Below are 57,671 nucleotides of genomic sequence, written 5' to 3' on the forward strand. Positions count from 1 at the left end.
GTGTTTGATTTCTTTTATACTATAATATATATAAGGTAGGTTTGGCTTCGGCTACGCTCAACTACCGTTTTTTGTTTACTTATATTATGTAGTGAGTGATTTTTGTAAATGTTAGCTTCGGCTGTGCTCAGCTACCTTTGGACTTATATATTATAATAGGTAAAATTTCTTTTGAGGTTGGCTTTGGCTTCGCTCAGCCTCCTTTAGATATATATAATAGGTATGTTTCTTCAAATATTAATTTCGGATACGCTCAGTTACTTTTATACTTATATAGTATAATAGATAGAATTTTCGGTTAAGTTGGGCTTCGGCTGCGCTCAGCCATCTTTTTTATTTACCTATATAATATATAGTATATAATTTTGTTTGGAAAACGATGCGTTAGGGATTGTAGCGGCATCCTTTTGCTGCTTTTAAATTTGCAGCAAAAGATATAGCGAAAAGCCCGACCCGAAGTTTTACGGAGGGGAACGCCCTAAAAAGATTATTTAAAGATGGATAAATCTAAATTCAAATTCGATTCTGAATAATTCTGAGGAGAATTAAAATTGAGGTTGTCTAAATTTATTTTTTTTAGGTTAGATTGTTTTATAAAATGAAACATTTCTCTTTGGTGAAGAAAATTACCAAGATATTCTTGTTCTTGTTGATTTGGTGTAGGAATTAGGATTGCATTTTTGTTTAATTTATACAAATCCATAATAGAACTATATCCTGCTCTACATATAATAAGGTTGCTTTGGTTGATTTCTTTTTCTAAATCTTTTGAGAGAAGAAAATCTTTGCAAATAAAATTTGGATTAATTTGAGTTATTTGATTTTCTTTTGTGATTATACCTTTTATTAATAGAACTTTCTTTTTGGTGTTTTGAAATTTATCAATTAACATTTTCTCCAAATAAGTTCTCTGTGGTTCTGGACCAGAAAGAATAATTAGAATATCATTTTTAATTGGTAATGTTTGTTTTTGAAATCGACTTAAAATTCCAATAAATTTTTGATTTAAATTTTTATTGGAAAAGCTCAATTTTCCAGATATTTTAATTTTTTCATCATCAGGAATCCAACATTCATCAAACTTTTGAATGATGTTTTGGTGAAAAAATGTTGTAATTGGCGTTGTAATACCAGAAATGACGGTAGTTTGATGTGTGACGTAAATGGAAGGAATGCTAGAATGTCGAATTCCAAAACGATTATCAGAAATAATTCCTTTTATATTTTCTTTTTGGATTATTTCTTCGACAAGTTTTTTTTCCTGTTGAACAGCTTTCCAGATGTGTGGTATTTTTAATAATAAATGAAGATTAAAAAAAAAGCTGTTTTTAGCATATGTAATATTATAAGGAGGAAGTTTGTAAGATTTTAAATTTGGAAATTCTTTTTGAAGAAGTTTTAAAGCATTTCCGTCACTTGCAAGAATTGGTTCAAAATTGTTTTCAAGAAGGTGATTGATAATAGGGACACACCTAGAAGCGTGTCCCAAACCCCAATTTAATGGAGCAATCAATATTTTTTTATAAGTCAAAACCTATATCTTTTCTATAATAGATTCCATCGAAGTTGATTTCATTCGCATTTTCATACGATTTCTCTAAAGCTTCTTTAAAATCGTTTCCATAAGCAGAAACAGCGATTACACGTCCTCCGTTTGTAAGAATTTTATCGCCGTCTAATTTTGTTCCTGCATGAAAAGCCATACAATATCTTGTATTTTCAAGTCCAGAAATCTCCTTTCCTTTTTCGTAAGCTTCAGGATATCCACCAGAAACAAGCATTACAGTAGTTGCACTTTTTGGGACAAATTGGATAGTTGCAGAATCTAAAGTTCCATTTGCAGTTTTTTCTAATAATTCTACAAAATCAGATTGAATTCTTGGCATTACAACTTCAGTTTCTGGATCTCCCATTCTACAGTTATACTCAATTACTTTAGGTTCATCACCTACTTTAATTAAACCAAAGAAAACGAAACCTTTGTATGGAAGATTATCTTTTTGTAATCCTTCAATTGTAGGTTTGATTACTTGATTTTCTACTTTTTCTAAGAAAGCATCATCTGCAAAAGGTACAGGAGAAACTGCTCCCATTCCACCAGTATTTAATCCAGTATCACCTTCACCAATTCTTTTATAATCTTTCGCATTTGGAAGAGTTACATAGTTTTTACCATCTGTAAGAACGAAGCAACTCATTTCAATTCCTTCTAAAAATTCTTCGATAACAACTTTAGCACTTGCATCTCCAAATTTTTGATTCGAAAGCATTTCTTTTAATTCTTTTTTTGCTTCTTCTAAATCATTTAAGATTAAAACACCTTTTCCAGCAGCTAAACCATCTGCTTTTAAAACATAAGGAGCATTTAAAGTTTCCAAGAATTTATATCCATCTTCTAAAGTATCAGCAGTGAAGCTTTCGTATGCAGCAGTTGGAATATTATGACGTATCATAAATTCTTTTGCAAATTCTTTACTTCCTTCCAATTGTGCAGCCTCTTTTTGAGGCCCGATAACTTTTACATCTTTTAAATCTTCGTCTGCTAAAAAGAAATCGTGCACTCCAGCAACAAGAGGAGCTTCTGGTCCTACTACTACAAGAGAAATATTATTTTCTAAAACTGTATTTTTTACAGCTTGAAAATCTTCTGGATTAATTGCAATATTTTTTCCAAGTTTTGCAGTTCCTGCATTTCCTGGAGCGATAAAAAGTTCTTCTACTTTTGGGCTTTGCATGATTTTCCATGCAATTGCGTGCTCTCTTCCTCCAGAACCTAAAATTAAAATATTCATTGTTGTGTTGTTTTGTGTTGTTGTTTTAGTATGCTTTATCTTCGCCTTCAATTGCGTTTGTAATTGTTAGCAAAATTATTTTTAAATCTAATAAAAAAGACCAATTTTCAATGTAAAAAATATCTAAACGAACACGATTATCAATATCGTGTTTAGTTTCAATTTCTCCACGATATCCTCTTACTTGTGCAAGTCCTGTAATTCCTGGTTTTACAAAATGTCGAACCATATATTTATTTACAGTTTTACTATATTCTTTTGTTTGACGAACCATATGTGGTCTTGGACCAACGATGCTCATATCACCTTTAAGGACATTAAAAAATTGCGGAAGTTCATCGATACTTGTTTTTCGCATAAAATTACCAATTTTAGTAATTCGAGCATCACCACGAGTTGCTTGCTTTAAATCCGAATCGTTGTTTACTTTCATGGAACGAAATTTATAACATTCGAAAGTAGAACCATTCAATCCATCGCGAGTTTGTTTGAAAAATACTTTTCCTTTAGATTCTAATTTAATTAAAATTGCAAGAATTGGAATTAACCAAGAAAGTACAAAAACAATTACTGCTAAAGAAAAAAGAATATCGAATAAACGTTTTAAACCTTTATTAAAAGAATTATCAAATGGTAGGATTCTACGAGAAAGAATTGGGATATAATCATAGTATTCCAGAACAGTTTTATGCAGCATTTTAGTTGCATCAGGAACAAATTTCACGTGCACTAGATTATTATCACCAAAATCGACAATTTTTTCAGCCATTTCAGGAGTTAAACTTGAAATAGAACAATAAATTTCGTCAATCTTATTTTCAATAACATAATCAAAGCTATCATTTATTTTTCCCAAAAAATTCTTTTTATTCTTTTTATTAGAATCAGAAAAAAAACCTTGGTATCTATAACCATATTCTGCTTTTTTATTGAAAAAATCTTTCAGTAAGTCAACACTTTGATTTTCTCCAATGATGATTACTTTACGAATATTTCCACCTTCAATTCTATATTTTTTAAGAGCATATATATAGAGATAAGTGAAAATAAACTGAATGGAATAAGTTAAAAATAGAACATTAATATTTTGTTCTACATTGATGAATTTATTTCGGATTCCATAATAACCAAAAAACAAAAAGCTAAATACAAAAGCATGTTTCAAAAAATTAAACATGACAATAGAAAGCTTTGAAAATCTTCGAATTTTATATATTTTAAAAACAAGAGAAAGATAGAGCCAACCTAAGTTATAAACGATAACAGATTGGAAATTCCAATAATTATCTTTTATCAGCAGATAAAAGCACATATTTAAAATAAGTAAATGACTTATAATAAAAATAGGTATAATAAATATGGAGTATCTCTTATTCACAATATTATTTTAAAGGGTTTGAAATTTTATTTCCATTTGCAAAAGTACTGAAAAGCAGATTTTATATGTGCTAGAAAAAGAGATAAATTTTTCGAAGAAGCTCTTTCATAATAATGATAAATTGGAGTATCAGGACTAAACATTACTGTATAGCCATGTTTGTAAACTTCTTTGCAAATATCTATATCTTCTAAATACATAAAATATCTAGGATCAAAACCTTTTAATTCTTTAAATACATTGGTTTTGAAAAGTTGAAAACATCCTAAAACATAATCTACTTGACTAATTTTGTTAATATCTAAATCTAAATACTCTTCTTTTTCAATTCTTTTTTGAAAAAATCTTTTAAACGGTCCAGTTCTTCGAATAATTAAATCAAAAACTGTTGGAAATTTTCGAATAGAAGGTTGTAGATCTCCATTTGGATATAAAACTTTTGGACCTAAAACACCAACTTTTTCATTTTTTTGAAGTTTTTGAATCATTTTTTCAAAGACAAAAGCATCAAAATAAACATCTGGATTTAAGATTAAATGAAAATCGGATGTTAATTGGTTTAGTATATAATTATGTCCATTACCAAATCCTAGATTTTTTCCAGTATAAATGTAGTTAATTTTTGGGTGATTAAATTTCCCTTCAAAAATTTTTGTTGGGGAATTATCAACTAAATAAAGTACGGAAGCATTTTCAACATTTAAAAAGCTTTCGATTGCTTTATTTAATTTTTCAAGATTGTTATTATATAAGACAATTGTAGCGGAAACGCTAAATTTTTCCTTCATTTTGGATTAGTTTGATAAAAAGTGTACTAAAAAATGCGTAAAAAACTACTCCGTGATTTCTTACTAAAACATTTTCTACAAAAAAGCTAACAGACACCATGATTAAAAAGCATGCAAATAAAACATTATGATTTGAGAATGCCAATCGATATTGAAAAATTAGAGCAATTATAAATAAAAGTAATCCAAAAATTCCGGTTATGACAGCATAATGAAAATAGTTATTGTGTGTATTGTAAGTGCTGTCCGTATAAACATTTGTATCAAATTTAGTATAACAATTATTTAGTTCTTTCTGTGCATCTCCAATTCCTACACCAAACAACCAATTATTAGAAAACACAGCTGTTGCACAATTCATGATTCCGAAACGGATATTAACAGAATTATGAAAATCTCCAACAGGAGGCTCAAATTTTGTAGCTTTTATTTCATCGATAAATCGAGATTTTAAAAAAGGGATTTTATAAATTCCTGTTATAGCTAAACCGATAAAAACAACAATACTAACAAATTTTATTTTCCATGATTTTAATAATGAAAATAAAAAATATAGCATTGCTAAAAGAAAAGCGATGATAGAAATTTTTGCAGAAGAAGCAACAGAAACAAAAGTTAAAACTCCAACAGATATTAATAAAAGTAAAATGTGGTAAAACTTAAGAGATTTAAAGTTTTTGTATAAAAAGTGTAAAGCAATAATAACTGCAAATAAAAACCATAAGGATAAATAACTTGGATGAAACTTCATATAATCCAACTTAAATATTAAATTTCTAAATGGTAAATTATAAAATTGTGCTTCGGAAATGCTTCTGAATAAATTATATTTATAAAATTGAGAAATAATATAAATTCCTTGAATTGTACAAGCTGTAAGATAGGATAATGAAATATATTTAAAATGTTTTTTCGCGATATTTCCCCCAAAAAGGAGCAAAATAATAGGAAAAAGCAAAATTGGTACACTTGTTTGTAATTCTTTTACACCTTCTTTAATATCTGATGTATATAGTAAACTAATAATAGAATACAGATAAAAACCAGATAAAATCAAGATATATTTATAATTTTCCTTTACAATTTTTCTTTTTAAATAGATAAAAGTTCCAACAGTAACTAAAGAAAATAGAATAATTGAAATCGATGATAAAGCATTCTTGTATATAGGAAAAAAGGACACAATTATTAAAAATAAGATGTCGTATCTTTTTTCTTTCAGTATTTCTTTCATTATGTTATTGTAATTTATCTAATCAAATATTTTAACAAATTATCCCAACCTATCACATGTGGATTAACGATTTTTTTCGCATTATGTTTTGTGAAATTTAAGTTTTTTGAGACAAATTTTTCTAAATGATTTTTTAATTCTTCTGCTTTATATGGATTAAAAAAAGCAACCTTATCATAATCTCCCAAAGTTTCATGAGCATAAGGAAGATCTGCAAGAAAAATTGGTTTTGAAAATTCTTTAAATTCAGATATTGGCAATCCCCAAGTTTCTAATCTCGAAGGGAAAATTAAAGCATCTGAATCTTCATATATCTCAAAAACTTTTTCTCTTGATTGTAAACCTATAAATTTTAAACCTTCTAAATGTTTATATTTTTCAATGATAAAATTTGCATAGGAATTTAAAGAAGAATCAATTGTTAACTTTATTTCTATCTTCTCTTGAAGTTCTTTATCTAATTTCTCATAAGCCTCACAAATAACTTCAAAATTCTTAAAAGATCTAGGAAAACTAGGATAAAATAATTGAATTTTATTTTTGTTTAATTCCTTAACATCTTTTGAAATTTCTTTCTTTTTATGCTCAATAGAAGGATATGCCACAACAACATTATCTAAATTCCATTTTTTTTGAAATTCTTCTCTTAACCAATTTTGTTGTACAATTATTTTTGAGTTCTTTTTAATATTTATCCCATATAAATAAATATAGAATAAAGAAAAAATTGCAGTTGTTTTTCCATATTTCCAATCATTTTTAGTTGGTTTGAAAAATGGAGCAGGATTATGACAATAAACAAATTGTTTTTCACAAAAAACATTAGGAGTCATATCATGCATTGAGAACCAATATTTAGGTTTTATTTCTTTCGATAATTTTTTAAAATCTGCATATTCGTATTTGATTCTTTTAAACCAACTACTTTTGGAATCTTCAAATTCTAAATATGTTATATTTTCGGTAGAATACAGCTCTTTTTTGTGAACAAGCGCAATTATTTCATATTTATCAGCATATAGATATGAAATTCGTTCCAAAAAATCCTGCATCACAGAAAGTGGCCCTCCTTCTGTAAAATTTATTCCAGAAACAACTATTTTGTTTGTAAAAGTCATTATTAATTAGTGTGTTCTTTTAAAATAATTTTAAGAAATTCTATCCCATGATTTTTTTTCATCATTATATTTTTTCAATGCTTTGGCTGGTGTTCCTGCAATGATTAAATTTTTATCAAATTTTCCTGATACAACAGAATTTGCTCCAATTATACATCCATCTCCAATAATCGTTCCTGGAAGTATACAAACGTTCTCTGAAATCCAAACATTTTTTCCAATGTTAACTTCTTGCGGAATCACTTTTCTAAATTTTGGAGCAGAATATGGAGAATCTTGATTTTCTCCAGAATAATTTCCATGATTATGATCTGTTATTAACACATTACTTGCGATTAATGTATTATCACCAATAGTTATTTTTTTAAAAACTCCTACATGAACATTGTTATTAACCGTAACATCATCACCAATTATTAATTCTGGTAAATTATCAACATTTTCTACTGTATGCCTCGCATATTTTTTATCCATTACTTCAAGCCTTAACATATTTCCTGCTGAAAAATTCTTTCCAAATTTAATATGTCTTTTTCCTATGATATATGCTGGTTGTCGAATCATCCTCACATTTGAAGGAAAAAAAAGTTTTGTAGCTACCATATCTCTTATCATACGTAAAATTCCAAGAGAATAATAACTATTAAATAATCTTTTTAGCTCGTTCATGTACCTGTTTTGTTAAATAAGCAAATATAGTATATTAAAAATTTTAAAATGATAATTATCTAGTCTTAGATTCTAAAAATATCTCCAAATTTTATTATTTTAGAATATTTATAAATAGATAAAACAACAATGTATAAAAAACACCCTAACTCAAAAAGTAGAATTAGGATGTTTTTTTAAATATTTATAAAATTTACTTTTTATAAATCATATTTTGTCTATTCACATCTGCTAATCTAATAGCTGGATCAATAATTACTTCTTTTACATTTTTTGAAGTTTCAAATGTATATGTTGGAATTGCCCAAGCCCAAGCTTCTAAAACTTTTGCATTTGTTGGCTTATTTCCACGCATCATTCGTAAAGGAATATTGAAATTTTCAGTTGTTCCATCTTCATAAACTACAGCAATATCAAGTGGCATTGGCATTCTACCAACTCTCTCTAAAGTAATTTTATTTCCTTCTACAGATTTAATTCCATAATCAATTGTATGTGTCGTTTGTGTCCATTCATTTAAGAACCAATCTAATTGTAATCCTGAAACTTTTTCAGCTACTCTCTTGAAATCATTTGGATTTGGATGTTTGAATTTCCATTGATTAAAATATTCTTTTAATGTCTTATCTAAATTCTCTTCTCCAATGATATACTCTAATTCAAGTAAGAATAAATTCCCCATTGTATAGCTTCCAATTCCGTATGCTAAATTTGTATGATAACGATCTCCATGTGTAGAAAGAGGCTCTTGCTTTCCTGATTTTACTAAATAAACATAACCTCCATAAGTGCTTTTGAAAGAATTATCAGCAGTATGACCAAATTCCATATTTTCATATAAAGTCGAAAGATATGTCGTAAATCCTTCATCCATCCAAGGATATTTACTTTCATTTGTTCCTAAAATTTGTTGGAACCAAGAATGAGCTAATTCGTGAGCAGTTACACCAATTAAACTTCCATAAGATCTTTCTCCAGTAATTAAAGTACTTTGTGCATACTCCATTCCACCATCTCCACCTTGAATAACTGAATATTGTGGATAAGGATATTTCCCTACTTTCTCTCCAAAAAACTTCATCATATCGGCAGTTTTTTGTGGTAATTTCTTCCAGTTATCTAAATATTCTTTATCCATTGTACTCTTATAGAAAAAGTGTAAAACAATACCATCTTCAGTAGTTAATTTATCATGGATAAAATCTTTATCAGCTCCCCAAGCAAAATCATGAACATTTTCTGCTTTAAAATTCCAAGCTAATTTTTTTCTTTTTTTATGCTTTTTAACTTTAATTCCTTTATCCTCATATCCATGTCCAATAGCATTTTTATCTTGTAAAACTCCTGTTCCACCAATTGTATATTGGCTATTTAAATGAATAGTTACATTAAAATCTCCCCAAACTCCATAAAATTCTCTTCCGATATATGGATCTGCATGCCAACCTTCAAAATCATATTCTGCCATTTTAGGATACCATTGCGTCATTGAAAAAGCAACACCTTCTTTGCTGTTTCTACCTGATCTTCTAATTTGTTCTGGAATCTGTGCATCCCATTCCATTTCAAAAGTTGCAGAATTTCCTGATTTAATAGCTTCATTTAAAGTTACTTCTAAAACAGTTCCTACAGTTTTGTAAGCAACCAATTTTCCATTCATTTTTAAAGAATTTACTTTAATAAACCCGATTTGTTCTGGACTTAAAGAAGCAATTCTACTTTTAAATTCTGGTTTATCTTCTGTTCCTACATTTTCCATCATTCTTTTATCTGGATCTTCTACAGTTTGTAAGCGTAAATCCATTTCGCTTCCTGGTTGAAAAGCGTTAAAAAATAAATGATAGAAAACTTTATTTAAGTCTTCTGGTGAATTATTTGTGTAAACTAATTTTTGTTTTCCTTTATACTGAAATTTTTCATGATCAACATCAATGTCCATTGTATAATCAACATGTTGTTGCCAATATTCACAATTTGTTTGTGCAAATCCTATAGATGAAATTGCCAAAAACAAAAGTGTCAATAGATTGTTTTTTTTCATTTTACTTAGTTTTATTTAAATAGAATTAATTTTCTGATAGCTAAAAATAGACCAATAAAATTTTAAAAATTCTAATTTGGTTCAAAAAAAAGAGCATTCTCATAAATGAAAATACTCTTTTAATATTATTTATAATTTAAAATTATTTTTTTCTGTTAGCCATTGCATCTGCAAGCTTTAATGCATTATAAGCATTTAAGATACGACCAGAAATTGACATTTCGTCAAAGTTTTTCTTCGTAGTTTGAGATCCTGGAACGATTACATCTTTGTGGAATTCGATTCCTGATTTCATAATAATCTCTTTTACTTGAGGAGCAGTTAACTCAGGATAGTATGCTCTAACTAAAGCTGCAACACCTGCTACTTCTGGAGCAGCCATTGAAGTTCCTTGAATAGACTCATAAGAATCTTTAGGGAACGTTGCATAAATTTCTAATCCTGGAGCAAAAACGTCAACCATTTTTTGTCCGTAATTAGAGAATCCTGCTGGTAAGTTCTCATTAAAGTTACGAGACATTGCTCCAACTGTAAGAACATTATTTACATATTTATCAGCTTTGTTATAAGAATCTGTTGGGAAGTTATTTTCTTTATCTAAATCTAAAGAAGAGTTTCCAGCAGCATGTACTAATAAAACATCTTTTTCAGCAGCATATTTGAATGCATCATAAACCCATTCTGCATTTGGAGAATAAGCTTTACCGAAACTCATGTTAATTACTTTTGCTCCATTATCTACAGCATAACGAATTGCTAAAGCAACATCTTTATCTCTCTCATCTCCATCAGGAATTGCACGAACAGCCATGATTTTGATGTTTTCCATGTTTTCTTTTTGGTCTTTTCTATAAGTACCATCTTCATTTAATCCTCCTTCAATAATAGAAGCGATAATTCCAGAAACGTGAGTTCCGTGAATTTCATCATCTTTAGAACCAATAACATTGTTATTTCCATAAACTTTATCATTGATATCTTCAGGATTATCTTTAGTCATTCTTCCCTCGAAACTTAAGTTGTAGTGAGGTTCTTTATCTAAATTAACTTGTTTTGAGAAGTAGTTTTTATATCTCTCTAAACGTTTTTTAGTAAATCCTTGTTGCATTACACTTGCAAGCATTAAAGCTTGTTGTTGTAAAGCTGCATCTTCTGTTTGGAAGTTTTGTAAATCTTCAACAGTAATATCTTCTTTTCCGATTGCTTTTGCTAAATTATTCCAAGCTTCTTCTAATTTAGTTGCGAAAGCTAATTCTTGAACAGCTCTTTCTTTAGAAGATTTTACTTTTTTATCATAATCAGCTTTTGCAGTCATATAATAATCGTATTCTGCTTTTTCTTCAGGTTTGATATCTGAAGCTGATTTTCCAGTAAACTTCTTATCTCCTTTAGCAACAATACGTGTTAACTCTAATTGTTCTGGAGTATTTACACCATCACCACCTAAGAAATTCCATCCATGAACATCATCAATATATCCATTTCCGTTATCATCTTTTCCATTTAAAGTCTCTCCTGGATTTGTCCAAACAATATCAACTAAATCTTTGTGCTCGATATCTGTTCCAGAATCAATAACTCCAACAACAACTGGTGAAGCTTTTTTTCCTTTTAAGAAATCATAAGCTTGATATAAACTAATTCCTGGTACAGAATCTTTATAAATATCAGCATGTTGCCATCCTCTAATTTCAGCCTCCGTCATCGGTGCTTTTTTAGCTACAACATTTTCTGTTGATGTTTTTAAATTTGCTTTTTGTAAAGCTTCTGCTGTAGTCAACGTTTTTGGTGTTCCACAACTAGCTAAAAGAGCTCCAACAAAAGCTGATACATAAAGTGGTTTTAATACTCTCATTTTGTTTATTGATTTAGTTGTTAATTAAATACTTCGTTAAATTTAAATGTTTCTTTTAAACGAACTCCTCTTTCTGTTTTTTGTACAGTACAAAGTTCATTTACAGAATCGTGTTCTAAAAATAAAACAAATTCTTCTTCTGCTGCTTTATTTAAGAACTTCGATTTTTCGTCCATTGTTAACAATGGTCTTGTATCATATCCCATTACATAAGGAAGTGGAATATGACCCGTTGTAGGCAATAAGTCTGCCATAAATACAATTGTCTTTCCTTTATATTTAATATGAGGAATCATTTGTTTCTCTGTGTGCCCATTAACCATCAGAACATCAAACCCTAAAGGTGAATTTTCTAAATAATCAGAATTTGGAATAGAAACAAAATTCAATTGTCCACTTTCTTGCATTGGATTAATATTTTCCTTCAAGAAAGAAGCTTTTTCTCTTGGATTTGGATTTACAGCCCAATCCCAATGATTTTCATTAGACCAAAACTTTGCATTCTTAAAAGCAGGTTCTAAAAAAGTTCTGTCTTTATTCCATTGAATGCTTCCTCCACAATGATCAAAATGTAAATGTGTTAAAAATACATCTGTAATATCATCTCTATGAAAACCAAGTTTTGCTAAAGAACTATCTAATGAGAAATCTCCGTATAAATAGTAATATCCAAAAAACTTATCCGATTGTTTATTACCAATTCCTGTATCGATAAGAATTAATCTATCCCCATCTTCAATTAGCATACAACGCATGCTCAAGTTAATCAAATTATTAGCGTCAGCTGGGTTTGTTCTTTGCCAAAGTGTTTTTGGAACTACACCGAACATTGCACCACCATCTAATTTAAAATTTCCTGTTTCTATTGGATATATCTTCATACTAATTTTTAAGTAGTACAAATATGCAGAATTTATGGAAATAAATTGTTAAAGAAAACAAAAAAACCGCTTCAAATTATTTTGAAACGGTTCATTTTTTTGAGGTGTCGAGCGGATTCGAACCGCTGTACATGGTTTTGCAGACCACTGCCTAGCCACTCGGCCACGACACCTTGTTTTGTTGGATTGCAAATATATTGAAAATTTTATTTTTTACAAATTTTTTTCAAAATGTTTTCTATTTTTTGTTCTTTCGACAGTAACCATTGCAACATTTCCTCCAATTGGTGGATTTAATTTAGAAACTGCAACTGTCGCTTTTTTGACTAATTTCTCTTCTTTTAAGATTCTATTTAAAATTCTATCTACCACTTCTTCAAGCAGTTTTGAGCGAATTTCCATCTCTTCTTTCACAACTCTATTGATGAAAACATAATCAACCGTATCATTTAAATCATCTGTCTTAGCCGATTTAGATAAATCTGCTTTTACAGTTACATCAACACGATAATCTGATCCAATTTTACCTTCTTCCATCAAACAACCATGATATGCATATACACGAATATTTCTTACTTTGATAATTCCCATCACTTCGTATTTTAATTCAAATTTTTAGTGAGGCAAAAGTAAGTAAAATCCTCTTAGATTTTTATTAAAAATTTTCTAATTAGAATTACTAAAATTAAAAAAGGCCAATGAAAATTCATTGACCCTTTTTAAACACCTAATCTTAATAATATGTCTTGCTTATTATTCTATTTTATTTAGTCCAACCTTCAGCCCAAGTTGGTAAATCAGCTCCTGAACCTGCTCCTGTGTTATCTCCTTCGATAACTGAAGATTCTATGTTAGACTTTGTAGTAACATTGTCAAACTCTACAGTGTTTACTTTGTTTGCAGCAAAGTAATCTTGTGTTTCTGTTCCATCAAAAAAGATTCCTACTCCAGCATCTTCTGTTGTAGAAACAAAATTTTTCAAGAATACGTTTGTAAATGTTCCTTTAGTTCCTCTTCTTAAATACATTCCTGCTTCAGAAGTAACGTTTCCGTTGTTTCTTCCAATTAAAGTTACATTTGTTAATGTTGGCGCAGAAATTGGTGCTGCAGTTGGGTTACTTTTGTTACTATCAGCTTCAATTCCTCTACTGTCATCAGAAGAACTAGTTGAAGTTTGCTTAGAATATAAGTTTGTAACTTCTCCTGTCCATCCTTCAGCCCAGTCAAAAGAATCATCTTCTGCATCGATAGCTACAAGATTTTTTCCTCCTACAGTTCCTCCGAACCACTCAAATCCATCATCTTTACCTTTATACACTTGAAGATTTTCCATTGTTGTTTGGTTTCCTACAGCATAAAAAGTAAATCCATTAAACTCACTTTCACCATCAATTTTAGCTCCAGTATATTCAGCTCTAACATATCTTAAAGAACCAGAATTATCTGCATCATTAGTTCCACCATAAGTGATTCCAGCGATTTCAGTTTGTACATCTGTTCCTTTGTTTGTTTTTGCTTTACCACAGATTACGATTCCTCCCCAATCTCCAGAAACTGGATTATCAGATTTAGAAGTAAATACAATTGGTTTTGCAGCTGTACCTTCAGCTATTAATTTTCCACCTCTTTCAACAGCTAAATAAACATCCGTTCCTCCTGCTTCACATTCGATAGTCATTCCAGCAGGAATAGTTAATGTTACACCATCTTTTACATGAACTCTTCCAGAAAGGATATATGTTTTAGTTGCGTCTAAAGTCATATCTTCTGTAATATTTCCTGTTAATTCAATATCTTCTCCAACTGGATCTGTAGGATCAACTGGTCCGTTATAATCGTCATCGCTGCTACAAGCTGTGAAAATAGTTGCAAAAACCGCTAAAGATAAAATTGTCTTTCTCATTGTATGTGTTCTTAATAGATTTTGATTTGTTTTTTTAACACTACAAATAAACAATGCTCGTTTATCATACTGTTTAACATAAGTTTAACTGTGTGTTAATTATCAATCATTAATGTTAATTAATTAAAAAATGCTATAATTTAAACTAAATCCAACTGAGCTACCTCTCTCATAATCATATACATCCACTGCTGCATCCGAGTTATCTTGGAATCTAACAGTCTTTGTATTTAAAATGTTTTTGTAAGAAATCCCTAAGTTTAATTTCTCTCCAATTTTTGCACTTAAAATTAAATCCAAGTTGCTCATACCTTTTTGGTAAATGTTTCCTGAACCTTGTGAACCTAATGCGAAAAGTTTTCTACCTGTATATCCATAAACTAAAGTTGCTTTTGGTCTAAAGTTTCCAAAATCTTTAGAATAACTTAAATCAAAGTTTACTAATAATGGAGCTGCTCCTTGTAAAGCTGCTTTTTCATCTGTAAATAATACAGATTTTTCTCCATTTGTTTCATCAATTACTTTTTGAGAATTTAATTCTTGCTCCGTATACATATACGTTGCATTTAATCCAGCAGAAACTGTTGATGGTCTTTCATCAGTTCCCATTGTCATTAATTTCTTACGAACTTCCATTTCAATTCCAGCAGTATAAGCATAATCTCCAGCATTTGCATAAGAGAAATCATTTGCAGCAGAAGCAATTTGAATTTTTGAAATTGGATTCTCAATATATTTTCCGAAAGCTGCTACTGAGAAAATCTCACCAGCATCTGGGAATAATTCCCAAACGATATCTACATTATAATTTGTAGAAGAATATAAATATGGATTACCTAAAGAACTTCCATTTACACCTTCATATTTAAATGGTGCTTTTTCTTTGAACTGAGGTAATGTATATGTTTTACTTGCAGCAAATCTCAAGTTTTCTTTTTCAGACATTGTATACTTTAAAGAAAGACTTGGTAAAAATTCTAATTCATCAATGATTGTTGCGTCATAATCTTCATAATCATCTGAACTATTAATATTCGTATCCCAAGTAATACTTTGATCAATTTTATCAAAACGAGCTCCAATAATTGCAGTAAATTTCTCAGAGAAATTATATTCTACATTAAAATATCCAGCATGAACATCTAAATTTCCTTCATAAGTATAAGGTCTTAAAGCATCTGATCTTGTTCCTCTACCAGTTTGAATTGTGAATGTTCCAGGAACTCCAGGAGTATCAGCTAAATTTGAAGCGTTTAAGAAATCATCAATTGTATTTTTTCCAGTAAATACATCTCCATAAATATTAAAGTTATATTGTGTAGCTCTAAAATCTCTTTTCTTGATTCTCCCTTGGTATCCAATATGAAGTTTTCCGTTGAAAGTTTCTTCTTCATTTTTATTGAATTTATAGATTAATTTTGCTCTACCTGCAATTTCGTCTTCTTTTAAATCTTGGTAATAACGACTATTTGAAGATGGTGAGTTTGTACTGAATTTAAAGATTTCAGGATTATCTTGTTCAATTAAAGAATTCGATTTTCTGTCTGGTTGATCTGCATAAACATAGCTATATGAAACTCCCCATTTTGCATCTAATCTTTCAGAAATTCTGTTATCTCCGATTAATTGATTTACATAAACTTGGTTTTGATCATAAACAGACCTTCTATCAAATAAATTATTACTTCTGTTTTCATTTTGCCAATAATATTCTCCAACTGTATTTGTAGAAGAATTAATGAAAATAGAGTTTAAAGTTAATCTTTGTCCTTCTCTAATATCATAAGATAAACTTCCTAAAGCTGTCGTTTTTGTTTCGTAAGAAAATTTGTCAATATTGTAATAATCTTTGTTGATGATATCACTTCTATTTCCATAGTTTCTTTCTGTTCCATTTTTGTATGAATAATCACTTTTTTGTGAAGCCATTGCAAAGAAATTAATTTTTCCTTCTTCTCCAATGTCAAAAGATTTTCCTCCACTAATTCCGAAACCTAAATTTAATGGTGTGCTAGCAGTATTTGGATCCCATCTTGTATCAAATCTATATGCTTTAATTGTTTTTGGAGTTTTTGATTCGTAGAATCCTAATTTGTTTGGTCCATCAGAAACTAAGAAATCCATTCCTCCTAAGTTCGTAGCCGAACCTGTACTTGCACTAATTTTTAAACTTCCAGCACCTGAGTGAATTTTAGAAACAATATTAATATTTGCTCCTCCAAAATCACCATATGAATTTACTTTATACGTTTTGCTAATTCCAATATTTTGAATTACTCCAGTTGAAAATAAATCTAAAGAAATATTTTTAAACTCTGGATCATCCGATGGTAATGGTAAACCGTTTAAAGTAGTACTGTTATAACGATCTCCTAAACCACGAACAAATACTTTTCCTGATCCTTCTTGTTTTGAAATCCCTGTTACTTTTGTTACAGCAGATGCTGCATCACTAACTCCTTTTCTGCTTAATTCTTGTACACCGATTGATTGTACAATTTCTACAGAATTTCTTTGCGCATCAAGTAATGCTTTTTCTGATTCTTTTTTTCTACTACCACGAATTTCAATAGTTTCTAAAGTAACTCCTTCGTTTGCTCCAAGTGTTTTATCAATTCGTTTTGTTTCTCCAGCAGCAATAGTAAAAGATTCTGTAAGAGTCTCGTATCCAATAAAACTAATAGAAACTGTATAGGTTCCAGGGTCTACTTGCAAAGAATAATTTCCATCGATATCTGTAGAAGTTCCGATAGTTGTTCCTTGAATTACTACATCAGCAAATGCTAATGGTTCATTATTCATATCTTTATCTAAAATAGTTCCGATTAAAGTACCTTTTTGGGCAAAAGCGGAAACTGTTAATAAAGAAATAAATACAAAAAGAAAATTTTTCATTTTAAATTTAATTAAGGTGTTTAGTTGTGTTGTTGTATTCAGGTGCAAAAAAAAACTAAAATTTTAACTTAACTAACACTCTAATTTTAACATTAGTTAACTTATATGTTATATTAATGTTATCAAGTTAAATCATCGTTAACAATCAATTTTTTATTAATTATTATCTTTACTTTTGGCGAAAAAGGAACACATAACACATGAAAAAAAAGGATATAAAAATCTTACTAGTAGATGACGAACCAGATATTTTAGAAATTGTTGGTTATAATTTATCAAATGAAGGGTATAATATCTACACCGCTTCAAATGGAAAAGAAGCGATTTCTCAAGCAAAGAAAATTAAACCTCATTTAATTTTATTAGATATCATGATGCCAGAAATGGATGGAATTGAAGCTTGTGAAAAAATCAGAGAAACACCTGGTTTAGAAGATATTATTGTTGTATTCTTTACTGCAAGAGGAGAAGATTATTCTCAAGTTGCTGGATTTGATGCTGGAGCTGATGATTATATCACAAAACCGATCAAACCTAAAGTTTTAATTGGAAAAGTAAAAGCACTTTTAAGAAGGCTAAAAGAGGAAACTGCACAAGAACAAATTACTGTTGGAGATATAATTATTGACAGAGATGAATATGTAATTATCAAAGATGGTGAGCGTTTTTCTCTTCCAAGAAAAGAGTTTGAATTGTTCTCTTTACTTGCTTCAAAGCCAGGGAAAGTGTTTAAAAGAGATTTAATTCTAGATAGTGTTTGGGGAAATGAGGTAGTTGTAGGTGGAAGAACAATTGATGTGCATATCAGAAAACTTCGTGAAAAAATCGGTGACAACTATTTCAAAACTGTAAAAGGTGTTGGATATAAGTTTGTAATGGATGAAGTTTAAAAAAACATACACATTTGCATTTTGGTCTACGCTGTTGCTGACATTTTTTGCAACGATTTTAATCAGCATTTGTCTTTATTTATTTTATGGTAATGTAAATCCGTATTTTCTAATTCTATTTATCGGATTAGTTTTCGTTTTTACATTTGTTATCATTCAATACAGAGTAGAACGATTTATTTATAAAAGAGTAGAAAAAATTTACGACAACGTTTCTTTATTAGATATTAATGATTTGAAAAGAGATTCTATCACAACAGACATGGAAACACTTTCTTTGAAAGTACAAAAATTTGCAGAAGGAAAACGATTAGAAATAGAAACTCTTAATGAAAGAGAATCTTATAGAAGAGAATTTTTAGGAAATATTTCTCATGAATTAAAAACACCATTATTTACTGTTCAAGGTTATATTCTTACTTTATTAGAAGGAGGTTTGGACGATATGGATATTCGTGATAAATATTTAGAAAGAGCAAATAAAGGAGTTGAAAGATTAGTTTCAATTGTAAAAGATTTAGATATGATTGCCAAATTGGAATCAAGCGATTTAAATCTAAACATTTCTACATTTAATTGTGTAGAATTAATTCAAGACGTTTTTGATCTTTTTGAAATGAAAGCAAAAAGAAAAAATATTTTATTACGTTTTGATAAAAATTATGATGTTCCAATTCTAGCAAAAGGAGATGTTGAACGCATTGAACAAGTCTTAACTAATTTAGTTGTAAATTCTATCAAATATGGAAAAATGGATGGAACTACAACTGTGAGTATTGAATCTTATAACGATAAAAAAATAATTATTAAAGTCACAGACGACGGAGAAGGAATTCGCCAAGAAGACATGGGACGTTTGTTTGAAAGATTCTATCGAGTAGATAAAAGTAGATCTAGAGATCAAGGAGGTTCTGGTTTAGGATTATCTATTGTAAAACATATTGTGGAAGCTCATGGAGAATCTATTTTTATCGAAAGTGATTATGGAAAAGGTTCTGAGTTTTCTTTTACTTTAGAAGTTCCTTAGACTTTAAAAAACATATAAAAATAAAAAAGAGACTGTAAATTTCTACAGTCTCTTTTTTGATTCAAAATATTCGAATATGACAATGTCTATAATAATTCTCTAACCTTGTTTACGATTTCATTCGTATAGAAAGGAACTCCTTTAATCTTATTAAAAGGAACTGCTTCCATTTCAAATGTACTTCTCAATACATTTACTAATTGTCCATTATTTAATTCTGGAACTAAAATCGTATCGAATTTTGATAAAACTTCTTTTAAGTTTTTCGGAAATGGGAAAATATATTGTAAATGTGTGTGCGAAACATCCATTCCTTCATTCAACATTTCTTCCATTGCAGTTTTGATACTTCCATAAGTACTTCCCCAACTTACAATTAAAACTTTACCAGAATCTTTACCACTATCTATTTTTTGTTCAGGAATAAAATCAGCGATTTTTGCAACTTTCTCTGCACGAATCTTCGTCATTACCTGATGATTCTCTCCGTTGTAAGAAACATTTCCTGTTTTATCTTCCTTTTCTAAACCTCCTACACGGTTTTCGAAACCTTTCATTCCTGGAACTGCCCATTCTCTTACTAAGTTTTCGTCTCTTAAATAAGGTTGGTGTTGTTCATTAACAATTGATTCTTCAGAAACTCCTTTAACTTGAATTTCTTTTAAATGTTCTTCTTTTGGAAATTTCCAAGGTTCCGAACCATTTGCAATAAATCCATCTGTTAAAAGAATCACAGGTGTCATATGTTCTAACGCAATCCTTGAAGCTTCGTAAGCCATGTAAAAACAATCTGAAGGCGATTTTGCAGCAATTACAGGAATTGGAGCATCTCCATTTCTTCCAAATAAAGCTTGATTTAAATCGGATTGTTCTGTTTTCGTTGGTAAACCTGTACTTGGTCCACCACGTTGTACATTTACAATAACTAATGGAATTTCCAACATCATTGCCAGTCCTAAAGCTTCACCTTTTAAAGCCATACCAGGACCTGAAGTTGCTGTTGTTCCTAAATTTCCACCATAAGAAGCTCCGATTGCTGAAGCAATTCCAGCAATTTCATCTTCTGCTTGAAATGTTTTTACACCATAATTTTTATACGAAGATAAATAATGTAAAACATCAGAAGCTGGTGTAATAGGATAACCACCATAAAATAAATCTAAGTTAGATTTTTTTGAAGCTGCAACTAAACCAATTGCTGTTGCATGATTTCCAGTGATATTTCTATATAAACCTTCTTCCATTTTTGCTGGTGAAACAGTAAATCTTTCTGTGAAAACTCCTGCTGTTTCTCCATAATGATACCCTGCTTTTAAAACAGTTGTATTTGCATTTGCAATTTCTGGTTTATTAGCAAATTTATGCTCTAAGAATTCAATTGTATATGAAATTTCGCGATTGTACAACCAGTAAATAAAACCAAGCACAAACATATTTTTGCTTCGCTCTACTTCTTTAGAAGACAACCCTGAACCTTTTAAAGCCTCTTTTGTAAGCTTTGTTACATCAATTTCATAAATGTGTTTGTCTTTATAAGCTTCATCTTTTAAAGGACTTTCTTCACATTTTGCTAGCTTTAAATTCTTCGAATCAAACCCTGAAGTATTCGCAATTAAAATTCCATTTTTCTTCAGTTTACTTCCATTCTTTACCAATGCTGCTGCATTCATTGCAACAAGTACATCACATAAATCTCCTGGAGAATAAATATCTACACTTCCAAAATTAATTTGGAATCCAGATACTCCTGCAACTGTTCCTCTTGGAGCTCTAATTTCAGCTGGGAAATCAGGAAAAGTACTTAAGTCAGTTCCTTGATGTGCCGTCGTATTAGAGAATTGACCTCCTGTTAATTGCATACCATCTCCAGAATCTCCTGCAAAGAGAATAGTAGCTTTATCTATATTGTGTTCTTTCATGCTCATAACTTGGGGCTAAAAGTAGGGATAACTTCTAGGTTGATAAATGATTTTTATCAGTACAATTTATCGTACCTCAACAACTTCTTTAATTTCTGGAGCATAACGCTTAATCGTAGCCTCTACACCGTTTTTTAAAGTCATTTGATTTACAGAACAATTTGTACAAGCTCCTTCTAGCCTAACTTTTACAATATTATCCTCAATAGAAATAAGTGTAATATCTCCACCATCCGTAACTAAAAACGGACGGATTTCTTCTAACGCTTTTTCTACATTTAATCTTAATTCATTTGATGTTTCCATGTTTTCTATTTTGTGCTACATCCACTCATCGTAGTAATTCTAACAACTTCTGTTGGAGGTAAGTTTTTATTTCTTTTTATTAATTCCGAAACTACATTCTTTGTAATTTCAGTAAATGCCTTCTCTAATGGAGTGTTATCTTGTAACGCAACTGGGTGTCCTACATCACCACCTTCACGAATACTTTGTACAAGAGGAACTTCTCCTAAGAAAGCTGTTTTTAAATCTTCTGCTAAATTTTTCGCTCCATTTTGTCCGAAAATATAATATTTATTATCTGGTAATTCTGCTGGAGTGAAATAACTCATGTTTTCAATAATTCCTAAAACAGGAACATTAATTGATTGCTGTTGGAACATTGCAACTCCTTTTTTCGCATCTGCTAAAGCAATATTTTGTGGCGTACTTACAATTACAGATCCAGTAATTGGTAAAGCTTGAACAATGGATAAATGCACATCTCCTGTTCCTGGAGGTAAATCGATTAATAAGAAATCTAATTCTCCCCATGCAGCATCAAAAATCATTTGATTTAATGCTTTTGAAGCCATTGGTCCTCTCCAAATTACTGCTTGATCAGGATTTGTAAAGAAACCTAAAGAAAGAATTTTAATTCCATAACTCTCAATTGGCTTCATTTTGGAACGTCCATCTACATTTACAGAAATTGGTTTTTCTCTTTCTACATCAAACATAATATGTGTAGAAGGCCCGTAAACATCTGCATCTAAAATTCCTACAGAGAATCCCATCTTAGATAAAGTAACAGCCAAGTTACTTGTAATTGTAGATTTTCCAACTCCACCTTTACCTGATGCTACAGCAATAATATTTTTAATTCCAGGAATTTCTTTTCCTTTAATTTCTGTTTCTTTTTGTGGAACCTCAACTGTAACATTTACTTTAATTGTAAGTGGAGTTTCCGTAATTTGTTGTACTGCTTTTTTAATTTCAGCTTCAACTTTCTTTTTTGCTTGTAAACTTGGATTTGAAATTGTTACATCTACAATAACTTCATTGTCAAAGATTACAATGTTTTTAACTGCATTACTTTCCATTAAGCTTTTCCCTTCTCCTGGTGCTGTAATAGTTTCTAATGCTTTTTTTATATCGTTTTTTTGAATACTCATTTATATATAAAATTGTGACTTGTAAAAAATTACAACAAAGATAGTGAGTTCTATTGAAATAGCATATAATTCTATGTTATGCTAACTCTTCCATCGGATCCCAAAACAACTCTTTAAACTTTATTACTTGTAAATCTTTTACTTCTATTCCTTCATTTTCTAAAAGTTGTTGCATCAAATTTGTTCCCTCAAAATGATGTTTTCCTGTTAAAATTCCTTTCCGATTTAAAACTCTATGCGCTGGAATATCTTCCATTCCGTGAGAAGCATTCATTGCCCAGCCTACCATTCTTGCTGAACGTGGAGCTCCTAAATATTTTGCAATTGCACCATAACTCGTTACTCTTCCATCTGGAATTTGACGAACAACTTTATAGACTCTTTCAAAAAAATTTTCTTCCATTAATTTTAATACAAACAATTTTGATTATAATATTCTACAACTCTTTGGTAATCTTGAATTCGAAAAACTCCCGCATCTACTTTAAAAATAATATCAGGACAATCCGAAAAATATCTATTTACAATTTCTCTAAAATCTTGCTCATATAAATCGAAATTTTTCACCACATAAGCATGTCCTTCTAAAGCTCCTTTTTTCTTGATGAAATATTCTATATATGTCAAAGAAGTTTGCGCATTTGAAGTTGGTCTAGAATCATAATCTCCTAAAAACTGTGAAGTAGTTTTTTCATATAAACTCATCTCTCCTCCAATTACTCTTTTTAATAATCTTGGTCTTCTTTTTTTAGCGAGCTTTACATAATCGTAATGAATTTCTTTTCCATTTGGAATTAAAGTTACTCCTAAAATTTCATTAGAATCTAACTTTCTACTTTTTCCTCTTGTCGAATTTTTAAAAACAACTTTATTCTTTGCAATTCGAACATATCCATAAGTTTCCGTACTGTCTTTATATGTCACATATCCTTGTTGGTCTCTTTGTGCAAACACAAAAAAAGTAAAAAGAGAAAAAACACATACTAATAAATTCGTTTTCATATCTTATTGAATTAATAGATTACAACCTCTAATATCTGAGTTATCAAACCTTCCAAGAATTTCAAATAAATTCGTATCCAATTTTTTACCCAAATCTTGTGTAGCAATAAAAGAACAAGAATTTACATTTGCTAAATCAATGACATTCATTCCTCCTGCTCTTTTATTCCCAAATATTTCAAATGGATCTTCTGTATTTCTAATTAAAATTTTCATCCATGAAGGTGTTTCAAAAACTCCATGACCTTTAGAATAAGCTTGACTTAATAATTCCGTCATTCCGTATTCCGAATGAATCTCTGAAATCCCAAATCCTTTCTTTAAAACTTCATGCAATTCTGTTCGAATCATTTCTTTTCGTTTTCCTTTCATTCCTCCAGTTTCCATTACAATGGTATTTTTTAATTGAAAATGAAAAGCTTCAATTAAATCTAACAAAGCAAAAGAAACTCCAATTAATAACACTTTCTTTCCTTTATTGTCTAAATCAATCAATGTTTCTTTCAATTCACTTAAATTATGAAGGTAAAATCCACTTTTTGGATTTTTAGATTTTTGAATTAAATCATCTACCATATAAATTAAAGAAGAACCTTCTCTTTCCAAATAAGAAGGTAAAAGTGCTAAAACTGTATATTCTTCAATATTTCCATAAAACTGCTCAAAAGCTTTTAAATAACTTTCTTCATATATATTTAAATCTGTAACAAAATGTTTACTTTGAACACTTCCTGTTGTTCCACTACTTAAAAAAATTTGTTTTACTGTATCTTTTGTAGAAACAATTTTTTCAGATTTAAAAAACTGAATTGGCAAAAAAGGAATTTGTTCCAATTCTCTTACATTCTCTGGTTTTAATCCTAAATAGTTTACAAATCTTCCATAAACTTCATTATTCTTTACCTGAAAATTAAATATATCTAGAGCTGTTTCTTTAAATTCTTCTTCTGATTTAATATCAAAAATTTGGTTATTCATATCACGTATTTGAATTACAAAAATACGTTAAATCTGAAAAATCAGCAGCAGTAGCTTTTTAGTTTTTAGTAACTTTAATAAACTTTTATCAACCGTAGATTGTAGAAATACACCATGAAGAAGATGATTTTTATTTAAAAGTCAATATATGAAACAGAAAATTTTAGCAATCATTTTAGGTTTAAGTTTATTCTATTCTTGTGGATTAAAAACAAGAAGTATTTTGCATAGCGGATATGTAGAAAACGAGCAATTTTCCGATACAATCTCTTTTGATTATACCTACGGTGTTCCTATTGTAAATGTAAAAATTGATGAAGAAGAATATCGATTTTTATTTGATACAGGAGCTCCAACAGTTATTGATATTTCTCTTGCTGAAAAAATGAAATATCATACGTTAACCGAAAAAAAAGTTTTCGATTCACAAGGAAATAGAGAAAAAGAAAAATTTATAAAAATCCCTTCTTTACAAATAAATTCCATTTCTTTTGTAAATATTGGTGCTGTAATTTCAAATATGAATCAAACTTTTGAAATTTCATGTTTAGAAATCGATGGAATAATTGGCGCCAATTTAATGGAAAAAGCACATTGGAAAATCGATTATAAAAAAAGAGAACTTTATTTTAGTAGTAAACCATTTCCAAAACCAATTAATGCTTATACTTTAGATTTTTATCCTCAAAAAAATCAAAGAACTCCAAAAGTTGCAATTAAATTAGATGCAAAAACAGTAAAAAATATTTCTGTCGATACAGGTTCTAACGGAGCGATTGATTTAGAATCAAAAGATTTTCCGGATATTTTAAATAATACAAAGGATATTTTTGTTTATGGAACTGCTTCAACAGGAGTTTATGGCCGTGGTGAAAATGATATTAAAACTTTGAGTAAAATTAAAAATATTACACTTGGAAATATTGTTTTTCACAATCAAATTGTCAGCTTTGAAACTAATACTTCTAAAACAATTGGAAATCAATTTTTGGAAAATTATTCTGTGATTTTCAATTGGGATGAAAAGAAAATTTACCTTTCTCCTATTTCAACTTATGATTATAAAAATATTCAAGGATTTGGATTTTATACAAAAATGGAAAATGGAAAATTAAAAGTTGCTTCTGTTATAGAAAATTCGCTTGCAGATGAATTTGGAATTCGTCCTGAAATGGAAATTATTTCTATTAATAATCAAACTTTTGAAAATACAATTCAAAATCCATGTTTCTATGTTTTTCACACACCTTTTCCAAAAACAAATGAAATAAAAGTTTCTTTTTTAATTCAAAATCAAAAACAAACTTTCACTTTTTATCGACAAGATTTCCTTTAGTTTTATCTTATAAAGACTAAAAATATAAGGATGATTTTTCAATAATTTGAATTATTCATTCATCTAAAATGATTTTTATATAACTTCAATATATAAAATAGGAATGTTTATTTTTGCACGACTTAATTTTAATTACAAATGAGTCAGTTTTTAGAAATTTTACAACCAGTTGTTCATTATAGTTTACATTTTTTAGTTCCAGGATTAATCGCTTATATTTTCTTTCGAAAAAATTGGAAACAAGCTTGGTTAATCATGATTTTGACAATGTTGGTTGATTTGGATCATTTGTTTGCAACTCCAATTTTTGAACCAGGAAGATGTAGTATAAATTTTCATCCACTTCACTCCTATTATGCGATTGCATTTTATGTTTTGATGTTGTTTTTTCCAAAACTTCGAATAGTTGCAGTTGGATTACTTTTCCATATGTTTACAGATTATCAAGATTGTCTATGGATGTGGTATGTGAATAATTAAAATAAAAAAGCTTCAATTTTCAATTTAAAACCGAAAAAAGAAGCTTTCAACTATTATAATTTCCCAAAATAATAGTTAAACTATACAAAATTACTCACCAAAATTATAATTAAAATAATTTCTTCTTTTTATAAAAGATGTCAAAAATACTAATTATTTTTAATTAGTATAAATAAAAATAATATTTTTGCAACAATATTATTTAGGTACTTTATTATGTCTTTTTAATTGATTTACAAAAATTTATTGTAAGGAATTGAAAACATAACATACTCTTAAATAAGAAAATACATTTCTAAATTATATTTCATTTCCTTATTTAAAGAAAAATGGCATTACAACTACGTTATAAATCAAATAAGACAAATCGATTTTTAAAAATATTTTTTGAAGTTGGCGGTGGGTATTTATTAAGTATATGTGTACACTTATTTTCGGCTTCTATTGTTTTAAATAAAAATATTATACAATCTTCTTCACTATTTACAATTTTAATAGTATGGATAGCTTTTTTAGTATTTACTTTTTTAGAAAATAAGAATAAACATATCAAATTAATCTATTGTATTTTTATTCTAGTTTCTTCACTAATAATTCATTGGATTAAATTATAAGCATAAAAAAAGAGATCATACAAATTGTACAATCTCTTTCTATAATACTGTTATATAAAAAATTATTTCTTATTAACTTCTTTAATATACTTTTCAAGAGCCATTGTCATTGATGGTGTTTCAGGTGTTGGCGCCTTGATGTTAACATTCAATCCTGCTTCTGTAGCTGCCTTTATTGTTGTATTTCCGAAAACAGCAATTCTTGTATTATTTTGCTTGAAATCAGGGAAATTTTTAAATAAAGATTGAATTCCTGAAGGACTAAAGAAAACTAAAACGTCATAAAAAACATTCTCTAAATCAGATAAGTCACTAACAACAGTTTTGAATAATATTGCTTTATCCCATTTCACTTTGATATCGTCTAATAATTCAGGAACTATTGGCTTTAATTTATCAGAACTAGGAAGTAAAAAACGTTCGTTTTTATGTTTTTTAATCACTTTGATTAAATCTTGGAAAGTTCTCTCTCCAACATAAATTTTACGTTTTCTATATACAACATATTTCTGTAAGTAATACGCGATAGCTTCAGACTCACAAAAATATTTCATTTCATCAGGAACTTTAAAACGCATCTCTTCCGCAATTCTAAAATAATTGTCTACAGCGTTACGGCTTGTAAAAATTACTGCTGAATAGTTACTAAAGTCAATTTTCTGGGCTCTCACCTCTTTTGCCTCAACTCCTTCTACATGGATAAACGAGCGAAAATCTATTTTGACTTTTTGCTTTTCAGATAATTCATAGTATGGAGAATTCTTTGAACTAGGGGCTGGCTGAGAAACCAAAATCGTTTTCACTTTCATAAATCTGATATTTTTTACTTAAAACTTTAATTTATAAAAAATTATAAATGGTGCTATTTCCACAGTGCAAAGGTACAAAATAAAATAAAACAAGTGGCTTGCTATCAATATTTTATTATTTAACACTAACATCAGATATCTATAAAGCAGTAAAATAAAGAACAAAACTGCTGTAATTTTAAAGATAATTTCTGAGTAAAATGTGGTGTAAACACTGATAATCAACAGTGGAAACAACAACAAACTTATACTAGTTAAGTAGCTAACTTTTTGAAAACTTACATTATCATAGGTTTCATTTAAGTCAAAAATAAATTTTAACAAAATTCCGACCAGAGTTTTAAATAAAAAATAAATACTAACGCCAGAAGCAATGTAAAGAAACACATGATAATCAACTGGAAATGGATTTATTGGATAATATTTCAAAAAAGTAAAGCCAAGCAACGTAATAAATAAACATTGAAACAAATAAGAAATTAAAAAATAAAGATTAAAAATTGATTTCGACTCTTTTCCATAATTGAAAAAATAATTATTGGAAAAAAGCAAGAAATAGTTCTGTACCAATCTTTCTTTATAGATAAATTTGAATGCTACAAATCCACAGAAAAATAAGATTAGTGTAATTGTTAACCAATTTGCGTTTGGTAATGTTCTAAAAGTAGCTTCAAACATAGTTGCTTTAAAATTTGAAAGTTCTTTGTTAAATAATGAATAAACTCTAAAAAATTTAAGACAAAATTAGGGAATATTTTTTTTAACTTTACCCCGAAAATCGAATTTATGAACGACACTTTAGTCATTATTCCTACATATAACGAAAAAGAAAACGTTGAAGCAATTATAGAAGCAGTTTTTGCTTTAGAAAAGAAATTTGATGTATTAATTGTTGACGATAATTCTCCAGATGGTACTGCAAATATTGTAACAGAATTAATTAAAAAATATCCAAATCAATTATTTTTAGAAGTAAGAAAAGAAAAAGCTGGATTAGGAACAGCTTATATTCATGGATTTAAATGGGCAATTGACAGAAAATATGAATATATCATAGAAATGGATGCAGATTTCTCCCATAATCCAGAAGATTTACCACGATTATACAAAGCTTGTGTTTTAGAAGGAGCGGATGTGGCTGTAGGCTCAAGATATATGAATCGAGAAATTAATGTGGTAAACTGGGATATCAAACGTATCTTACTTTCTTATTTAGCTTCCAAATATGTACGAGTAATAACTGGAATTCCTGTATATGACACAACAGCAGGTTTTGTGTGTTATTCAAGAAAAGTTTTAGAGAAAATTGATTATGATAAAATTCAATTTATCGGATATGCTTTTCAAATTGAGATGAAATATAAATCATGGAAACATGGTTTCAACATCAAAGAAGTTTCCATAGTTTTCACGGATAGAGTGAAAGGAGCGTCGAAAATGAATGGTTCTATTATTAAAGAAGCAATTTTCGGAGTTTTAAAAATGCGATTTAAAGGTTTGCCAAAAAAAAATAAATAATGAGCACGACACTAATCAAAAATGCTTTTGTTGTAAATGAAAACAAAACAGAAGTAAAAGATGTTTTAATTGAAGATCAAAAAATTAAACAAATTGATTCTAACATTTCTGAAATTCCTGAAAACTGTACAATTATAGATGCAACTGGAAAATATTTATTACCAGGAGCAATTGATGATCAAGTACATTTTAGAGAGCCAGGATTGACGCACAAAGCAAATATCGAAACAGAAAGTAGAGCAGCAGTTGCAGGTGGAATTACTTCTTTTATAGAAATGCCAAATACAAATCCACAAAGTGTAACACAAGAATTACTAGAGAAAAAATTCGATATTGCTTCAAAAACTTCATATGCGAATTATTCATTTATGTTTGGAGGAACAAATGATAATTTGGAAGAATTATTAAAGACAAATCCAAGAAATGTAGCTGGAATTAAGCTTTTCCTAGGTTCTTCAACAGGAAATATGTTAGTAGATGATGAAGCAGTTTTAGAAAAGATTTTTTCAAGTACAGATATGGTAATTTCTGTTCATTGTGAGGATGAGCAAACAATTAAAAATAATTTAGAAAAATACAAAGCGGAATTTGGTGAAGATATTCCAATTAAATACCATCCAATTATCCGTAGTGAAGAAGCTTGTTATATTTCATCTTCAAAAGCAATTGAATTAGCAAAGAAAACAGGAGCGAGGCTTCATATTTTCCATTTATCTACAGGAAAAGAAACTTCTCTTTTTAGAAATGATATTCCTTTAAAAGATAAAAAAATTACAGCCGAAGTTTGTGTGCATCATTTAAACTTTGATGATTCTATGTATGATGAAAAAGGAACTTTTATCAAGTGGAATCCAGCCGTAAAAACAAAAAAAGATCAAGACATGTTATGGGAAGCATTGTTAGATGACAGAATTGATGTTATTGCAACAGACCATGCGCCTCATACTTTAGAAGAAAAACAACAAGTTTATACAAAAGCTCCAAGTGGAGGTCCTTTAGTGCAACATGCTTTGGTTGCAATGTTAGAAGCTGTTAAAAATGGAAAAATCACTATTGAAAAATTGGTTGAAAAAATGGCGCACAATCCAGCTATTTTATTCCAAGTAGAAGATAGAGGTTATATCAAAGAAGGATATTTTGCAGATTTAATTCTTGTCGATATGAATAATCCTTGGACTGTGAAAAAGGAAAATATTCTTTATAAATGTGGATGGTCTCCTTTTGAAGGAACAACTTTTAATTCAAAAATTACACATACCTTTGTAAATGGAAATTTAATTTACAACAACGGCGAATTTAATGATGAAATTAAAGGAGAACGTTTGTTATTTAATAGAGATTAATGAAAAAAGTTTTTTACATATTTATCGCTTTTTTAATTTTTACATCTTGTAAAGAAAGTAATACTATTTATAAAAAACCAAGTAATCTTATTTCTAAAAAGAAGATGGTGGATTTGGTTGTAGATATTCAATTGGCTCAAGGTGCTTATAGTGCAAAAAATAAAAATAAGCAACGTAAGATTGATTATATGCCACTTGTTTATGAAAAATATCAGATAGATAGTAGTGATTTTGCAAGTAGTATGGAATATTATATTTCTACAATTGATGATTATTCTGATATTATTTTTGAAGCAGAATCTCGATTAGAGAAATTAAGAGAAGAAATTGATAAGAAAAGAACATTTGAAATTTCAGAAGAAAAAGCACAAAAAGAAATGAAGCGAAAGCAAGATTCTATAAAAGCTGTAAAAAACAAAAAATAAAATAAGAAAGAGGATGCTTAAAAACATCCTCTTTTTTTTATAATTCTTTATTCCAAAATACATTAATAAATACTTCTTTAAACACTATTTGAAATTATAAAAAGTAAATTTTATGATAAATTTATTTTTATTAAATCTAAATTAAGTATCTTTGTAGCGGAATTAAAAAAGGTAACATGCTAATTTTCACACCAGATACTATTACAACGAGTGGTACAATTAACACAATGGAGGATACTTCATGTGGAGAAGCTTGTAGTACTTCTTGTAAGAAAATGAAGAAAAAGTGTTGTAAAAAATACAAAAAGGGCAAACGCTGTAAACGCTGCCCTGGATTTGATTTAATGTAATTTTTTATATTTCTTATTTAAAAGCTGGAATTCCAGTAATATCTAAACCTGTAATTAATAGGTGAATATCATGTGTACCTTCATATGTAATCACACTTTCTAAATTCATCATGTGTCTCATGATTGAATATTCACCAGTAATTCCCATTGCTCCAAGAATTTGTCTTGCTTCTCTAGCAATATTTAAAGCCATATCCACATTGTTTCTTTTCGCCATTGAAATTTGAGCTGAAGTTGCATTTCCTTCATTTCTAAGAACACCTAAACGCCAAGTTAGTAATTGTGCTTTTGTGATTTCTGTAATCATTTCAGCAAGTTTCTTTTGTTGTAATTGTGTTCCAGCAATAGGTTTGTCAAACTGCACTCTTTCCTTAGCATATCTCAAAGCAGTATCATAACAATCCATTGCAGCTCCAATTGCTCCCCATGCGATTCCATAACGAGCAGAATCTAAACAACCAAGCGGTGCACCTAATCCATCTTTATTTGGCATTAAGTTTTCCTTAGGAACTTTCACGTTGTCAAAGATTAGTTCCCCAGTTGCAGAAGCTCTTAAAGACCATTTATTGTGCGTTTCAGGAGTTGAAAATCCTTCCATCCCTCTTTCTACAATAATTCCTTTAATTCTTCCTTCTTCATTTTTAGCCCAAACAACAGCAATGTCAGCAAAAGGTGCATTTGAAATCCACATTTTTGCTCCATTTAAAAGATAATGATCTCCCATATCTTTAATGTTTGTCACCATTCCACCAGGATTTGATCCGAAGTCTGGTTCTGTCAATCCAAAACATCCGATAAATTCACCTGAAGCTAATTTTGGTAAGAATTTTTGTTTTTGTTCCTCTGTTCCATATTTCCAGATTGGATACATTACTAAAGAAGATTGAACAGATGCTGTAGAACGGACTCCAGAATCTCCTCTTTCAATTTCTTGCATAATTAATCCGTAAGAAATTTGGTCTAATCCAGCTCCACCATATTCTTCTGGAATATATGGACCGAAAGCTCCGATTTCAGCTAAACCACCAATAATTTCTTTAGGAAACTCTGCTTTTTGTGCAGCATCTTCGATAATAGGAGAAACTTCTCTTTTTACCCATTCGCGAGCAGCATCACGAACAAGTTTGTGTTCTTCAGTCAACAGATCATCTAGTCCAAAATAATCTGGTGCTTGAAATAAATCTTGTGCCATGTTTTTTTATATTGTCTTATTAATGTACCAAAATTACTAATTTAATAGTTCTTATTTTCTTTTTTAAAGGAAATCTTTAATTGCGTACATTTGTTGTTATGAAATTTACATTCAGAAAAGAAGAGAAATTAAAGAGTAAAAAGTTAATTGAAAAGCTTTTTTTAGAGGGAAATCATGTAAAATCGTTTCCACTTAGAATGATTTATGTAAAAGTAGAGCATGAGAGTGCACAATTATTTCAAGTGGGAGTTTCTGTATCAAAAAGAAATTTTAAAAAAGCGGTAGATAGAAATCGTATAAAAAGATTAATGCGAGAAGCTTATCGACTAAATAAACATATTTTAGAAAAAGAAATTTCGGAAAAATACGTTTGTATGTTTATATATACTGGACGTGATGAGTGGAAATATGCAGAATTAGAAGCAAAAATGGTGAAAGTAATGCATAAATTCATTGAAAAAACAAACGAAGACAAAAGTGCATCTTAGAAATTTGTTACTTTTAAAGCAAAATTCCTTGTGTCAAAATAACTTAATGCCTTATTTATCATGAAAAAATTAAAATCTTCCATCAAAAAGATCCTAATCGCAGCTGTTTTAACTATAACGGTTGGTGTTACGTTTTCATTTAAATCTGATTTTTTTGAAGTAGCAAAACAGATTGATATTTATACAACTTTGTTTAAAGAATTAAATATGTATTATATCGATGAAATAAATCCGGCTGAATTGACAGAAGTAGCGATTGATAATATGTTGAAAAGTTTGGATCCATACACTAATTTCTATGATGAACAAGGAGTGATAGATGCTAAAATTCACAACAAAGGTGAATATGGTGGAATTGGAACAATTACTGGTTATAAAGATGGGTTTTTAATCTTTAAAAAAGTACATAAAAACGGTCCAGCAGATAAATCAGGTTTAAAAGCAGGAGATAAAGTTATTCAAATTGATGAAATAAAATTAAAAGAAACTCCTGTAGAAGAAGTACAAACACTTTTGAAAGGAACGCCAAAAACAAGTGTTCATTTAGTTATTGAAAGACAAGGAAAAAAGATGGATTTTGATGTTATTCGAGAAAAAATTGAAATTCATGCAGTTCCTTTCTATAAATTAATGGATGACAAAATTGGATATATTGCTTTTACAAAATTCAATGAAAAAGCTTCTAAGGAAATCAAAAAAGCTTATACAGAATTGAAAGAGCAAGGAATGGAAAAGTTAATTATTGATGTTCGTGGAAATCCTGGAGGTTTGCTTCATGAGGCAGTAAATATTGCAAATTTCTTTTTGCCAAAAGGAGAAGTAATTGTGACTACAAAAGCGAAAATTAAAAAATGGAGCGATACTTATAAAACAAATAAACAACCTTTAGATTTAGAGATTCCAATTGCTGTTTTAGTAGATAATCGTTCTGCTTCTGCTTCAGAAATTTTAGCAGGTTCTTTGCAAGATTATGATCGTGGTGTTGTAATTGGACAACGTTCTTTCGGAAAAGGATTGGTTCAGCGTTTTAGAAAACTTTCATATGGAACACAAATGAAATTAACCATTTCTAAATATTATACACCAAGTGGAAGATGTATTCAAGAGTTGGATTATGCAAATAAAGATAAAGAAGGAAATGTTCCAAAATTTTCTGATAATGGCATAAATAGCTTTAAAACAAAAAATGGAAGAACAGTTTATGATGGTGGAGGAATTGCTCCTGACATTAAAGTAGGAAAGAGAATTGATTCGGATTTAATGGAGGGAATGATTCATTCTGAGGCAATGTTTAATTTTATCACAGATTATTATTATAAGAATCAAAATTTAGCAAATCCACTTGATTTTAAAGCCACTAACAAAGAGTTTTCAGCATTAAAAACATATTTAATTCAAAAAGATACAACTTTCCGAATTCCAGCTGAATATGCTTTTGAAGAAGCAATTGACTTATCTAAAGAAGAAGGATTATCAGATGGAATTAAAAAAGAATATGAAGCTTTAAAAAATAAATTAAAAAAAGAAAAAGTAGAAAAATTAAATGCTTTTAGTGAGAGAATTCAAGAAAAAATGGGACAATTTATCATAGAAAGATATTTATATGAAGAAGGAGTATATGAGCATAAATTAAAACATGATGAAGTAATTCAAAAAGCAATTGAAACTTTAAATGATCAAAAGAAATACAACAATATTTTAAAATAAAAACAAGAAAAAAATCCTAAGAAATAACATCTTAGGATTTTTTTTATCAAGTTTTGTCTAAACTATTCTTTATATTTTCTTTGTTAAAAGCCAAGCATCTTTAGCTAATTCAGCTTTGATTTTTTCAAGAACTACAATCGCGTCTTCTCTTGTATGAAAACTTTCATAAGCAACTTGGATTAAATCCCATTTATTCTTTCCAATCACTTTTGCTTTATAACCTTTAGCTTCTAATTCTTTAATTTTCTTCTCCGCGTTTTTCATTTCTCTAAAACTTCCAGCGATGATATGATAATTTAATTCTTTCTTTTCTGGAGTTAAACCAACAGTTAGCGTAATTGCAGGTAGTGGATTTCCAACAACGAACGTTGCTTCTTGAATTTGTTTTTCTACATTTTCTTGTGCAACTTTCGAAGAAACAAATTCTTGTTCTTGTTCATTTTGGTTATAAATATAATTTCCTGCACCATAAAGTGAAATTGCAATTGCAACTCCAGCAGCATATTTGATAAATACTGGAAATTTACTCTCAGATTTTTCAGCAATAGGAATAACTTTTTCCTTTTTTGGTTCTGGTTTTGGTTTAGAAACAGGTTTTGGCGTAACAACTTTCTTCTTAAGAATTGCTTTTTCTCTTTTAATTGGAGGCGAAACAATCGTTGTTAAACCAAAGGAAGCTCTTAAATAATTAATATCATTGGAAGCTTCAAAAACAAGATTTTCATTTTGATCCAAATGAAATGTTCCGATTCCATCTAATTTCAAACTATTTTTAGCAAGCGAAGTATTCCAATCTTCAACAATTTGTTGAATTTTGCTCATCGCTTCTTCATAAGAAATTCCTTCTTGTTTTGCCATATAATTGGCCAACAATCCGTCATTCTTATTTAAATATTTATTGAATGAAATTCTTTTGGTCGGTGGGGTAAAAGTATGTGTTACTTTGTCTAAAGCCGCGGAATCTTCAGAACAAATAAATCCCCCAAAGTTTGGTACAATGACACAATCGTATCTGTACAACAAATCTGCTATGTTCTCTACTATCATCATCATCGTTACAAATATAACTAAAAAAGAGCTACTTAGCTCCAAAATTTTACTATTTTTATTAACATTTTATTAAAAGAAAAAAATAGAATTTTATTGCCATGAAAGAAAATTTACGCTATGTTTTAGCGCTTCAAAATGTAAAAGGAATTGGAGATACGTACGCGAAAAAACTGATAAAACACTGTGGAAGCGCAGAAGCAATTTTTAAAGAAAAAGAGTCCAATTTATGTTTAATTAACGGTATTACACCGAACCTTATAAAAAACTTAAAAAAATCACAAAATTTTACAAAGGCAGATTCTGAGTTAGCATATATTGAGAAAAATGATATTCAAACAATTTATTTTGAAGAAGAGGCTTATCCAAAAAATTTAAATCAATGCATTGATAGTCCAATTTTACTTTTTAAAGATGGAAATTTTGAAGTAAATAATCGAAAAACATTAAGTATTGTTGGCACAAGAAATATGACTTCCAATGGAAAATATTTCTGTCAAGAATTAATCGAAGTAATTGCAGAATACAATCCAATAATTATTAGTGGTTTTGCTTATGGTGTAGATATTTGTGCGCATATTGCTGCAATGGAAAATAATCTGGAAACAATTGCTGTTTTAGCACATGGTTTTGGACATATTTACCCGAAAGTTCATAAAAAGTATATAGAAAAAATGAATCAAAATGGTGGATTTTTAACAGATTTTTGGTTTGAAAAAATGCCCCAACGAGAATTTTTCTTAAGTAGAAATAGAATTATTGCTGGAATTTCAGATGCTGTTTTAGTAATTGAATCTGCACAAAAAGGAGGTTCATTAGCAACTGCTGAAATTGCAAATTCTTATCAAAAAGATGTGTATGCAGTTCCAGGAAGAGTGACTGATAAATTTAGTGTTGGTTGTAATAATTTGATTAAAAATCATAAAGCTTCGATGATAACTTCCGCAGAAGATTTGATAAAAGCAATGAAATGGGATATAAAAGAAACGCAAAAACCAATTCAGAAAATGTTATTTGTAGATTTAAATGAAGAAGAACAAAAAATCTTTGATTTTCTTACAGATAATGGAATGCAGCTTTTAGATATTATTGCGATTCAATGTGATCTTCCAATTCATAAAGTTGCTTCACTTCTTTTAAATTTAGAATTAAAGGGAGTGATTCGTCCATTGCCAGGAAAAATGTTTGAAGTTGCTTAAAGTAGAAATCAAAACAATATTTAAAACATAAAAAACACATGTAATTTTATAAATCGATTACATGTGTTTTACATTATATTTTAAGAAAAATCTATTTCTTAATAATTCATTTTACAGAAAATATCCCAAAGTACAACTCCAGTACTTACAGAAATATTCAATGAATGTTTTGTTCCAAATTGTGGGATTTCGATAGAATTTGTACAAGCAGAAACGACATCTTGTTGTACACCTTTCACCTCATTTCCCATTACAATTGCATATTTTTTATCTTTCTCAACAGAAAAATCTTGAAGCTTGATACTATTTTCTACTTGTTCAATAGCATAAACTTCTGTTCCTTCTTCTATTAATTTATTTACAATATCAATAGTTTCTTCAGCATATTCCCAAGCAACAGATTCTGTTGCTCCTAATGCAGTTTTATGAATTTCTTTATTTGGAGGAGTTGCTGTAATTCCACACAAATAAATTTTTTCAATTAAAAAAGCATCACTTGTTCTAAAAACAGAACCAACATTATTCAAACTTCTAATATTGTCTAAGATTACAATTAAAGGAATTTTTTCTGCGCCTTTAAATCCTTCAACATCAAGCCTTCCTAATTCGCTGTTTTTTAATTTTCTCATAAATTTTAATCTAAATTCTTTTGCAAAAATATAACATCTAAAAAGGAATTTAAAGTCGGTGGCATTTTTTTTGTAATTTCGAAGTAAAACATTAATCACATGAGACTATTAAAACTATTACTATTCACGGTTTTTGTAACATTAACAGCTGTACAATGCAAATCGCAAAAAGTGGAAAATTCAGCTTATAAAATTACTACAGAAGCGCCATTCACTATTGAAAAAGCAACTTTTCAAAAATGGGTTGGAGGTAGACCAAATACGGGAGGAACGAATGTGGATATTTTTATAAATAATTCGCAGAATATCGAATTTGGAGAAATTTATTTCAGAGGAAAAAAAGTAAAAATTAAGTCTTTTGAAAATGAAAAAAACAGAAATGGATTAAAGCTAGTTGGAGCATTTAAAAAGCAATTTAAAAAAGATATTTCATTACATAGTGATCCAAAAAAAGAATATGGAAATTCGAAAAAAATAGAAATTCCATTCGAATTAAAAGATAAAGAAGCTGTAATTTCTTACAAACAAAATGGGAAATTAAAGTTTTTTAAAGTTGAAAATTTAGAAGAATTAGAACCACAATATTATCCATAAAAAAATAAAAAGGCTATCTGCATTTAGATAGCCTTTTGTAATCAAAACTTAACCAATCGAGAAACTAATTCTTAATTATTTTTTCAACAAAAACATTACTGTTGGAATCTTTAACCTTTAATATATAAACTCCATTAGTTAACATACTGAAATCTAAAATTCTCTGATTTTTTAAGTTTTCTTGCTTAATGAAAATACCTTGTATATCGTAAATGTAAACTTCTAAATTTGAATCAGTTGTTTCAAAATTTATGATATTCGTTGTAGGATTTGGATAAATTTTCATGTTTTTAATATTATTTTCGGCGATTGCTAGTACTTCACCATCTGTTGCAATTACTTCATCAGCAACAAAAATATCGTCAATTGCAACACCTTCACCTTCTAATCTAATTTCAATTTTCACATCTTCTTGAATCAAAGCTGCTGGTAAAGCAACCGACATATTTGTCCATTTGTCTTCCACAGAAAATTCTGATTCAATTACGTGGGTAGTCGTTCCTTTAGAAAAAGTAACTTTTAAAGAAGTATCTCCCCAATCTAAAGGAGAAGTTAAGAAATAACGACATTGAAAGAATAATTCACTTACACCTGATAAATCCACATTTTCAACTTTTACATTTGTATTGTAAAATCCTCCACATGGTTCTTCTGTGTTAATTCCTAAATAATCACTATCGTTTTCACTTTCTAAAAAATCTAAATTTGTAGAATTAAAATAAGTAGCGTCTCCAACAGAAGCTTTTCCACATTCTAAATTATTTTGTGGAATTTCTGCTCCGTCATATGAATGCACAAAAGAAGAAGTCAAAGGAAACGTCTCAAAATCTTCTTCAAATAAAATAGATGGATTATCTACTGGATCAACAGTAATTACTTCATCTGCTAAATAAATATCATCAATTGCAATTCCTTCACCACCTAATTTAATTTCCATTTTTACATCTTCTTGAATTAAAGAAGTCGGTAAAGCAACAGACATATTTGTCCAAGCATCTTCTACTGTAAATTCGGAAGTAATTTCATGTGTTGTACTTCCTTTTGTAAACTTAAATTCAATCGTACTTGGTCCCCAATCTTTAGGTGTAGAAATAAAATAACGACATTGAAAGTAAAGTTGACTTACACCTGATAAATCTAAATTTTCTGCTTTTAAATCTGTACTATAAATTCCTCCACAAGGATCATGTGTATTAATTCCTAAAAAAACGGTACTATTTTCAGCATTTTTAAAGTCTAAATCTGTAGAATTAAAAAAAGCTGTAGTTCCAATTGAAGATTTTCCACAAGTTAAGTTATCAGTAGGAATTTCAGAATTATCATAAGAATGAACCATCGAAGTAATTGGTGCAGATTCAAAATTTTCTTGGAATAAAATTGTCTGCGCATTTAAGCCAATGGTTGAAAGTATAAATAAGGTAAATAAGTGTAGTTGTTTTTTCATATTATTGGGGTTTGTATAGAATGGAAACAACACAGAAAAAACTTACCCTACTTTATTTTTTATTTTTTTTTGAGATTTATTAAATTAAAGTCTATTATTCTATTTTAGTATTTGGTTTCAAAAGCTTATAATTAATCTTATTTTTAACATAAAAACGAATGCAAACATTTCTTTCAGAGGTAGTTTCTAAAATTTTAGAAGAAAAGCATCCCATTTCAGAATATACATTTATTCTGCCAAGTCAAAGAGCCTGTGTTTTTTTGAGAGATGAAATTCATAAACAAGTTTCAGAAGTTACTTTTTTACCAAAAATGACAAGTATTGAACATTTCATTCAAGATGTTGCTGAATTGAATCAAATGGACAATATTCAGTTGCTTTTTGAATTTTATGCAGTTTACAAACAACATACACCTTTGGAAAAAATTGAATTGTTTGATGAGTTTTCAAAATGGGCAACCATGGCAATTCATGATTATAATGAGATTGATCGTTATTTGATTCCTTCAAAACCTTTTTTTACAAATCTTCAAGATATTAATCGAATAAATAATTGGGATGTTGAGAAAGGAGAAATTACAGAATTAATCAGCAAACATTTAAGTTTTATTCATGATTTAGGAAATTATTACGAAGCTTTAAAAATTCATTTATTAGAAAAAAAATCGGCTTATCAAGGGTTAATTTATCGAGAATCAGCAGCGAAAATTACTTCTTATTTAGAAAAAACAAAATTGGAAAAAATAGTTTTAGTTGGTTTTAATGCTTTGAATAATGCAGAAGAAATTATGTTTAAAACTATTCTACAAAATCCGAAAAACAAAGTTTTTTGGGATGCTGATGAAATGTATTTTGATTCGAATAGTGAAGCTGGAATGTTCTTAAGAAAACATAAAAAATGGGATTATTTCAAGAAAAATCCGTTTCAATGGATTAATAAAAACTTAAAACAAAAAAAAGAAATTCATTATATCGCTGCGCCGAAAAACGTAAGTCAAATGAAATATGTTGGAGAAATTTTAGAAAAATTACCTTCACATGAAAATACAGCTTTAGTTTTGGCAGAGGAAGCGATGTTGTCTTTGGCTTTAAATTCACTTCCAGAAAGTGTTGATAAAATCAATATTACGATGGGATATCCATTGAAAGATATTCCGTTGACAAGTTTATTTGATTTAATTTTTAAACTTCATTTAAATCAAGAAAAATTCCATAAAAAAGCAGAAAGCACTTTTTATTATAAAGATGTAATTGCATTATTAAGCCATCCTTATTTAAAAAAAATTACCAAAACAGAACATCATAATCTTTCTATTTTTTTAATTAATCAAATACGTTTAAAGAATTATATTTTTCTTTCAAAAACGAATTTATTAGAAGAAATTGAAAATAGAAATCCAGAGAAATTTGATTTTACAGAAGAAGATATTTCGCAGTTTTCAGTAATTGCGCAACTTTTTGAAAATGTATATTCAACTAAAGAAATTATTGATAAATGTTTGTTGATTATTTTAAAATTAAAAGAATTAACAGAAGGTTTGGAAAGAGAATATGTATATCGATTTTTTAAAGTTTTCCAACAGTTAGAAAATTTGAATAAACAATTTAATCACATTACAAATATTCGAACTTTACAGTCATTTTATTATCAATTAACAGCAAATGAAAAACTTTCTTTTCAAGGAGAACCTTTACAAGGATTGCAGTTGATGGGAGTTTTAGAAACTCGTGTTTTGGATTTTGATACTATTATTATGACTTCTGTAAATGAAGGAATTTTACCAACAGGAAAGTCGGAAAATTCTTTTATTCCTCATGATGTAAAATTGTATTATGATTTGCCAACGTATTATGAAAAAGATGCAATTTTCTCTTATCACTTTTATCGTTTGATTCAGCGAGCTTCAAAAATTTATATGTTGTATAATACAGAGCCTGATTTTTATGGAGCAGGAGAAAAAAGTCGATTTTTAACTCAATTAGAACTTTATAAAAAAGGAATTGAATATAAAATCTTAAATCCAACAGTTCAATCTACAAAAACAGAAAACGTAGAAATTCAGAAAACCGAAGAAGTTATTCAAAAGCTTCAAGAATTTGTGAAAAAAGGAATTTCTCCTTCTGCTTTGGCAACGTATATTCGAAATCCAATTGATTTTTACGAAAAAAGAGTTTTGGAAATCAAAGAGTTAGAAGAAGTTGAAGAAACTGTAGAAGCAAACACGATGGGAACGATTGTTCATGATGCATTATATGAACTTTATTTAGACTTTGAAGGAACAAATAAATACATTTCTCTTGAAGATAATGCAAAAATGATTACAAAAATTCCTATATTAGTAAAGAAGTACTTTAAAAAACATTATAAAAATGGAAATATAACATCAGGTAAGAATAAATTAATTTTTGAAGTTTCTCAAAATTACATCAAACGTTTTCTGAATTTGGAAAAGAAGGAAATCCAAGAAGGGAAGCAAATTAAAATCATTAAATTAGAGGAAGAATTCAAAATAAAACTTGATGTAGATTCATTAAAATTTCCTATTTACTTGAAAGGAATTGTCGACAGAATAGACGAAGTCGATGGAGTTGAAAGAGTTATTGATTATAAAACTGGAAAGGTAACAACTTCAGAATTGAAAGTAATAGATTTTGAGAAAATAGGAACAGCCCCCAAGTTTACAAAAGCTCTGCAAGTATTGATTTATACCTATATTTATAAAAACCAATCCACGGACAATTTAAAGGATGTTGTTTGTGGAATTATTTCTTTTAAAAATTTAAAAGAGAAGTTAATGCAGGTAAATTTCACAAATCAAAGATTTAAAAAAGATCATGAAATTACAGCAGAAAGATTAGAGAAATTAGAAGTTGAATTAAAGAATATAATTAAAGATATTTTTGACAAAAATACCCCTTTTATTAAAAAAGAAGAAGCATAGCTTACGTTGAATTTATTTCTAAAAAAGACTGAATATGCGAATAGAGAAGAACATTATTATACCAGGTAAACATGGTAAACCTATTCTAGCAGATGTTTTTTACAATCCGAATAGTGAACCAAAACCAATCGTGATTTTTTGTCATGGATACAAAGGATATAAAGATTGGGGCGCATGGAATTTGGCAGCCGAAGCATTTGCGAATGCGAATATCTTTTTCATTAAATTTAATTTTTCTCATAATGGAGGAACGATTGATGATCCGATAGATTTTCCAGATTTAGAAGCATTTGGGAATAATAATATTGAGAAAGAATTAGATGATTTAGAAACAATTATCGATTGGATTTTTGAAAGCCCTTATTATAAAGATGAAATTAATTTACGATATATCACAGTTGTTGGACATTCAAGAGGTGGAGGAATTGTTGCTTTAAAAGCAAATGAAGACAAGAGAATTGCAAAAATTGCGACATGGGCTGGAATTTGTGATTTTAGTACTAGATTTCCGATTGGAGAAGAATTAGCACAATGGCAAGAAAGTGGTGTAACATATGTAAAAAATTCGAGAACAAATCAAGAAATGCCGCATTATTATAGTTTTTATGAAAATTTTGAAGAGAATAAAATTCGATTTAATATTCAGAGAGCTATTAAGAAAATTCGAATTCCGCAATTAATTATTCATGGAGCAAATGATGAAACAGTTTCTATTAAGGAAGCGAATAAATTGCATAAATGGAATCCAATGAGTGAGTTATTTATTGTGGAAAATGCGAATCATACATTTAACACAAAACATCCATGGAAAGCACCAACAATGTCAGATGAATTGCAAGAAGTTGTAGAAAAAACAATAGGATTTGTAATCCAATAAAAAAGAGGTTATTTCCATGTAATAACCTCTTTCGGATTCTTGGGGAGAATTATTTATACCTCAAAAACTTCACGAATAATCTTCTGAAGTTGCATTTTCGGCAAGGCTCCTTGAGCCATTTGTACTTGCCCTTCGACAGGACAAAAAACGAGAGTAGGAATACTTCTAACAGCAAAAGCAGCTGCAAGTTCTCTTTCTATCTCCGTGTTTACTTTATAAATGATTACTTTATCTTTATATTCTTCACTTAGTTGCTCTAATACAGGAGCTAACATCTTACAAGGATTACACCAATCTGCATAAAAGTCAATGATACATGGTAAATCTCCTTTGTAATTCCAATCTTGGCTTTCTTCGTAATTAAAAACTTTCTCTAAAAAAAGCTCTTTATTTAATTCAATTGTCATTTGATATTTGTTTTTATATATAAAGTCTTTAAAAAAGAACAAAACTTACATTTCTATAAAATTTTATATATATTTCATAATCAAATATTTACAATAAAAAACAGTTTTTTAGTTAACATTCAATTACTTTATTTTATCAAATATAAATAATATAAAATGTAAAATACAATAATACCTTTAAATATTTAATTATTTTATTTTTAATTTATTTCACAATATATATTTTTTTTACTTACGAATGACTTTTTTTGTTAAATATAAATAATTAGATTTGAAAAAAATATAAAATTTATTTAATAAAATTACACATTACATATATTTTGCGCAATACAATAATAATTATGTTATTATTTAACACTGTTTTAGACATTTTTAATGTAATAATAACAATTTATTATTAGTATGATATATATCATAAATTAAAATTCATAGCATAAATATCTTTGTGTAAAGATAAACCACCATAATAAAATGAAAAAAGTTTTACTATTCTTCGTAACAGTATTTGTAGCTTCAATTGGATATTCACAAGTTTCTAATGGAGAAGCAGTAAATATTGCAGGAAAACAAAGAATGATTTCTCAAAGAATGCTTAAGTGCTACATGATGATTGGTGCTGATATTAAGACAGATCAAGCAAGAAAAGAGCTAGATGAATCTGTTGCTGCATTCGAGGAGGGTTTCTTATCATTAAGTGATTACGCTCCAAATGATCGTATTTCAAAATCTTTAGATAAGGTTCGTGAATTATGGGAGCCATTTAGATTGCATATTGTATCAACTCCTAATCATAAAGATGCTTCTGTTCTATTAGGGCAAGCAGATAAATTATTAGCTGCAAGTCAGCAAGTTGTTGAAGAAATTGAAACGTACCTAAGATTAAAATCTGCTAAATTAGTAGATAAAGCAGGACGTCAAAGAATGTTATCACAAAAAATAGCAATGTATTATATTGCTCATTACTGGAAAGTTCCGAATAATGATTTATATACGAACTTAGTGAAAGCAACTAAAGAATATGAGCAAGCACTGATTATTTTAAATGAATCAGAATTAAATACAGAAGAAATTGATTTAAACTTAAAGAAAATCAATTCACAATGGGCTTTCTCTAAGAAAACATTTGATCCAAGATCGGATAGATTAATGCCATCTGTTGTAATCGTAACAACGAATGCGATGTTAAAAAACATGGATAATATCACTGGATTATATGCTGCATTGGTAGAGTAGATTTAACTAACCAAATTGAACTTTAAGAGTCATCTGAGATAATATTTCAGATGACTTTTTGTTTTATAATTTGAATAATTCTATATAAGACAAATGAGCAAAAAATCATTTAAATTATATTGTATATTTGTCAGAATAGGATTTTTTATCCATAATTAACAAAAAGAGAATATAATGAGTTCAAATCAAAATCCTGAAGAAGAGATTGAATTATCAAAATTACTAGGTGTAATTGGAAAAGGTATAAACAACTTTTTTAGAAAAATCGGCCTTTTATTTAAGAGTATTTTTCATTATTTAATTGTTATAATTATATTTTTAAAAAAATATTCATTGTTTTTAATTTTATCTTTAATAATTGGAGGAACAATTGGTTATTTTACTCAGAAGTATAAAGGAATATCCTATTATTATGACATGGAAATTATTCCTAATTATAAAAGTGAAAACTATATTTCTTCTCAAATTGATTATTTACAAATACTTTTTAAAACAAAGAGTTACCCTGAATTATCTTCTATTTTAAATATCTCTGAAGAAGATTTAAAAAACATTAAATCTATTAATTTAATTCCTCTAAATTATATAAAAGATAAAGCTTTAGCTTATGAGGAATTTATTAAGAAAAATGATACATTAGTTTCTAGTATTGTTACTTTTGAAAAGTTTAATTCTAAGAATTTTGCAAAATTCAATACTACTAGATTTAAGGTTGAAATTGTTGTTGCAAATCCAACTTTAAAGAAAATTCAACAACCTTTAATAGATTTTATTACTAATGATCCAAATCTTGTCTTAGCACATGATTTAAAAATTAAAAATCTTAATCTAGAAGAAAAAACAATAAAACAGGGACTAAAAGATATTGATTCTTTAAGAAAAACAAATAGAATTGTAGCTTTGAAATCTGCTGAAAATGTAACTTCTTTAGGTTCAGCAATTGATATTAATAATTCAAATGATTTAAGAGAAACAGAAACTGAAATTAGAAATCTTACGGAAGATAAAAACCTATTTGAAACTTCAGAAAAGCTAATTTTCAGATTAAATCAAATTGCAGAAGAAAAAATAAGATTTAATAATATAGTAAATGTAGTTTCTCATTTAAACTACAAAGGTGTTTATAACAAAACCCTTACAACAAACCCTATTAAACTTTATGGGTTTGGAGCTTTCTTAGTAACTTTAATTACAATTTTACTTATCAAATTCAATATTTACTTAAAAAATTATAAAAAATAAATGACTCAAAAACATATCTTAGTTACAGGAGGAGCAGGATTTATCGGTGCGAATTTTGTAAAATATTTTATTGAAGAAAATGAAAATGTAACTGTTATAAATTTAGATAAACTTACTTATGCAGGTAGTTTAGAAAATTTAAAAGATGTGCATTCTGAACGTCATATTTTTGTAGAAGGTGATATTTGTGACCGTCAACTTGTAGAGAATTTATTTGTGAAATATGACATTAGAGGTGTAATTCATTTTGCCGCAGAATCACATGTTGATAATTCAATTACAGGTCCTGAGGCTTTTATGCAAACTAATGTTATTGGAACTTTTACTTTAATTGATGTTGCTAGAAATTATTGGATGGATGCTCCTAATTCTTATAAATCTGGATATGATACTTGTAGATTTCACCATGTTTCAACAGATGAAGTTTATGGAACATTAGGTGAAACAGGTCTATTTGAAGAAACAACTCCTTATGCTCCAAATAGTCCATATAGTGCTTCAAAAGCATCGAGTGATTTTGTTGTTAGAAGTTATTTTCATACATATGGAATGGATGTTGTCACAACAAACTGTTCAAACAATTATGGTCCAAAACAACATGATGAAAAATTAATTCCAACTATTTTAAGAAAAGCACTTCAAGGGGAGCAAATTCCAATTTATGGTGATGGATTAAATATTCGTGATTGGTTATATGTTTTAGATCATTGCAAAGGAATTGCTTTAGCATACGAAACAGGAAAATCTGGAGAAACATATAATATTGGAGGACGAAATGAAAAAACAAATCTTTATATCGTAAACTCTATTTGTTCTTATTTAGATGAAAAATATACTAGAAAAGACAATTCTTCGTATAAAGAGTTAATCACTTTTGTAAAAGATAGACCAGGACATGATTTTAGATATGCTATTGATGCTTCTAAAATTGAAGATGAATTAGGATGGAAAGCAGATGAAAACTTCGAATCTGGTATCGTAAAAACAATTGAATGGTATATAGAAAAATATAAAGATACAGGAATACTACAATAAATATGAAAGGAATTATTTTAGCAGGAGGTTCAGGAACAAGGTTACATCCGCTAACTTTAGCTGTAAGCAAACAATTAATGCCAGTTTATGATAAACCGATGATTTATTATCCATTATCAACTCTAATGTGGGCTGGAATTAATGAAATTTTAATTATTTCTACTCCACATGATTTACCACTTTTTAAATCGCTTTTAGGAGATGGAAAAAAATACGGATGTAGATTTGAATATGCTGTTCAAGAACATCCAAACGGATTAGCAGAAGCTTTCATAATTGGTGAAGAATTTATCGGAGATGATAAAGTAGCATTAATTCTTGGAGATAATATTTTCTACGGAACTGGATTGGCTTCTTTATTACAAGAAAATAATAATCCTGATGGTGGAATTATATACGCATATCATGTTCATGATCCTGAACGTTATGGTGTTGTAGAATTTAATGATGAAGGAAAAGCAATTTCTCTAGAAGAAAAACCTGAAATTCCAAAATCAAACTATGCTGTTCCTGGAATTTATTTTTATGATAATGAAGTAGTATCTATCGCTAAAAATATTAAACCAAGTAATCGCGGAGAATTAGAAATTACAGATGTAAATAAAGTTTATTTAGAAAAAAACAAACTTCAAGTTAGCATCTTAGATAGAGGAACTGCTTGGCTTGACACTGGAACTTTTAATTCTTTAATGCAAGCATCACAATTTGTACAAGTTATTGAAGAAAGACAAGGCTTAAAAGTGGGAGCAATTGAAGAAGCTGCTTTTAAAATGGGATTCATCAATGAAGAACAATTTAAAGAATTAGCAACTACTTTGGTAAAAAGTGGTTATGGTAAAAATTTATTAGAACTTATAAAATAATGAAAGTTCAAGAAACAAAATTAGAAGGTTGTTTTGTATTAGAACCAACAGTTTTTGAAGATAAAAGAGGTTATTTTTTTGAAAGTTTTAATTCTCAAAAATTCAATGATGCAATTGGTCAAAAAGTAAATTTTGTTCAAGACAATCAATCCTTTTCAACAAAAGGAGTTTTAAGGGGTTTACATTATCAAGTAGGCGAATTTGCACAAGCAAAACTAGTAAGAGTTTTAGAAGGAGCTGTTTTAGATGTCGCTGTAGATATTCGAAAAAACTCTCCAACTTTTGGACAGCATGTAGCTGTAGAACTTACTGCCGAGAATAAAAAACAACTTTTTATTCCAAGAGGTTTTGCACATGGTTTTGTTGTTTTAAGTAAAACTGCAACATTCTTCTATAAATGTGATAATTTCTACAACAAAGAATCTGAAGGAGGAATTATTTACAATGATTCAACTATAGAAATTGACTGGAAATTGGAAGAATCTGAGTTAATTATTTCTGATAAAGATATCGTTTTACCAAACATTGAAAATGCAAGATTAGCATGAAAATATTAGTTACCGGAGCAAATGGACAACTAGGTAATTGCTTAAGAGAGTTAGTGAACTCTTTTAAGCAATTTACTTTTTCTTTCAAATCGTCAAAAGAATTAAACATCACAGATAATCAAAATTTATTCGATGATTTTTCAGAAAATAATTACGATTATTGTATTAATTGTGCTGCTTATACAGCTGTAGATTTAGCAGAAAATGAAGTTGAAAAAGCAAAGGATGTAAATACATTAGGAAGCAAAAATATTGCAGAAATTTGTAAGAAATTTGATACAAAATTAATTCATATTTCAACTGATTTTGTATTTGATGGAAATCAAAATACACCATATTCAGAAGAGGATACAACAAATCCAATAAATGTTTATGGAAAAACAAAATTACACGGAGAAAACGAAATCATCGCTTCTTGGGAAAAACATTTTATCCTTAGAACTTCTTGGTTATATTCTGAATATGGAAATAATTTTATAAAATCAATGCTTCGTTTGGGAAAAGAAAGAGAACAACTTGGAATTATTTATGATCAAGTAGGAACTCCAACTTATGCTAAAGATTTGGCTAAATTTATTCTTTTCTTAATAGAAAAAAATGCTACTAATTTCGGAATTTTTCATTTTAGCAATTTAGGAGTTGCTAGCTGGTATGACTTTGCAAAATCTATTTTTGAATATCAAAAAATAGATGTAAAAGTAAATGCAATCCGAACAGAAGCTTATCCAACTCCAGCTGATAGACCAAAATTTAGTGTGATGGATAAAAATAAAATTATCCAAACTTTCGAATATGAAATTCCATACTGGAGAGAAAGTTTAAAAGAATGTTTACTACAATTAGAAACTAAAAGCGAATAAATTCTAATAAATCATTTTATCGAATGAACCCTAAAGAGAAAACTTTTAAAATGAAAAAAATACCAAATTTAGATGCTTTGCGTTTTTTTTTGGCTTCCATTGTGGTTTTGCAACACCTTCCAGTTCTTTGCAAAAACCAAAATCTTCCCTATTTTAATGATTCACCAATTTTTAATAGAGGTGTAGATTCTGTATATATTTTCTTTGTATTAAGTGGTTTTTTAATCATTAAATCTATTTATGAAGAAAAATCAAAGGGAGATTTTTCTATTAAAAACTTTTATGTTCGAAGGGTTTTAAGAATTTTCCCTGTATATTATTTGGTAATGATTTTTGGACTATTCTTTTACAATTATCTCTTACCAGCTCTAGGAATTCCATTTGAAGTAAATTATTCTATTCCAACTGCTTTGGCAATGCTTATTTTCTTTATGCCAAATGTATTTAATGTCATGTTTGATCCTGGAGGAATTTTAAAAGTTCTTTGGTCTTTAGGTATTGAAGAGCAATTTTATCTCATCGTGGCTCCTTTGATGTATTTTCTTACAAAAAAGCATATCCTAAGAACATTGATTATTTTAGCTTCTATCTATTTTATCATATTTCATCTTCCTTTTACACAATTTCTAAGAGATTATGAATTTATGTATTTCTTCTTATTTTTTGGTGGAATTATAGCAATTTTAGAGGAAAAAAAGAAAATGGAATTATTCAAAAAAAGTAAAATTTTTGCCTATGTAATCATTCTCTTAACATTATTATACTTCTTTACAAACATCTTTTATTTTGAAAATGTTTTATTTAAAAACCTATTTACGAGTAGTGTATTCTCTTTCTTTGTTTTTGTTCTAGGTTATGGTAATATAGGATTTGTTGTAAAAAACAAGGCTTTAAATTATTTAGGAAAAATTTCATATGGAATTTATATGTATCATGTTATTTTTCTGAATTTTGTAGTTTTCTTATTTTTGAAACTTAAAGAAAAAATCACTTTAGGTGACTTAACTACAATTATTTTAATCAATATTTTAACTTTTGGATTCACAATTCTAGCATCACATATCTCTTTTAAATATTATGAATCATTCTTTTTAAAACTAAAGAATAAGTTTAGAAAATAATTAGAAATGAAAAACGCATTAAGCAAATTAGGATTATTTTTTATCTTTTTTGATAACATGTATTTACCGATTAATTTAGGGTTTGACTTTAAATTAATCTATATCTTCATGATTATTTTTATTGCCTATGCAATGTCAATTGTTGGAACGATTAAAATTAGAAAAGAAGACATTCAAATTATTACATTATTACTATTAATTCTTGGTATTAATCTAATAACTAATTTAGCAAACATTGCCTTTTTCATTAAACAATCTATAGGAATTTCTGTATCATTTATTTATTCTTTTTTATTAATTTCTGTTTATAAATTTGATTTTAAAAAGATAATTAAAGATTATATTTTAATAGTAATTCTTGCAACAATTATTGGTTTAAGTCAATTCTTTTTTTCAAACATAAATAAAAATCATTGGGGAGATTTATCCTTCTTAGGTTTTGATCAGGGAAATAGAGAGTTTTTAAAACCTCCATATAGAATACACGCTTGGTTTATGGAACCTTCTTTCTTTGTCTATGCAATCACTCCAATTTTATTTATTGCTATGGCAAGGCTATTTAATATTACAAAAATAATTTCAAAATTTTTGGCTATATTAATCATAATCGCTGTAATTTTATCTAAATCGGCAATTGGTTTTTTGGGAATTTTCGCCGTATTAGGATTAATTATTTTAGCAAAATATTCTTTTGTTAAAAATCCAGCTGTATTATTTGGAGCTTCTATTTTTATTCTTCTAATTTCTATTGTTATCTATCAAATCCCTAAAGTGAAAGAACGTATTGATGATTCTTTAAGTTTGGTAATTTCTGATAGAGTTACATCAAAACAAATTGATAATTTAAATTTAAGTTCATACGCTTTATATAGCAATTACAAAGTTACAGTTGAAGCTTTTAAAGAAAATCCGATTTTAGGATCTGGACTTGGAAGTTATGAAAAACAATATGATAAATATATCAATAATGTGATGCCTCCAAATACTTTTACGGAAAATAAAATTACCTTAAACAGAGGAGAAGCTAATAGTTTTTTCCAACGATTTTTATCCGAAACAGGATTGGTAGGAATAGCATTTTATCTTTGGTTTATTTTTCATTATAAAATAAAATATCCTAAAAACTTTTTAGAAAATAAAGATCTAGTTCTTCTTTGGTGTTTTAATAATGGATTATTCGTTTTATTTATCTTAAGATTACTTAGAAACGGACATTATCTACATCTAGGAATTGAATTTATGTGGATTATGTATTATCTAACTTATTTAAAATTCAAAAAAGAACAAAAAATAGCAATCGAAAATAAAGAGAATCAAACTCTGTTAGAATAAAACTAAAAACGCCATCATTAATATTTGATGGCGTTTTTAGTTTTATTCTTGTTCTGATTTATTTTCCAATTCTTTTAAAAATTCTTCCATAATTGGTTTCATCGTACTTTCAGGAATATCTGCAATTTTCATAAAAATTAATCCGTCAATTGCATTGTTAAATTTCGGATCTACATTAAACGCAACCAATCTGGCATTTTGTTTTATATATTTTTTAATCAAAACAGGCATTCTAAGATTCCCAGGTTCGATTTCATCAATAATCTTATCAAATTTGTTTAAATCCGCCTTTGTAACGTCGAAAATAAAATCTTTGTCTGTATCTTTTAACTTTACTTTATATTCTTTCTTAGGACGAATATATTGCGCTAAATAAGGATCGTAATAATGAGATTTCATAAATTCAATCATCAATGATTTAGAAAAATCTGAAAATTGATTACTAATACTTACTCCACCAGTTAAATATTTTAATTCTGGATGTCTAACTGTAACATGAACAATTCCTTTCCAAAGTAAAAATAATGGCATTGGTTTTAATTGATATTCTCCAACTACAAATGCTCTTCCAAGTTCAATACTTTCTTCAAAAAGCTTGTGTAATTCAGGATCAAATCGGAAAAGTGAATTGATATAAAATCCTTCTATTCCATATTTTTTATAAATATCCGAACCTAATCCCATTCGATAAGCACCAACAATTTTGTTATTGATACTATCCCACAAAAATAAATGTCGATAATAATGATCGTATTTATCTAAATCAATTTCTTCATTTGTTCCTTCTCCAACTTCCCTAAAAGTAATTTCTCTTAATCTTCCAATTTCATGAAGAATATTCGGAATATCTTTAGCTTCTGCAAAAAAGATTTCAAACTCTTTACTTTTCATCGTTCGAGCACCCTTTTTACGAAGTTTATCTACTTCCTTTATTAAAGCATTATCTCCTTTTCCTTTAACAATTTCCTTTGGTGTTTTTTGTAATTTTAAACTATTAGGAATTATTAATTTTGAAGAATCTTCTACATAAGGATTCGAAAGCATGTAAGTTTTTCTACGAAGAAAATCACTTAAATCATTTAAATCTTTATATTCATCTAAGTTTTTCACTGGAATCGGATTTCCAATTCGAACTTTAATCGTTTTATCTTTTTGTTTTAAAAGCTCTGAAGGTAATTTTGCCGTTCTTAAAGTTCCATTAATTTTAGATAAAAGATAGAACAAACGACTATTTTTTGCATGAAAATAAATCGGAATTACAGGAACTTTTGCTTTTTGAATTAAACGTACAGCTCCGGCTTCCCAAGGTTTGTCAACCAATAAATTTTCATCTTTTTGTGTAGAAACTTCTCCTGCTGGAAAAATTCCCATTGGTTTTCCTTCTTTGATATGCATTAATGCATTTTTAATTCCAGCTACACTTGACTTTGCATCTTTATGATTTTCAAATGGATTTACTGGCATTACATAAGATTTCATCGGTTCAATTCTATGCAATAAAAAATTTGCTATCACCTTGAAATCGGGTCTAATTTCTGAAAGTATTTTTAATAGAATAATTCCATCAATCCCACCTAAAGGATGATTTGAAACCGTGATAAAAGGACCATCTTTTGGGATTCTCCTTAAATCTTCTTCTGGAATTTCAAAATCAATCTCTAAATCTTCTAATATTGCGGTAAAAAACTCTAAGTCATTTAGATGTTTATTTTTATTATAAATCTTATTAATAGTAGAAATTCGAAGAACTTCCATTAATGACCACCCTATAAAATTTCCAAAAATTCCAAATTTGTCTAGGTTAATGGCTTTTGCCATTTCTTTAGGTGTTATTAAACTCATTTATACTTTTTAAATATTCTATTTTTTACAATCCAATATACAAACTATTTGGTTATAATCTGTAATGTCTTCTTACTCATTTGCTTTAATAAAACTGTATTTTCTTTTTCAATTGCTTCAATAGAATCTTGGGTGAAATGTCTTATCGTATATAAATTTACATTTTCATTATATGTAACATTATATTTTAGTTGCAAATCTTTCAACAATTCTTGAAAATTTTCAAAAGCGTCCTCAATACATACTGTAAAACTTAAAGCGGAATTCTGAATCAAATTTACTTTAATTTTATGTGAGTGTAATAAGTGAAAAACTTCCCCAATAGATTCTTCTACCATAAATGAAAAATCTGTCTTTGAAATCGAAACTAAATACTGTTTTTTCTTTAAGATGAAACAAGGTATTTTCGGCACAATATCTGTGCCTTTTCGAACAATTGTTCCTTTTTTTTCTAAATCAATGAATGAGCGAACATGTAGTGGAATTAATTTATTTTCCAATGGCTTTAATGTTTTCGGATGTATTACCGAAGCACCATAAAAAGCCATCTCAATCGCTTCTTTATAAGAGATTGATTCTAACAAATTCGTCTTCTCAAAATATTGTGGATTTGCATTTAAAACTCCTTCGACATCTTTCCAAATTGTCACGCTTTCTGCTTCCAAACAATATGCAAAAATGGCAGCCGTATAATCCGAGCCCTCTCTTCCTAGTGATGTTGTAATATTATTTTTAGTTCCTGCAATAAAACCTTGAGCGATGTTTAGTTTTGTTGTGTCAACTTGTTGAATATTGTTTTTTGTTTGTTCAAAATCAACTTTTGCATCTCTGTAAAAAGCATCTGTTTTAATCAGATTTCTTACATCAATCCAATTGTTATCAATTCCAATTTCATTTAGGTAATAACTAACAATCTTCGTTGAAAGTAATTCTCCAAAACAAATAATTTGATCATAAATAAAATCATAATCCTTATTTGTATTTGTTCCCATAAAAGTACTCAAAGTACCAAACAAACAATCGACTTCAAAGATAATATCTTTTTTATCCGAAAATAAGTCTTCAATAATTTCCGAATGATATTGATATACAAAATCTATCGCCTCTCTTAAAGAAGGTTTTTGATGATAATAACTATCAATAATATTTTCGAAAGCATTTGTCATTTTTCCCATGGCAGAAATTACTAATAGTGTATTTTCATACCCTTCATGTTGTAAAATTTTTCCAACATTACGAACAGATTCAGCGTTTTTTACTGAAGCGCCTCCAAATTTAAAAACCTTCATGTTTTAGAAACTTTATCTAATTATATAAATTCTATTAATAATTCTCCAATGCTTTTGCATCCATTTGAACCGTTTTCCAATCATCAAAAACAGTTGCACCACTTTTTTCGTAAAAATCAATTGCATTTTGATTCCAATCTAAAACAACCCATTCTACACGTTTTACTCCTTCACTTTTTGCATATTGAAGAACTTTGTTGTAAAGTAATTTTCCAACACCCAATTTTCTTTTCTCTTCACGAACTATCAAATCTTCCAAATGAATTGTCTTACCTTTCCAAGTAGAATATCGAGGATAAAAAAGTGCCATTCCAATTATTTCTTTCCCTTCTAAAGCAACAAAGGTTTTAAATAATGGTGTTTCAGAGAAACCATCTCTTACTAAATCTTCTGTATTAATTATAACCGCTTCTGGTTCTTTTTCGAAAACTGCCAATTCTCTAATTAGCTCTAATACAGCAGGCATGTCTTCTTTTTGTCCTTCTCGAATGATAATTTGCATCTAAAATTATTTTTTTCGCAAATTTAAGCGATATTTGTACACAACACACAATATGAACCGTATATAATGAAGAAAAAGCATATTACCCTAGGAGAGTTTATCATTGAGAATCAAAAACACTTTAAATATACAACGGGTGAACTTTCGAGATTGATCAACTCTATTAGACTAGCTGCAAAAGTAGTAAATCATGAAGTAAATAAAGCTGGATTGGTAGATATTTTAGGAGCAGCAGGAGAAGTAAACGTACAAGGAGAAGCGCAACAAAAATTAGATGTTTATGCAAATGAAGTTTTCATGCAGACATTAAAAAACCGTGAAATTGTATGTGGTATTGCTAGTGAAGAAGAAGATGATTTTGTAGTAATTCAAGGAAAAGAAAATACAAATGAAAACAAATATATTGTATTAATTGACCCTTTGGATGGTTCTTCAAATATTGATGTAAATGTTTCTGTAGGAACTATTTTTTCTGTGTATAGAAGAGTTACACCAATTGGAACTCCTGTAACAAAAGAAGATTTCTTACAAAAAGGAAATGAACAAGTAGCCGCAGGTTATGTAGTTTATGGAACATCTACAATGTTAGTTTACACGACAGGTCATGGAGTTAATGGATTTACATTAAATCCTGCAATCGGAACTTTCTATCTTTCTCATCCAAACATGCAATTCCCAGAAACAGGAACGATTTATTCTATCAATGAAGGATATTATAAACATTTTGGACAAGGAGTGAAGGAATATTTAAAATATTGCCACTTAGATAATCCAGCGGAAAGAACACCATATTCTGCTAGATATATCGGATCTTTAGTTTCAGATTTTCATAGAAATATGATTAAAGGTGGAATTTATATTTATCCAACAAGTACAAAAGCTCCAAAAGGAAAACTTCGTTTACTTTACGAATGTAATCCAATTGCATTCTTAGCAGAACAAGCAGGAGGAAAGGCAACAGATGGTTACCGAAGAATTATGGATATCCAACCAACAGAACTACACCAAAGAGTTCCTATTTTTTGTGGGAGTAAAAAAATGGTGGAAAAAGCGGAAGAATTTATGGCACAATATCCAGAAGAAGCAAATTATTAAAATTTTATATAATAGATGTTTTAAAAAGGGATGTTCAATTTTGAGCATTCCTTTTTTGTTTTCTTGAATTTAAAAAAACATTTACAACCGTTTAAATTCAAATGTAATCGGTTTTAAATACTTAATAACCGAATAATCTTTCCTTTACAACTTTACTTTGCATCAAAACCAATAAAATTTTGAGTTATGAATAGTTTAAGAAATAAAGTACAATTAATAGGACATTTAGGAATGCAACCAGAAATTAAAGTGTTAGATTCTGGAAAAAAACTAGCAAAATTCTCCATTGCTACAAAAGAGGTTTATAAAAATCAAAAAGGAGAAAAAGTAGAAGACACACAATGGCATAATATCATTATGTGGGAAAAAAATGCAGAATTAGCAGAAAAATATTTGACTAAAGGAAAAGAAATTGCTTTGGAAGGGAAATTGACTAGCAGAAGCTACGAAGACAAAAACGGAGACAAAAAATATATCACAGAAATTGTTGCATCTGAATTTG

General features: G+C 28.7%; 53 protein-coding genes and 1 tRNA gene (1 of these 54 running past the window's edge). 24 read left to right on the forward strand and 30 right to left on the reverse strand.

The window, feature by feature from the left end:
• Positions 1-487: 487 nt before the first annotated feature.
• The 14 genes from I1A51_RS14930 to I1A51_RS14995 form a co-directional block, all read right to left on the reverse strand.
• A complete protein-coding gene (locus tag I1A51_RS14930; protein WP_196895310.1) occupies positions 488-1,531 on the reverse strand; it encodes a glycosyltransferase in 1,044 nt (347 codons plus the stop codon).
• Positions 1,521-2,792: a phosphoribosylamine--glycine ligase gene (gene purD / locus I1A51_RS14935; RefSeq protein ID WP_196895312.1), complete on the reverse strand. Its 1,272-nt coding sequence runs from the start codon at positions 2,790-2,792 to the stop codon at positions 1,521-1,523. Before purD ends, I1A51_RS14930 begins: the two co-directional genes overlap by 11 nt.
• 25 nt (positions 2,793-2,817) lie before the next feature.
• The gene (locus I1A51_RS14940) at positions 2,818-4,170 is read right to left on the reverse strand and encodes an undecaprenyl-phosphate glucose phosphotransferase (RefSeq protein ID WP_317192853.1); all 1,353 of its coding nucleotides are present in this window, start codon (positions 4,168-4,170) and stop codon (positions 2,818-2,820) included.
• Between the two features lie 26 nt (positions 4,171-4,196).
• On the reverse strand, positions 4,197-4,958 hold the full coding sequence (locus I1A51_RS14945) for a glycosyltransferase (RefSeq protein ID WP_196895322.1): 762 nt from the start codon (positions 4,956-4,958) through the stop codon (positions 4,197-4,199).
• Complete coding sequence (locus tag I1A51_RS14950; RefSeq protein WP_196895324.1) at positions 4,942-6,192, reverse strand: O-antigen ligase family protein; 1,251 nt, start codon at positions 6,190-6,192, stop codon at positions 4,942-4,944. The genes I1A51_RS14945 and I1A51_RS14950 overlap by 17 nt, the downstream gene beginning before the upstream one ends.
• A 14-nt stretch (positions 6,193-6,206) precedes the next feature.
• A complete protein-coding gene (locus I1A51_RS14955) occupies positions 6,207-7,310 on the reverse strand; it encodes a glycosyltransferase (RefSeq protein WP_196895326.1) in 1,104 nt (367 codons plus the stop codon).
• A gap of 30 nt (positions 7,311-7,340) precedes the next feature.
• The gene (locus tag I1A51_RS14960) at positions 7,341-7,979 is read right to left on the reverse strand and encodes an LbetaH domain-containing protein (protein WP_196895327.1); all 639 of its coding nucleotides are present in this window, start codon (positions 7,977-7,979) and stop codon (positions 7,341-7,343) included.
• Positions 7,980-8,172: 193 nt separating this feature from the next.
• The gene (locus I1A51_RS14965; protein WP_196895328.1) at positions 8,173-10,020 is read right to left on the reverse strand and encodes a M1 family metallopeptidase; all 1,848 of its coding nucleotides are present in this window, start codon (positions 10,018-10,020) and stop codon (positions 8,173-8,175) included.
• Between the two features lie 142 nt (positions 10,021-10,162).
• Complete coding sequence (locus I1A51_RS14970) at positions 10,163-11,875, reverse strand: S8 family serine peptidase (protein ID WP_196895329.1); 1,713 nt, start codon at positions 11,873-11,875, stop codon at positions 10,163-10,165.
• 20 nt (positions 11,876-11,895) lie between these two features.
• Positions 11,896-12,756 carry an MBL fold metallo-hydrolase gene (locus I1A51_RS14975; RefSeq protein WP_196895330.1) on the reverse strand — a complete coding sequence of 287 codons (861 nt, stop codon included), beginning with the start codon at positions 12,754-12,756 and terminating at the stop codon, positions 11,896-11,898.
• Positions 12,757-12,858: 102 nt separating this feature from the next.
• Positions 12,859-12,929 (reverse strand) — tRNA-Cys (locus I1A51_RS14980).
• Positions 12,930-12,969: 40 nt separating this feature from the next.
• Positions 12,970-13,347: a dihydroneopterin aldolase gene (gene folB, locus I1A51_RS14985; RefSeq protein WP_196895331.1), complete on the reverse strand. Its 378-nt coding sequence runs from the start codon at positions 13,345-13,347 to the stop codon at positions 12,970-12,972.
• A gap of 172 nt (positions 13,348-13,519) precedes the next feature.
• Entirely contained in the window at positions 13,520-14,659 is a 1,140-nt protein-coding gene (locus I1A51_RS14990; protein ID WP_196895332.1) for a hypothetical protein, read from the reverse strand.
• 123 nt (positions 14,660-14,782) lie between these two features.
• On the reverse strand, positions 14,783-17,554 hold the full coding sequence (locus I1A51_RS14995; RefSeq protein ID WP_196895333.1) for a TonB-dependent receptor: 2,772 nt from the start codon (positions 17,552-17,554) through the stop codon (positions 14,783-14,785).
• A gap of 200 nt (positions 17,555-17,754) precedes the next feature.
• Here I1A51_RS14995 and I1A51_RS15000 point away from each other — a divergent pair, with 200 nt between their 5' ends.
• Positions 17,755-18,444 carry a response regulator transcription factor gene (locus tag I1A51_RS15000; RefSeq protein ID WP_196895335.1) on the forward strand — a complete coding sequence of 230 codons (690 nt, stop codon included), beginning with the start codon at positions 17,755-17,757 and terminating at the stop codon, positions 18,442-18,444.
• Positions 18,434-19,471: an ATP-binding protein gene (locus I1A51_RS15005; protein ID WP_196895337.1), complete on the forward strand. Its 1,038-nt coding sequence runs from the start codon at positions 18,434-18,436 to the stop codon at positions 19,469-19,471. Before I1A51_RS15000 ends, I1A51_RS15005 begins: the two co-directional genes overlap by 11 nt.
• A gap of 86 nt (positions 19,472-19,557) precedes the next feature.
• On the opposite strand, the gene I1A51_RS15010 is transcribed toward I1A51_RS15005, so the two are convergent.
• From I1A51_RS15010 to I1A51_RS15035, 6 genes are all read right to left on the reverse strand, one after another.
• Positions 19,558-21,390, reverse strand: a complete 1,833-nt coding sequence (locus I1A51_RS15010; RefSeq protein ID WP_196895339.1) for a 2-oxoacid:acceptor oxidoreductase subunit alpha — start codon at positions 21,388-21,390, stop codon at positions 19,558-19,560.
• A 66-nt stretch (positions 21,391-21,456) separates the two neighbouring features.
• A complete protein-coding gene (locus tag I1A51_RS15015; protein ID WP_196895341.1) occupies positions 21,457-21,696 on the reverse strand; it encodes a NifU family protein in 240 nt (79 codons plus the stop codon).
• A 5-nt stretch (positions 21,697-21,701) separates the two neighbouring features.
• Positions 21,702-22,826 carry an Mrp/NBP35 family ATP-binding protein gene (locus I1A51_RS15020; protein ID WP_196895343.1) on the reverse strand — a complete coding sequence of 375 codons (1,125 nt, stop codon included), beginning with the start codon at positions 22,824-22,826 and terminating at the stop codon, positions 21,702-21,704.
• A gap of 76 nt (positions 22,827-22,902) precedes the next feature.
• Positions 22,903-23,229 carry an MGMT family protein gene (locus I1A51_RS15025; protein ID WP_196895345.1) on the reverse strand — a complete coding sequence of 109 codons (327 nt, stop codon included), beginning with the start codon at positions 23,227-23,229 and terminating at the stop codon, positions 22,903-22,905.
• Between the two features lie 5 nt (positions 23,230-23,234).
• Positions 23,235-23,828: a hypothetical protein gene (locus tag I1A51_RS15030; protein ID WP_196895348.1), complete on the reverse strand. Its 594-nt coding sequence runs from the start codon at positions 23,826-23,828 to the stop codon at positions 23,235-23,237.
• Positions 23,829-23,831: 3 nt separating this feature from the next.
• Positions 23,832-24,806 (reverse strand): acyl transferase, encoded by a 975-nt coding sequence (locus I1A51_RS15035; RefSeq protein ID WP_196895350.1) that lies wholly within the window; start codon positions 24,804-24,806, stop codon positions 23,832-23,834.
• A 148-nt stretch (positions 24,807-24,954) separates the two neighbouring features.
• Here I1A51_RS15035 and I1A51_RS15040 point away from each other — a divergent pair, with 148 nt between their 5' ends.
• Together I1A51_RS15040 and I1A51_RS15045 are read left to right on the forward strand one after the other, a co-directional pair.
• Positions 24,955-26,142, forward strand: a complete 1,188-nt coding sequence (locus tag I1A51_RS15040; protein ID WP_196895352.1) for an aspartyl protease family protein — start codon at positions 24,955-24,957, stop codon at positions 26,140-26,142.
• 138 nt (positions 26,143-26,280) lie between these two features.
• Positions 26,281-26,622 (forward strand): DUF6122 family protein, encoded by a 342-nt coding sequence (locus tag I1A51_RS15045; protein ID WP_231374051.1) that lies wholly within the window; start codon positions 26,281-26,283, stop codon positions 26,620-26,622.
• 676 nt (positions 26,623-27,298) lie between these two features.
• Here I1A51_RS15045 and I1A51_RS15050 read toward each other — a convergent pair.
• Positions 27,299-28,045 (reverse strand): uroporphyrinogen-III synthase, encoded by a 747-nt coding sequence (locus I1A51_RS15050; RefSeq protein ID WP_196895353.1) that lies wholly within the window; start codon positions 28,043-28,045, stop codon positions 27,299-27,301.
• An 18-nt stretch (positions 28,046-28,063) separates the two neighbouring features.
• Positions 28,064-28,723, reverse strand: coding sequence for a DUF4271 domain-containing protein (locus I1A51_RS17765; RefSeq protein ID WP_196895355.1), 660 nt, complete (start codon positions 28,721-28,723; stop codon positions 28,064-28,066).
• A gap of 108 nt (positions 28,724-28,831) precedes the next feature.
• Here I1A51_RS17765 and I1A51_RS15060 point away from each other — a divergent pair, with 108 nt between their 5' ends.
• The 4 genes from I1A51_RS15060 to I1A51_RS15075 all read left to right on the forward strand — a co-directional run bounded on the left by I1A51_RS15060 (position 28,832) and on the right by I1A51_RS15075 (position 31,681).
• Positions 28,832-29,563, forward strand: coding sequence for a polyprenol monophosphomannose synthase (locus I1A51_RS15060; RefSeq protein ID WP_196895357.1), 732 nt, complete (start codon positions 28,832-28,834; stop codon positions 29,561-29,563).
• Positions 29,563-30,906 (forward strand): dihydroorotase, encoded by a 1,344-nt coding sequence (locus tag I1A51_RS15065; protein WP_196895358.1) that lies wholly within the window; start codon positions 29,563-29,565, stop codon positions 30,904-30,906. The genes I1A51_RS15060 and I1A51_RS15065 overlap by 1 nt, the downstream gene beginning before the upstream one ends.
• The gene (locus I1A51_RS15070; RefSeq protein ID WP_196895360.1) at positions 30,906-31,331 is read left to right on the forward strand and encodes a DUF4296 domain-containing protein; all 426 of its coding nucleotides are present in this window, start codon (positions 30,906-30,908) and stop codon (positions 31,329-31,331) included. The genes I1A51_RS15065 and I1A51_RS15070 overlap by 1 nt, the downstream gene beginning before the upstream one ends.
• Positions 31,332-31,507: 176 nt before the next feature.
• Positions 31,508-31,681 carry a hypothetical protein gene (locus I1A51_RS15075; RefSeq protein WP_196895663.1) on the forward strand — a complete coding sequence of 58 codons (174 nt, stop codon included), beginning with the start codon at positions 31,508-31,510 and terminating at the stop codon, positions 31,679-31,681.
• 13 nt (positions 31,682-31,694) lie between these two features.
• On the opposite strand, the gene I1A51_RS15080 is transcribed toward I1A51_RS15075, so the two are convergent.
• The gene (locus tag I1A51_RS15080) at positions 31,695-32,873 is read right to left on the reverse strand and encodes an acyl-CoA dehydrogenase family protein (protein ID WP_196895362.1); all 1,179 of its coding nucleotides are present in this window, start codon (positions 32,871-32,873) and stop codon (positions 31,695-31,697) included.
• Positions 32,874-32,971: 98 nt separating this feature from the next.
• Between I1A51_RS15080 and rnpA the strand changes: the two genes are divergently transcribed.
• On the forward strand, positions 32,972-33,361 hold the full coding sequence (rnpA, locus tag I1A51_RS15085) for a ribonuclease P protein component (protein WP_196895364.1): 390 nt from the start codon (positions 32,972-32,974) through the stop codon (positions 33,359-33,361).
• Between the two features lie 60 nt (positions 33,362-33,421).
• Positions 33,422-35,068, forward strand: a complete 1,647-nt coding sequence (locus I1A51_RS15090) for a S41 family peptidase (RefSeq protein WP_196895366.1) — start codon at positions 33,422-33,424, stop codon at positions 35,066-35,068.
• A gap of 69 nt (positions 35,069-35,137) precedes the next feature.
• Here I1A51_RS15090 and I1A51_RS15095 read toward each other — a convergent pair whose 3' ends face one another.
• Positions 35,138-36,121, reverse strand: a complete 984-nt coding sequence (locus I1A51_RS15095; protein WP_196895368.1) for an HU domain-containing protein — start codon at positions 36,119-36,121, stop codon at positions 35,138-35,140.
• 95 nt (positions 36,122-36,216) lie between these two features.
• On the opposite strand from I1A51_RS15095, the gene dprA reads away from it, so the two are divergent.
• On the forward strand, positions 36,217-37,314 hold the full coding sequence (dprA, locus tag I1A51_RS15100) for a DNA-processing protein DprA (RefSeq protein ID WP_196895377.1): 1,098 nt from the start codon (positions 36,217-36,219) through the stop codon (positions 37,312-37,314).
• A 98-nt stretch (positions 37,315-37,412) separates the two neighbouring features.
• Here the strand turns inward: dprA and I1A51_RS15105 are convergent, their stop codons facing one another.
• A complete protein-coding gene (locus tag I1A51_RS15105) occupies positions 37,413-37,943 on the reverse strand; it encodes an RNA methyltransferase (RefSeq protein ID WP_196895379.1) in 531 nt (176 codons plus the stop codon).
• A gap of 99 nt (positions 37,944-38,042) precedes the next feature.
• Between I1A51_RS15105 and I1A51_RS15110 the strand changes: the two genes are divergently transcribed.
• Positions 38,043-38,537, forward strand: a complete 495-nt coding sequence (locus tag I1A51_RS15110; protein ID WP_196895381.1) for a hypothetical protein — start codon at positions 38,043-38,045, stop codon at positions 38,535-38,537.
• Between the two features lie 64 nt (positions 38,538-38,601).
• Here the strand turns inward: I1A51_RS15110 and I1A51_RS15115 are convergent, their stop codons facing one another.
• A complete protein-coding gene (locus I1A51_RS15115) occupies positions 38,602-39,981 on the reverse strand; it encodes a T9SS type A sorting domain-containing protein (protein ID WP_196895383.1) in 1,380 nt (459 codons plus the stop codon).
• Positions 39,982-40,139: 158 nt separating this feature from the next.
• Here I1A51_RS15115 and I1A51_RS15120 point away from each other — a divergent pair, with 158 nt between their 5' ends.
• Together I1A51_RS15120 and I1A51_RS15125 are read left to right on the forward strand one after the other, a co-directional pair.
• Positions 40,140-42,923 carry a PD-(D/E)XK nuclease family protein gene (locus tag I1A51_RS15120; RefSeq protein WP_196895385.1) on the forward strand — a complete coding sequence of 928 codons (2,784 nt, stop codon included), beginning with the start codon at positions 40,140-40,142 and terminating at the stop codon, positions 42,921-42,923.
• A gap of 34 nt (positions 42,924-42,957) precedes the next feature.
• Complete coding sequence (locus tag I1A51_RS15125; RefSeq protein WP_196895387.1) at positions 42,958-43,800, forward strand: alpha/beta hydrolase family protein; 843 nt, start codon at positions 42,958-42,960, stop codon at positions 43,798-43,800.
• 53 nt (positions 43,801-43,853) lie between these two features.
• Here I1A51_RS15125 and trxA read toward each other — a convergent pair whose 3' ends face one another.
• The gene (trxA, locus tag I1A51_RS15130) at positions 43,854-44,207 is read right to left on the reverse strand and encodes a thioredoxin (RefSeq protein ID WP_196895389.1); all 354 of its coding nucleotides are present in this window, start codon (positions 44,205-44,207) and stop codon (positions 43,854-43,856) included.
• 471 nt (positions 44,208-44,678) lie between these two features.
• Between trxA and I1A51_RS15135 the strand changes: the two genes are divergently transcribed.
• From I1A51_RS15135 to I1A51_RS15170, 8 genes are all read left to right on the forward strand, one after another.
• Positions 44,679-45,440, forward strand: a complete 762-nt coding sequence (locus I1A51_RS15135; RefSeq protein WP_196895391.1) for a type IV pili methyl-accepting chemotaxis transducer N-terminal domain-containing protein — start codon at positions 44,679-44,681, stop codon at positions 45,438-45,440.
• Between the two features lie 174 nt (positions 45,441-45,614).
• A complete protein-coding gene (locus I1A51_RS15140; protein ID WP_196895393.1) occupies positions 45,615-46,682 on the forward strand; it encodes a hypothetical protein in 1,068 nt (355 codons plus the stop codon).
• Complete coding sequence (gene rfbB / locus I1A51_RS15145; RefSeq protein WP_196895395.1) at positions 46,683-47,717, forward strand: dTDP-glucose 4,6-dehydratase; 1,035 nt, start codon at positions 46,683-46,685, stop codon at positions 47,715-47,717.
• Between the two features lie 2 nt (positions 47,718-47,719).
• Entirely contained in the window at positions 47,720-48,580 is an 861-nt protein-coding gene (gene rfbA / locus I1A51_RS15150) for a glucose-1-phosphate thymidylyltransferase RfbA (RefSeq protein ID WP_196895397.1), read from the forward strand.
• Positions 48,580-49,128 (forward strand): dTDP-4-dehydrorhamnose 3,5-epimerase, encoded by a 549-nt coding sequence (rfbC, locus tag I1A51_RS15155; RefSeq protein ID WP_196895399.1) that lies wholly within the window; start codon positions 48,580-48,582, stop codon positions 49,126-49,128. The genes rfbA and rfbC overlap by 1 nt, the downstream gene beginning before the upstream one ends.
• Positions 49,125-49,988, forward strand: a complete 864-nt coding sequence (gene rfbD / locus I1A51_RS15160; RefSeq protein ID WP_196895401.1) for a dTDP-4-dehydrorhamnose reductase — start codon at positions 49,125-49,127, stop codon at positions 49,986-49,988. Before rfbC ends, rfbD begins: the two co-directional genes overlap by 4 nt.
• A 50-nt stretch (positions 49,989-50,038) precedes the next feature.
• Positions 50,039-51,109, forward strand: coding sequence for an acyltransferase family protein (locus tag I1A51_RS15165; RefSeq protein WP_196895403.1), 1,071 nt, complete (start codon positions 50,039-50,041; stop codon positions 51,107-51,109).
• Positions 51,110-51,115: 6 nt separating this feature from the next.
• A complete protein-coding gene (locus I1A51_RS15170; protein ID WP_196895405.1) occupies positions 51,116-52,441 on the forward strand; it encodes an O-antigen ligase family protein in 1,326 nt (441 codons plus the stop codon).
• A gap of 42 nt (positions 52,442-52,483) precedes the next feature.
• Here the strand turns inward: I1A51_RS15170 and I1A51_RS15175 are convergent, their stop codons facing one another.
• The 3 genes from I1A51_RS15175 to I1A51_RS15185 are packed head-to-tail and all read right to left on the reverse strand — an operon-like array spanning position 52,484 to position 56,068.
• Positions 52,484-54,283, reverse strand: a complete 1,800-nt coding sequence (locus I1A51_RS15175) for a GNAT family N-acyltransferase (RefSeq protein WP_196895407.1) — start codon at positions 54,281-54,283, stop codon at positions 52,484-52,486.
• 44 nt (positions 54,284-54,327) lie between these two features.
• A complete protein-coding gene (locus I1A51_RS15180; protein WP_196895409.1) occupies positions 54,328-55,572 on the reverse strand; it encodes an aspartate kinase in 1,245 nt (414 codons plus the stop codon).
• A gap of 34 nt (positions 55,573-55,606) precedes the next feature.
• Complete coding sequence (locus tag I1A51_RS15185; protein WP_394369312.1) at positions 55,607-56,068, reverse strand: GNAT family N-acetyltransferase; 462 nt, start codon at positions 56,066-56,068, stop codon at positions 55,607-55,609.
• A 72-nt stretch (positions 56,069-56,140) separates the two neighbouring features.
• Between I1A51_RS15185 and fbp the strand changes: the two genes are divergently transcribed.
• A complete protein-coding gene (fbp, locus tag I1A51_RS15190; RefSeq protein WP_196895413.1) occupies positions 56,141-57,169 on the forward strand; it encodes a class 1 fructose-bisphosphatase in 1,029 nt (342 codons plus the stop codon).
• Between the two features lie 186 nt (positions 57,170-57,355).
• Positions 57,356-57,671, forward strand: partial view of a single-stranded DNA-binding protein gene (locus I1A51_RS15195; protein WP_196895415.1) — the 5' portion only. 20 nt of this gene lie beyond the right edge of the window; the window shows 316 of its 336 coding nt (coding positions 1-316); its start codon is at positions 57,356-57,358; the stop codon falls past the right edge of the window.

This window comes from Aureivirga marina (genome assembly GCF_015767265.1).
In the GTDB taxonomy this organism is placed as follows: Bacteria; Bacteroidota; Bacteroidia; order Flavobacteriales; family Flavobacteriaceae; genus Aureivirga; species Aureivirga marina.

Excerpts from the sequence above, each read along its gene's own strand:
- I1A51_RS15075 (WP_196895663.1), top strand. The coding sequence starts at position 31,508 with ATGCTAATTTTCACACCAGATACTATTACAACGAGTGGTACAATTAAC.
- I1A51_RS15115 (WP_196895383.1), bottom strand. The coding sequence starts at position 39,981 with ATGAAAAAACAACTACACTTATTTACCTTATTTATACTTTCAACCATT.
- I1A51_RS14975 (WP_196895330.1), bottom strand. The coding sequence starts at position 12,756 with ATGAAGATATATCCAATAGAAACAGGAAATTTTAAATTAGATGGTGGT.
- I1A51_RS15105 (WP_196895379.1), bottom strand. The coding sequence starts at position 37,943 with ATGAGAAAATTAAAAAACAGCGAATTAGGAAGGCTTGATGTTGAAGGA.
- I1A51_RS15030 (WP_196895348.1), bottom strand. The coding sequence starts at position 23,828 with ATGAAAACGAATTTATTAGTATGTGTTTTTTCTCTTTTTACTTTTTTT.
- I1A51_RS15000 (WP_196895335.1), top strand. The coding sequence starts at position 17,755 with ATGAAAAAAAAGGATATAAAAATCTTACTAGTAGATGACGAACCAGAT.
- fbp (WP_196895413.1), top strand. The coding sequence starts at position 56,141 with ATGAAGAAAAAGCATATTACCCTAGGAGAGTTTATCATTGAGAATCAA.
- rnpA (WP_196895364.1), top strand. The coding sequence starts at position 32,972 with ATGAAATTTACATTCAGAAAAGAAGAGAAATTAAAGAGTAAAAAGTTA.
- I1A51_RS15070 (WP_196895360.1), top strand. The coding sequence starts at position 30,906 with ATGAAAAAAGTTTTTTACATATTTATCGCTTTTTTAATTTTTACATCT.
- rfbA (WP_196895397.1), top strand. The coding sequence starts at position 47,720 with ATGAAAGGAATTATTTTAGCAGGAGGTTCAGGAACAAGGTTACATCCG.
- I1A51_RS15180 (WP_196895409.1), bottom strand. The coding sequence starts at position 55,572 with ATGAAGGTTTTTAAATTTGGAGGCGCTTCAGTAAAAAACGCTGAATCT.
- I1A51_RS15050 (WP_196895353.1), bottom strand. The coding sequence starts at position 28,045 with ATGAAAGTGAAAACGATTTTGGTTTCTCAGCCAGCCCCTAGTTCAAAG.
- I1A51_RS15110 (WP_196895381.1), top strand. The coding sequence starts at position 38,043 with ATGAGACTATTAAAACTATTACTATTCACGGTTTTTGTAACATTAACA.
- I1A51_RS15090 (WP_196895366.1), top strand. The coding sequence starts at position 33,422 with ATGAAAAAATTAAAATCTTCCATCAAAAAGATCCTAATCGCAGCTGTT.
- I1A51_RS15140 (WP_196895393.1), top strand. The coding sequence starts at position 45,615 with ATGAGTTCAAATCAAAATCCTGAAGAAGAGATTGAATTATCAAAATTA.
- I1A51_RS14995 (WP_196895333.1), bottom strand. The coding sequence starts at position 17,554 with ATGAAAAATTTTCTTTTTGTATTTATTTCTTTATTAACAGTTTCCGCT.
- I1A51_RS14950 (WP_196895324.1), bottom strand. The coding sequence starts at position 6,192 with ATGAAAGAAATACTGAAAGAAAAAAGATACGACATCTTATTTTTAATA.
- I1A51_RS15125 (WP_196895387.1), top strand. The coding sequence starts at position 42,958 with ATGCGAATAGAGAAGAACATTATTATACCAGGTAAACATGGTAAACCT.
- rfbC (WP_196895399.1), top strand. The coding sequence starts at position 48,580 with ATGAAAGTTCAAGAAACAAAATTAGAAGGTTGTTTTGTATTAGAACCA.
- purD (WP_196895312.1), bottom strand. The coding sequence starts at position 2,792 with ATGAATATTTTAATTTTAGGTTCTGGAGGAAGAGAGCACGCAATTGCA.
- I1A51_RS15035 (WP_196895350.1), bottom strand. The coding sequence starts at position 24,806 with ATGAATAACCAAATTTTTGATATTAAATCAGAAGAAGAATTTAAAGAA.
- I1A51_RS14970 (WP_196895329.1), bottom strand. The coding sequence starts at position 11,875 with ATGAGAGTATTAAAACCACTTTATGTATCAGCTTTTGTTGGAGCTCTT.
- I1A51_RS15045 (WP_231374051.1), top strand. The coding sequence starts at position 26,281 with ATGAGTCAGTTTTTAGAAATTTTACAACCAGTTGTTCATTATAGTTTA.
- I1A51_RS15080 (WP_196895362.1), bottom strand. The coding sequence starts at position 32,873 with ATGGCACAAGATTTATTTCAAGCACCAGATTATTTTGGACTAGATGAT.
- I1A51_RS15015 (WP_196895341.1), bottom strand. The coding sequence starts at position 21,696 with ATGGAAACATCAAATGAATTAAGATTAAATGTAGAAAAAGCGTTAGAA.
- I1A51_RS15135 (WP_196895391.1), top strand. The coding sequence starts at position 44,679 with ATGAAAAAAGTTTTACTATTCTTCGTAACAGTATTTGTAGCTTCAATT.
- I1A51_RS15005 (WP_196895337.1), top strand. The coding sequence starts at position 18,434 with ATGAAGTTTAAAAAAACATACACATTTGCATTTTGGTCTACGCTGTTG.
- trxA (WP_196895389.1), bottom strand. The coding sequence starts at position 44,207 with ATGACAATTGAATTAAATAAAGAGCTTTTTTTAGAGAAAGTTTTTAAT.
- I1A51_RS15025 (WP_196895345.1), bottom strand. The coding sequence starts at position 23,229 with ATGGAAGAAAATTTTTTTGAAAGAGTCTATAAAGTTGTTCGTCAAATT.
- I1A51_RS14955 (WP_196895326.1), bottom strand. The coding sequence starts at position 7,310 with ATGACTTTTACAAACAAAATAGTTGTTTCTGGAATAAATTTTACAGAA.
- dprA (WP_196895377.1), top strand. The coding sequence starts at position 36,217 with ATGAAAGAAAATTTACGCTATGTTTTAGCGCTTCAAAATGTAAAAGGA.
- I1A51_RS17765 (WP_196895355.1), bottom strand. The coding sequence starts at position 28,723 with ATGTTTGAAGCTACTTTTAGAACATTACCAAACGCAAATTGGTTAACA.
- I1A51_RS15020 (WP_196895343.1), bottom strand. The coding sequence starts at position 22,826 with ATGAGTATTCAAAAAAACGATATAAAAAAAGCATTAGAAACTATTACA.
- I1A51_RS14990 (WP_196895332.1), bottom strand. The coding sequence starts at position 14,659 with ATGAGAAAGACAATTTTATCTTTAGCGGTTTTTGCAACTATTTTCACA.
- rfbB (WP_196895395.1), top strand. The coding sequence starts at position 46,683 with ATGACTCAAAAACATATCTTAGTTACAGGAGGAGCAGGATTTATCGGT.
- I1A51_RS15010 (WP_196895339.1), bottom strand. The coding sequence starts at position 21,390 with ATGAAAGAACACAATATAGATAAAGCTACTATTCTCTTTGCAGGAGAT.
- I1A51_RS15175 (WP_196895407.1), bottom strand. The coding sequence starts at position 54,283 with ATGAGTTTAATAACACCTAAAGAAATGGCAAAAGCCATTAACCTAGAC.
- I1A51_RS15065 (WP_196895358.1), top strand. The coding sequence starts at position 29,563 with ATGAGCACGACACTAATCAAAAATGCTTTTGTTGTAAATGAAAACAAA.
- I1A51_RS14945 (WP_196895322.1), bottom strand. The coding sequence starts at position 4,958 with ATGAAGGAAAAATTTAGCGTTTCCGCTACAATTGTCTTATATAATAAC.
- rfbD (WP_196895401.1), top strand. The coding sequence starts at position 49,125 with ATGAAAATATTAGTTACCGGAGCAAATGGACAACTAGGTAATTGCTTA.
- I1A51_RS15165 (WP_196895403.1), top strand. The coding sequence starts at position 50,039 with ATGAAAAAAATACCAAATTTAGATGCTTTGCGTTTTTTTTTGGCTTCC.
- folB (WP_196895331.1), bottom strand. The coding sequence starts at position 13,347 with ATGGGAATTATCAAAGTAAGAAATATTCGTGTATATGCATATCATGGT.
- I1A51_RS14960 (WP_196895327.1), bottom strand. The coding sequence starts at position 7,979 with ATGAACGAGCTAAAAAGATTATTTAATAGTTATTATTCTCTTGGAATT.
- I1A51_RS15040 (WP_196895352.1), top strand. The coding sequence starts at position 24,955 with ATGAAACAGAAAATTTTAGCAATCATTTTAGGTTTAAGTTTATTCTAT.
- I1A51_RS15120 (WP_196895385.1), top strand. The coding sequence starts at position 40,140 with ATGCAAACATTTCTTTCAGAGGTAGTTTCTAAAATTTTAGAAGAAAAG.
- I1A51_RS14965 (WP_196895328.1), bottom strand. The coding sequence starts at position 10,020 with ATGAAAAAAAACAATCTATTGACACTTTTGTTTTTGGCAATTTCATCT.
- I1A51_RS15170 (WP_196895405.1), top strand. The coding sequence starts at position 51,116 with ATGAAAAACGCATTAAGCAAATTAGGATTATTTTTTATCTTTTTTGAT.
- I1A51_RS15095 (WP_196895368.1), bottom strand. The coding sequence starts at position 36,121 with ATGATGATGATAGTAGAGAACATAGCAGATTTGTTGTACAGATACGAT.
- I1A51_RS15060 (WP_196895357.1), top strand. The coding sequence starts at position 28,832 with ATGAACGACACTTTAGTCATTATTCCTACATATAACGAAAAAGAAAAC.